The following is a 57,671-nucleotide window of genomic DNA, read 5'->3' as shown; positions in this document are numbered from 1 at the left end:
CCCTTACACTTTCATCAAACCTTTTTTTGTACATGCTTTACCCTCCTAGATGGTTCTTATTTCTTTTAACTTACTTTAAACGCTTTTGCATAAATACTAACTCTTCAGCTAGCGATTTAATCCTACGTAGTACATCAGGATTTGTAATCATTTTTTTTTCAAAATGATCATTATGTGCATATACAGTACTAGGGGCAATATAAGAACGAAAGTAGCCTGCTATTGGTTTTAATTGATTCTCGATAACTAAGTAATGATGAAATGTACCACCAGTTGCGACAAATCCAATAACTTTACTGCGAAAAACTGAAGGAGGGACTAAATCAAACAGGTTCTTTAAAGCACCTGTTAAAGACGCTTGATAAATAGGTGTGCCTATGACAAAAAAGTCTGCATCTGCCACAGCATTAATAACTGTTTGAGTATCTTCAGAATACTCCTCAGGAGTTCGCCCATCACAAAATTCAATATTATAATCACTTAAACTTAGTAATTCTGTATTAACCTCAGGATAAAAGGCTTTCACCTCCTCTAGGACCTTATTAACAACAACTTTTGTTTTTGAGCCAGTTAATGATCCAGATATACCTAACAATTTCAAATGAAAGACACCTCGTTCTTTAAGTTAGTTTTTTATACGGCATTGAGTTTCTTATATAAAACTATAACACGGGTGTACATTGAAAACAATTTATATTTTTAAAATATACAGAATATTTAATATTCAACCTGATTAGGTTCTAAATTTAATTTGACTCACTTGCTGTTTTGGTTTAAGGCCTTTCCCTTTTGTCGCTTAGCGGTATATTAATACTCTACAATATGAAAAAGATGCGATTGATTAAAATTGCTATTGGTTTGAGTAAGAAAAGATCAATTATCTTATAAATTTGATAGATAATTGTATAGTATTTATATTCATACGTGAATTTTAAAACAAGACAGCCAGGCTGGCTGTCTTGGTTTTGCCGTTATAAATGAGGTTCTTAAAAGATACTAGTTATTCGAAAAAACTGTGTCCAATCTGTGAAATCAGCTCTCCGTTTCATATTGTGTGAAGTCAATAAAATAGCTATATCCTAAATAGATCACCATACAAACCGCTGTGGTTAGAAAACCCCACCCAAGTGTAATTTGTTCAATTAATAAATAATTATTGCACAGCTGCTCTGGAGACCAGATGTAAAGCCAACCCATCCCGAGGTATAAAATAGCGAAAAAGATGATGATGCCATTTTTCCAAAAAGATGATAGCTTAGGCCAGCTGTCTCGAAGCGGCACTCCCGCCAAAAACGGCAATGAGAAAAATTTAAAGGCTTCAACACTAGCCATCGTTAACGTTTCATCCATTGTCCTTGGTATCGTCCAATACCCAGTAATAATGATAAATAACAGTAGGCCGGGCAGCCCGTTTGCATTCCATTTTTCAAAAAACTGAGGATATTTAATTTGAAAAAATTTGGCTATTAAAAATCCGGCTAAAACCAGCAGTGGCATTTGCATATGCATGTGAGTAATCATGATCGATTCCAGCAAATTAGCTACCGGGGGAAGGATTAAAATAACAAGGAGCACTAACCCGTATTGAGCTTGCCTCATTTTTCATCCCCTGCCTCATCATCCAGAATGCTTGTCACCTGTTCAGCCGCTTCCTCAATCCGTTTATAATCCATTACATCGATTAGCCGCCCTTGTGGATTTACCAGATAAAAAGCAGAGTTATGGGCAAAATTGCCGTTATTATCGGGTATGACGGTGACACCAAAACGGTCCAACAGCTCATTCAGCTCATCCTTATCTGTTATCCTGGCCATTCGCCATGTCTCTCCATCACTTTTAAACATTTTCCGGTAGCTGTCGAGAGTTTCAGGATCATCCCGATCGGGATCAAAGCTGATGCTGAGAAACTGAATATCCTTGCCGATATATTCCTCAGGCAGCCGGTCATATACTCCAAACATATTCATCTCCAGCTCAGGGCAAACAGTTCCACAGGCTGTATATAAAAACGTAATAAACACATACTTGCCTTCAAACTCGGAAAAAGTGTACTTCCTGGCTTTATTATCCTCTAGTGTGACATCCGGAAACTGAGGCTTATCCTCCATTAACTGATTCACTCTTGCTGTTTCTGCTGTATAGGCCTGAAATCCATCTGTTCCAATATAAAAAAGGACAACTCCGAATAGTAATACAAGCAAGCTCGACAAGGCCGTTCTATTTTTCAGCATCATTTAATCACATCCTCCCGAGAAAACTATCTTTTTTTTAAAAAGAGATAGCCCTCAAATACGAGCTATCCCCTTCACTTTGTCTTTTACCAGGTCTTAAATGGCGGTGATCCAGGAGGTGCATCAACAAGGAAGCCAACCAACGGTATAACATATGCCATTGCAACAAGCGCAAGCATTAGCACAATCCAAAGTCCCCAACGCTCTGTCCATTTAGGTGTAGGTGCAGCACCTTCTTCTTCATCCGCAATCGGGAATTCAGTAACTCCTTTTGGTGCAAAGAACATCATGTTGAATACTGCATACACTTGCATCAGAACACCAATCATTAAGAGCGTTCCGCCAATTGCCAGGAAGAATAGGTAAGGATCCCACCCTAAGGCTGTTGCGTTGTCATTGTAGGTTGTATAAGATGTCCTTCTAGGAGAGCCCAATAGCCCTGCCCAGTGCATTGCAAAGGACATCATGACCATTCCAAGCGTCCATACAATCGTTTGAACAATTCCTAATTTATTAATCTGTGGTGTCAGTACTCTTTTTGATAGATAAGGAACAAGCCAGTAGCTAATTCCAAAGAACGTCATTACCACAGTCATTCCAAGAGTTAAATGGAAGTGGCCAACAACCCACATTGTATTGTGAACGACCTGATTTAATTGGTTTGTGCTTTGAACGATCCCGCCCGCTCCGGCAGGAATAAAGGCTGCCATAGCGATGAACGGAGCCAGGAAGCGAACATCTCCCCAAGGCATCTTTTTAAACCAGCCGATCAGTCCCTTGCCGCCTTTTTTCCTAGCAGTCCGTTCAAATACGGCGAACATCGCGTAGGCAGTCATTAGAGACGGGAAGCCAATCGCCAAACTCATAAACACGTGCATGTATTTCACAGATTCAGAAATTCCAGGGTCAACAATTTGATGGTGGAAGCCCCCAGTGATGTTCATAATAACTAACGCAATAACGACGATCCGAGTTAATAAGTCACTCCACCTATGTCCGTCGATGATCTTCGGTACAATAACATACCAAGCAGAAATAGCTGTCATATACCAAATGTTGACCAGGGTGTGTCCAAATGCCCAAAACAGTGTACGTGCTACCATTACATTTATCGTTTCAACCCAGCCAAATGCCCATGGAATAATCATAAACACTTCAATTGCAACTGGAAGGCTTCCAAAGAACAAGAGAACAAACACACCTGTTGCAAAAAAAGAAAGAATCGGGATATGCTGCCCTGGATTTGCCTTTCTCCATGACGCAACGTTGATAAAGGCTCCAAATGAACACATCCAAATACCAAGTACAATGAACACTAAGCCAATATAGAAGATTGGTGAAGCAGCCATCGGCGGATAAAACGTGTACATGACAGATGCTTCATTCATTAAAATCGGTATAACAGCTAGTACAAAACCAAACATTTTCATCCAAAAACCGATCCAGGCCATCTTTCTTACTTTAGGAAGCAGGCCGCCCAGTGTATGGGAAAGTCCTGCGTAAAAGTAACCTATTGTAAAGAAAGCTGACAGTACGACTACTAATAGCAGGCCATGCGCAGTCAGTACCTGATAGTAGTTAAGCCAGGTTGGCAGCTCCAGCATACCAGCCCTGTTCAATCCTTGTAATAATCCTAAAAACCCACCCAGCAATAGAGCTATAAATGCAACAGTTAAATATGATTTCGATAATCTAGCATCCTCTGGGCTAATACCTAGAATTTTATTAGCTTTTTCTTTAAAAGCCTTTGTTTTCACCGTATTTCCTGCGATTGATTCCATTGTAAATCCCCCCTTTATTTAACCGTAATCGTGGTTGCCATCATTTGATGCCCTGCACCACAGTATTCATTACACAAAACTAAGTATTCACCTGGCTTTTCAAACTTCTGAGAGATCTTTTGAACATACCCAGGCATGACCATCGCATTAATGTTCGTATCAGCTACTTGAAATCCATGAACCACATCTTTAGAGGTTAGAGTAAAATGAACCGTTGATCCTGCTGGAACCTCGATTTGGTTTGGTGTAAAACTGAATATTTGCAGAGTCATAACCACTTCGTATTCGTTCTCACCAATTTTTGTTATACCGGGCCTATCAAACGGAGCCGTTTCATCTACTTTTTGAGGATCAATTCGTTCTTCATGACTTGGAGGCCCCATTCCTAAAGCAAAAGCCTGATAGCCAGTTATCAGCATAAATCCTATAATCATTCCAAAACTCAATAAAAGCCATACCTTCTCCGAGCGATGCATTATTATTTCCCCCTCCTATACTCTGACCATATAAAGGCCATACATAATTAAATACGTTACAAGAATCACTGCACCAACCACTGTCACAGAAAGAATTGTCCCCTTCAAAGAATCATGTTCCTTGGCAGCCTTTCCAATATGCTTAACCTTCTTCTCCACCTTCCATCAGCTCCCTTTGTACTTTCTATACATCCATCATAATTGAGAAGAGTTTTCAAAAGAGTGAACCAAATCACACTTCCCTCACAAAATCCCTAATTCACAAAAAGTTCACATTCGGTGACAGGCACCACCCATCTTTTTACATTTTCACTTGCCAAGTTATTCTATCAGCCCGTTTTAATAATGTTTGGAAGGAACTGGGTGGTACCTGTCACCTTCCAGAAATTTACCTTAAGACACAAAAACAACCCATCCTTTATCTATTTGGATGGGTTGTTATTAGTCGTTATCTTTTTCATTTTAATTTATTGAAATGATTTCTTCCCAATTGCTTGTTCCGTTTCTAACTTGCTCGCGTCTTTACTTGTTCCATGATGTCTGTTGGTTTTCCTCCATTAGGCCAGTCTCCATCATGGTTTTTCCATTCTGGTTGATCATGTGGGAGGTTATGCCCTGTATAAAATAGTGAAAATTGGATAAAAAGAAGAAAATAATACAAATCATCTATCTTTCTCTCCCTTTTGTCTAAAAGTCTCTCAATAGTATGAAAACCTGTTGAACTGAGACGCATAATTCCCCTTGAGTTACTAGATTGGAGTTTTATTCCATGAAAACTCACTTATATTCCATAAATAATCGTTTTATTCCCAAAAAAATCGATATATTCCATAAAATCATGATATATTCCATAACGAGAATAATTCTAAATTGAAAAACCGAAGGACTATGCCCTTCGGTTTTCATCTAAAGATATTTAGTTTACTCTTCCATCACTGCTTCTACTTCTTCCGATACCGAAGCAGATTCTTTAGTGGATTCTTCAACAGCCACTTCAATTGCAGATGCTATAACAGCAGAAATAGCTGCAGCTTGTAGCTTAGCTGTTTCATTAGCCTTAACACTGGCTGGTGAATTAGCTTTGTTTAAAATAGAAGGGCTCACGACTGTCTCTTCAACTACTTCTTCAGTTGCTTCTTCGGTTTCCTCTTTAGTTCTTTCTTCAGTTGTTTCTTCAACAGCAACCTCTTCGATTACTTCTTCAACCACTTCTTCAGCAACCTCTGCGTTCAGAGAAACGATTACGGCAGAGTTGGAAGCTGCATTTTCTTGTGCTTTAACACTAGCATGCTCTCCAGCAGAAGAGTTTGCTTTGTTTGCAAGGGAAGGATTTACTTTCTCTTCAACTTCAGCATCTTCTTCAGTTACTTTCTCTGCGTCTTCTTCAACAACAACTTCTTCTGTTGCATCTTCTTCAACAGTTTCAGTGGATTCTTCAGTTGCTTTTTCAACAGCAACCTCTTCGGTCACTCCTTCAACCACTTCTTCAGCTGCTGCTGCATTTAGAGAAACAATAACGGCAGAGTTTGAGGCTGCATGTTCTTGTGCATTCACACTAGCATGCTCTCCAGCAGAAGAGTTTGCTTTGTTTGCAAGGGAAGGATTTACTTTTTCTTCACCTTCAACATCTTCATCAGTTACTTCCTCTGCGTCTTCTTCTACCACTTCTTCAGTTGCATCTTCTTCAACAGTTTCCGTGGATTCTTCCTCAGATTCCTCTTCTTCCTTTTTAGCTTCAGCGTTTTCTTCAAGCTTTGGAGCATCTTCAGACTCTTCGTCTTCAGCTGAACCTTCCTCGTCAGACTCTTCAGTATCCTCTTCTTTTGTTGCTGTTTCAGGATCGAGGTTTGGAGTTTCTTCGGAATCTTCATCTTCAGCTAGATCCTCGTCTTCCGTTTTTCCTTCTAGATCAACGGTTGGGATAACTGTTTCTAGTGCATCTTTTTCTTCTGTTGGAAGCTCGATAACTAATTCTTCAGGCTCCTCTTCGGCACGGACTGCGGAGTCTGCGACAGCATTGGCTTTTGCCGTTTCGCTTGCGTGGTCGCTGGCCATTGAATTAGCTTTATTTGCAGCAGAAGTATTTATTTTTTCTTTTTTTACTTTTTCTTCTTCGCTATCAGTTTTAACAGCTTTAACCTTTTCAGCTTCCGTCTTATTTTGGACAGCAGAATTAGCGGAAGCATTAGCTTTTGCTGTTTCACTTGCTTTTACTGAAGCTTTAGTAGTAGTTTCCTGTGTTTTCGCAGCGGGCTTTGCACTTTGCTGGTTTTTAGTAGATGTGTTCGTTTTGATGCGAACTTCTTTAAACTCAACAGTTTGCTCCACCTTCGCTTTCTCAAGTTGCTGGCTGCTGTTGCCTGCAGCCTCACTGATGTGTCCACCGGCCAAAACTCCTACTGAAAGTACTCCTGCTAATACTAATGGTTTTAAAACTGTGTTCCCTTTAACGATGTTTTTCATTTTAAAACTCGCTCCTTTTTCCTATCAATTATTTTTTAAAATAAGTAATGGTTAGAAAAAAGAGCTTTCTTCGGCGGCTGGGAAGGTGGAGCATTAACCCATTGATTTACCAGTATTTTTTCTCTGGAAATAAACGGCTGAGTGAGCTTTAAGTGAGTATATTTGCTCCAATCGAACCACTTATCAGAAAAAGTACCACTTTGCCCTTGAATCGCCCGGTCTTTGGACGCCCCTGCTGGTTTAGGGTGAAGCGGGGAGCTGAATACAATGATATCACCCGAATACTTCTTCCTTTTAGAGGGTTGTTTCTCTTGAGCTTTTGGCTTCACAGGTTTAATTTGTAAAGACGCTGGTTCAGAAACTGGCTTCTTAGTCGGATTAGAAATAGAAACAACAGTTGTTTCTTTCTTCTCCAATCTATCTGCCATCCTCTTACGGGATTGTTGTTCACCTGTACTATCATTATGTAAAGACTTTTCGGCAGGCGTTTCCTCTTGAGTATCAGGACTCGCTTTTTTGCTTTTTATGGCTTGAGCTTTAGCAAGTTTATTCTCTTGATTATTCCTGGTTTTAACGCCATCTTTATTGGGTACTTTTTGCTTTATAGGCTTTTCTGCCCCATCCATTAGTGGTATAGCAGTGTTCCTGGTATTTTCTTTTTTCGTTGGCTTCCTGTCAGGAATGTCTTTCTGAACCTCCATAGTAGTTGCTTTTTCAGGTTTTTGAGAAATCTTGGGGATTTTCTTAGCTTCCCTTTGCGGAACTTCAATTGCCGCTTTTTCGCTTATATCCTGTCTAGGAGAAGGCTGGTTTTTCTCGGCAAATGCATCACCAGGGAAAAATAAAGCTGTGCCGGCCAGTAAGCCTGTTATTATAAAATGACGAAATCTCACAATTTCACCTCCTTCCGAAGGATTCATTGATATCATTCTCTTAAAAAAATATTTTTCTGACCGTAACAGATTAACCTATAAAAAACAGTTCTTTGTTCCTGACACGCACAACTACTTCTGAACTAGCTTTTTGGAAATTTATTTTTATTAGAGAAAAATTATCCATTTAAAACGAATCCTAGATTTCCACTAAAAGGCGTACAAATCGTCAACTCGTCTAGATCATAAACCTCTAAAAAAATATCTATAAATCATCTTTCTGCTTTTTCTGGCAAAAGATCGTTTGCCTTCCCTCTTGCTCATTTTCTTCATAAAAGAGAATCTTCCAATCTCGAAATTCTGCTAACAACTCATTCGATTCCAGCTTATATTTATTGGATACCTTCTGATTCCCATGCTGTGTTGCTATATAAAAAGTTTCCATGAAGAAATAACCACTTTCTTTAATGATGCTTTTTACGAGAGGAAAAATGGCTCTATCCAGGTAATACGTTATGACACCCAAATCAAAAGAACTTGCTTCCAACGTTAGCTGTTCCAGGTCAGTAAGATCACTTACACGAGGAGAAATTGCAAGTTCCTGTTTTGCTGCCTGCTCCTTGATATAACTGACAGCCACGTCTGATATATCGATGGCCTGAACTTCATAGTTCATCCGTGCTAAAAACAGGCTGTTCCCGCCAAGACCGCAAGCTAGATCAAGAGCCGATCCTCCTTTAAGATAGGTTGACAGCCTCTCCAATCTAGCAGTCGGGAGCGGCTCCTCCACTTCATTAAGACGATCAGTATGTTTTCTGTTCCATTTAATTTTCGGATCCATAGGAAACTCCTTTTTTAAAAGTTGTTAAATTTTATCATACAACAACCTTTCAAAAACTGCCTCAAACACCCCTTCTTTTCTTCCTATTATCTTGCAGGAATGTACATTACCTAGTTTTTACTATTGAATAATGATTAAAAGGAATTTACGTGGAACATTTTTTGTGAAACAATAAAACTCGGGGCGTGACAGGCACCTGAAACTACTGAGGTGACACAACTATGCAAATTATGGAACCGTTATATATAACTGAATCAAAGAGATTGTGTAAGGAGGGCGGAATGGACCCGAACGATATTCCTAGTCCTAAAAGTTTTTTGGCGGGTCAGGATTTGTATTCAAAAAGGAAGGAATATAGCGAGATCCTATCTGTTATTAGTTATTTTTCAAATAAGTTATTGGATTCCCTGATAGGTACCCCTATTTTGGTTGTGGTATCTGATGAGGAAGGATATTTGTTGGATATTGCAGGAGATGAAGCTATAAAATCTGCAGTTGAGAGCTTGGGGATCGAGTTAGGAAGCCGCTTTACACAGGAAGATAACGGGACAAATGTCATTAGCTTAGCCTTACAGCAAGGATATCCAATCAGCCTGATAGGCGAAGGCCATTATCACAAATGTCTGCATGAGATCGCTTGTTATGGAACAGCATTTCATTACACAGATGAAAATAGCTTACTGGGTACAATCAGTATCATGACCCCGATCAACTTTGAAAATCCACTTTTGCTCACCATGATTTCTCAGGTGGTCGAGTCAATTGAAAGAGAATTACTGCTAAGAAAACAAAACCGGAAGCTCAATATTTTGAATCAAGTCATGTTAAGCCGAACTAAAAATGGAATCGTAATAACTGATGAAAAAGGAATCATAACTGAGTTTAACGAGTATGCCCTCAAAAGTTTTGGTAAGAGCAGACATTCTGTCATCGGAAAAAGTGTTTTTGATTTTGCCATGACTGGAGGACATTTTCAAAAAGTTTTGGAGGAAGAAGCCAAATATGAAAATGAAGACCTTAAATTTATAAACAAAGCCGGGGATCAAATTGTCTATTTATTTGATGTTCAGCCCATCTATGAAGATGAAAAAGTGATTGGGGCATTCGGTCAATTCAGAGACATTACCGAAAGATTTTTAATGGAAGAAAAGATAAAAGAAGCCGAAAAAGAAACTCTTGCAGGGCGAATCGCTGCAGGGATTGCCCATGAGATCAGAAATCCCCTAACAACCGTTAGAGGATACCTGCAATTCCTTAACAAAGAGGTCGATGAACGGATCTCTCATCTATTTTCCACAGTGTTAATACCAGAAATTGATCGTGCAAATAAAATTATTTCTGACTTTCTCAGCATTTCCAAGCCTTCCTATCGAGAAGTTGAGTTGATACAAGTAGAACCTTTTATCTTAGAGTACATTTCCAAATTTCTCAATAGTGAATCGCTGCTTCATAATGCTGAGGTTTTTGTGGAAGTTGATCCTGCAATCGGAAATTACTTTATCCAATGTAATCGTGAAGAAATGCTGCAGGTCTTTATTAATTTATTCCGAAATTCACTCCAGGCAAAAGGAGATACACCTTTAAAAGTAAGCATCTGTACAAGTCTAGTGAACTCACATATTCAATTCAAATTTCGCGATAATGGAAATGGTATTCCTTCTGCAGTTCTGCCTCATATTTTTGAACCGTTTTTTTCAACCAAAGACGAGGGCACAGGCTTAGGTTTGTCGGTCTCTCGAAAAATTGTCGAAAACCATGATGGAATTATGGAAGCAACTAGCAGCCCGGACGGTACAACCTTCTTAATTGAACTTCCCTATATGGCAATAAATAAGTAAAAACCCTTTTCATTAGAAATGGGGTTTTTTCTTGTTGAACTAATATCTATTCCATTTTAAACGTAGCTTCCCCAACGCCCAAGCCTTAACCTTATTTTATTTCACTTATCTTTAACTACCACAGCCATTACTGGTTTACACAAATTGGGACACAGTAAGCCAAAAAATTCCACTGAACAAAAAAATAATACCGGGGGACGAGAACCCGGTATTATCTATAAAGATACCCCTTTTAAGCCAGGATAGATTTTTTGGAACTTTTCATACAAACTATTATATGTTTCCTTTACATCGATATTGGGATTATATACGGCACTATCTTTGCCGTTTATGTACTCATCCGCAAACTGCTGATAATTATCCACCCAACCGAGGTGAACAAACCCAGTCGCGGCAGCTCCAATGGAGGGTAGGAATTCACCATCTTTAGGGACTTTGACAGACATGCCTAAGACATCAGCTAAGCATTGGCACCACGCTTTGCTTTTTGATCCACCGCCTATTAAGGTAATATCACCTTTCCCATCCTGTAAAAGAAGCTCTAGGGTTTGCCGTAATGAAAAACTAAGACCTTCTAAAACAGATCTTAAAAAGTCACTTTTCGTCGTTTTCGGGTTTATTCCCCAAAAGGCTCCTTTTGCTTCCGGATCATTTATAGGGCACCTTTCTCCATGCACGTAGGGAAGAAAAAGCAACCCTCCTGAACCTGGAGCTGAATCAAGAATTAACTTTTCAAATTCGCTATAACCAAGATCTTCTTTTTGATCAACAAATGTATCAATCGCCCATTTATGTACATTACCTGCGTTTAATAAAGGTGCTATAGATATGTGGAAATCAACAGGGAGATGTGCCAAGGTGAATACCCCATGCTCTTTAGGGGAAGATTCCATCATGGATACTGCCACCCAGCCTGTCGTACCTAAATAAAGGTAACAATCCCCCTCATTGACTGCTCCTGCTCCCATGGTACTAGCCCCAGCATCTCCACAACCGCATAGAACTGGTGTATCCTTATAAAAACCAGTTGAAATCGCAGCCTTCTCTGTCACAGGTCCAACAGCTTCTTCCGGATTATGTAAGGTTGGGAGGATATTGCTTACTTCAAAAGAACCGGTGATTCTCTCATCCCACTCTCTTGTCTTAATATTCATCATTCCTGTGGTAGCAGCAGTTACCGGATCGCTTGCAGCAAAGCCGGTTAACTTATATATAATGTAATCTTTTGCGCTAAAGACATATTTTTCTGCATCCAGTAGGTTAGTTTCCTGATGTTCTCTCAGCCAAAGTAATTTTGCCAAAGGAGTAGAAGGATTTATTGAATTACCTGTTATACTTGAAATTTCCGGTAAACGAAGCTTAACCTTTTCAGCCTGGGATTGGGCACGTGTGTCTGAGTATAAAATTGCTCTGCCTTCTTGTTGCTTTAATGGAATTACATCCTCCATTTGACCGCTAAAAGTTACGAGCTTTACTTGACTTGGCTTGAATCCTTCTTTATAAAACCATTGATTCGTGATTGATTGAATACCTGACCACCATTCAGCTGGATCCTGCTCCACTTCTCCGTTTGCGCCATGAAAAGTATGGAGCTCGAAAGTTATCTCGCCATGTAATATTGAATTTCTATCGACCAATACCCCTTTTATAGCAGTGGTGCCAATATCAAATACTGCGATATATTCCAAAATTACATATCTCTCCCTTCCTTTACTAATGATAGTTCCCTAACAAAATCAATTAATATATTTTTATTATTTTTCTCAACTATCCTAACAATCTCACTGCCTACGACTATACCATCGAACCCGCTCTTGATCACCTTTTCAGCTGTTTCAGAACTTTTTATCCCAAAACCAGCCATTAAAACAGCATCTGTAAGACTACGCAGCTTTTTATTGAATGCGGGGAGTTCTTGAAAATCAGTAATATCTTCTCCTGTTTTGCCACGGTATATTTGACAATAAATAATACTTGTATCTTTAACTGCAAGCTGTAAGTCTTCTTCTTTCATTCCATTATTAACTACAGGGATAACAATGATCCCTTCATTTTTTAATTCAGCTTTTATTCTAACCCCTTCAACAGGTGGAAGGTCCGGAATAATAAAGCCATCTATTAACATGCTATCTGCCAGCGTTTTATATAAGTTCGTTTCGATTAAATCATGATAATAGCCCATAATCCAAATTGGAATATCTATTTCATTTCGAAGCCGTTCCAAAAACTCAAGATATTGTTTTTCATGATGGAAACTTGAATAAGTTCTAGCATGTGCCCTTTTGATGACCTCGCCCTCAAGATAGGGATTGCTGCTGGGAATTCCGATTTCAATTGCATCCAGCCCCGAGTCCGCAGCCTCTTTAATAAACTGTATGGAATCTTCTACACACGGGTCCCCTCCAACAAAATATCCTGTAATAAAAGATTCATGGTGAAGCTTTACTTTGTTTAGAAAGGTGGTTTGGGCAACGTCCATTAAGAATCACGACCTAACTTTTGAATAATCAATGCTGCAATAATAATAATCCCAGTTATAACATTCTGCATGAAAGTTGGAATTTCCAGTATAGTAAGCCCATTTGCCATTATGCCGATAATGGCAGCTCCGAATAATGTTCCGATAACATTGGAAACACCGCTTCTAACTACTGTCATCCCTAAAAACACTGCTGCATAAGCGTTAAGAAAGAATCCGTCTCCACCAGTGGGGTGAGCGGACCCCAGCCTTGATGCCAGCAATGCGCCTGTTAACGCAGCAAGCATGCCAGAGAGTGCAAATGCTATATTTTTATATTTTCCTATATTAATTCCCGATACTTGTGAAGCTCTTTCGTTCCCGCCTATTGCATAAAAACGTCTTCCTAATACTGTTTGGGACATAACATACCAGAATGAAATGACTATCAGGAACATAATCACCGATAACAGCGGAATACCGCCAAGGTTGGTTTGCCCGATAAACTTAAAACTAGCGGGAATATTTTCGAAAATAGTAGCTCCGCCTGTAAACCAGAATGTAAATCCCCCAATGATCGTTCCCATTGCAAGGGTAGTGACGAAAGATAACACTTTAAATCTAGTGATAATTGCCCCGTTTATTAACCCTATTAAGAACCCTGCAATAACAGGAATCAAGATACAGAGGAAAAGCGGAAGGCCCGAGGCTGCAGATTTCGCTGCGACAACACCTCCAAGACTCGCCATTGCTCCTATGGACAAATCAAATTCTTTAACTGACATGACTAACGTAGCTCCTATAGCAATAATAACTAGGAACGAAATTTGCCTTGTTATGTTTATTAAATTATCTAAAGTTGCAAATGACCCTGGGCTTAACAAGCTGAAGATAAGAATAATTGCGATACCCGCAAAAATGGTACCATATGAACTGATCATATTTTTATTAAAATTAATGGTTTTCTTATATGTTTCCACATTGGCATTCAACCTTGGACAGCCTCCTTTTGATTCAAATAGCATATGTCCAGTATGTCATTAGGGTTCAAGTTATCGTTTACTAGTTCAGCAACGGTCTCCCCTTCACTAAAGATAATAATACGATCACTTATTTCCAAAATTTCATGGAGATCAGAAGATACAAAAATAACCCCTTTCCCCTCTGAAGCCTGTTCTTTCAGGAATAAATGAATATCTGCCCTCGTCATAATATCCACGGCTTGAGTAGGTTCATCGCAAATATAGACTAATGGATTTGACATTAGTGCTTTGGCAAATACAACTTTTTGCTGGTTCCCTCCACTTAGCTCTGAAACCGGCTGATTTACGTTAACGGCTTTGACTTTAAACCGAGCCATTTCTTTCTGAACTAAGCTCAATTCTGACTTTTTTTGCATAACCCCGTTCTTGGTCAACTTAGATAAAATAGGGAGGGTCATATTTTCCATTATTGTATTATCCATAATCAACGCATCTTCATGCCTGTTTTCCGGGATAAGAACAATCCCTTGTTTAATAGAGCTGCCTGGAGTTGGTTTAGAGCGTAATTCATTTTTAAAATAAATTTCTCCGTCAGCAATTTTTCTGAGTCCATAAATCGCTTCCATACACTCTGTTCTTCCGGAACCTGCCAGTCCGTAGATTCCGAGAATCTCACCTTTTCTGAGTTCGAAGTTTACATTTTTAATTGAACCATCAACTGATCTTAATTCCTTTGCTTGCAATAAAACTTCCTGGTGCTCTTGCATTTTAGGCAGCCTGGTGCTCTTAATTTCCTTTCCACCGGTCATATACCTAATAAGATTTTCCTTGGTTAATTGGCTTCTTTCAATCGTTGCCATTAACTTTCCGCCCGTTAAAACGGTAACCCTATCCGATAGGCGGATAACCTCTTCAAGCCGATGAGAAATGTAAACTATTGCAACCCCTTGGTCTTTCAAACGTTCAATAAAAGAGAAGAGCAGCTCAGATTCTTTATCTGTTAGTGAAGCTGTAGGTTCATCCAGAATCAAGAGATTGGAATCGGACATCATGGCTCTTAAAATTTCCAGCAAAGTTCTTTCAGATGGGGTCATTTTGGAGACTGGGATATCCAGGGGGATATCCATCCCCCATTTATCCTGCAGCCTTTGAGCAGCCTTGTACATTGCTTTCCAATCAATACCAAGTCCCATCTTCTTTTTAGGATATGGATTATTTAAATATAAGTTTTCTAAACCTGTAAAATAGGAAACAAGCTGTCTATCTTGATGAATTACATTAATACCAATATCCTTTGAATCCTTTGGGCTTTCGAAAGAAACCTCGTTTCCTTTCCAAAAGAGCGTTCCACTGGTAGGCGGATAGACGCCTGACAGCATCTTGATTAGAGTTGATTTCCCTGCTCCATTCTCTCCTACAAGAGAATGAACCTCACCTTGTCCAATTTCGAGATTAATAGAATCAAGTGCTTTATTAACACCAAATTGTTTGGTTAATTGCTCTATCTGTAATAATGCCATTCAAATACCACCTTTGTATGGTTGGTTACTCTGCTGTAATCAGTTCAGCCGGTGCATACATTTCAGTGCTCTCAACTTCTTCTCCATTAAAAGCTTTCTCCATTTGCTCTACTACTATTTCTGCCATGCCAATAAAGTTCTGTTTTACCGTTGCTTTAATCGGAGACCCACTCTCAATCATTTCAACTGCCTGACTGTTACCGTCTATTCCTGTGACGATTATATTTTCTCTTTCAGCCGACTGAATTGCCTGCGCTGCCCCGATAGCGGGCTCATCCCAGCCAGCCCAAACTGCAGTTATTGAATCGTCAGCTTTATTAGCCAATAAAAGATTCTCCATTTGCTGGCGGGCATTTTCAATTGGACCTGGTACTTTAATTTCCTGTTCAGTAATTACATTAATGTTAGGATATTCTTTCAGCATTTCATCGAGGACTTGGGTTCTTTTTAAAACTCCAGGATGCGGTCTGTGTGTGAGCACGATGAGGTTCCCTTCTTCACCTATCTGTTCAATTAGATGACTGGAAATCATTTTAGACATCTCTGCATTATCACTTGTTGCATTTAATGTCATCCCATCTATATAACTGGCATCGCTGCCAAAAACCAAAATTCCCTTTTCTTTTGCTTGCTGAATCTGGGAGTTTACTTGATTGGGATCCGTGCTAACCAAGACGATCGCATCTACATTGGATGAAATAACATCTTCCATTCTGGAAGCAAGCGCTCCTACATCTCCGTTTGTATCAATTACATTTACACCCCAATCTTTATCTTTGGCACGGCTTTCAATTTCATCAACCATTTGCTTCGTGGTGACAGACGATAAGTATGGAGTTAAAATAGCAATTTTTTTAGAATCTTCTCCTTCACTTCCTGATGATTGTGAACATGCAGCGAGTGAAACCATAAGCACCATAGTAACAATTAACGTAAATAACTTTCTCATGTTAAATTCCCCCTAGTATATTCTTTTTGTAATAACTCCTGGGCTGTTCCCATATCTGTAATCAGTACGTTCACCCAGCCACCTTTTAACGCTGCGTGGATTGCAGCTGTTTTTTCCTTTCCTCTCGCAATTCCAACTACCTGAGGAATTTTCTTCAGTTCTTCTCCCTGTATTCCGATCATTCTTTCTTTGACCTCAGTGCTTATCTCAAGTCCTTCGTCATTAATAAATGAAGTACAAATACTGCCCACAGCACCCTTTTTGGCAAGTGCCTCAATTTCTTCTGGACTCATATTCAATGATTTTGCGTATGTAGCATCCTCGGAAATTTGGCCAATTCCAATTACAGCAACATCGGCCTTACTGGAAAGTGCCATAACTTTATAGATTTCTGGTTCCCTTACTATAGTGTTCCTAATTTCCAATGTACTGACCACTGCAGGAGCATGAAGCATCCAATAGTTCCCTTTTGTATTTTTCGCTAAAAGAGAGACATTTGTATTAGCATGCCACTCTATCCCGGCAGCTCCCCAACCTCCTACAAGTGGTACGAACTGAAGATTTTTTTTCTGCGGATCCTTGATTTCCCTTCCGAGAGAGGAAATTGATTTACCAGCCATAACCCCGATAATATCGTTATCCTTAATAACGCTTTCAAGGAACGCGGCACCAGCCTGAGCCAGCAATACATCAGCAAGTGAATTATCTGCTTCGGAAGTATCTACAACGATAACATCCCGAAGATTAAATTTGCTAACCAGTTCCTTCTCAAGAGCTGCCTCGTCCCCAAAAGGATTACGAATTGTTATTTCCACTAAGCCTTCTGTCTTGGCTGATGATATCATCCGACTTACCTGGGAACGGGAAATTCCGTATCTTGCAGCTATGCTTTGTTGATTTAATCCTTCTTGGAAATATAGCTGGCAAACTTTAATTAATAGTCTTAATCGTTCTTTTTCCATTGAATCCCCCCTATCCATCATGCACAAATGTTCATAGTTGAATTTTTGTTCAACTTCTACCTAAATTTAGCTTTTATATAAGATAATGTCAATGATATTTATGGATTTTTCTAAATATTAAAATTAGTAAATGTACAAGATATTTTAGTTTCTACTGCCCTTTTTCCTCTTTCACTCTTTGCTGGATAAAGTGATTTCTATAATAAATTGATCTCAAAACGACAATGTCATTCTTTAATGTTTTTCCATTTAGGCAACAGATCTTCAATTAGATCAGCTAGACCAAAACAAACAAGCCGGCCCATTACGGTACCGGCATTGTTATTAGTATATTAGTGATTTATTCTCGGTCCACCAGTAGTGTGCTGCTGATTTATCATCTGATTTGCACCAGCCTGCATTTGTCCCTGAGACATCATTGGGCTAGAAGTACCCATTTGTCCAGCAGCATTTATTACATGGGAAGAGGGATTGTTCGTAAACGTACTGGAGGCAAGGCCTGATTGGGTTGCCGGTTGATATTGTAAGTTCCCCATCTGCGGCTGGTCTTGTCCCTGAAACTGTCCTGCTTGTTCTCCATACTGTGCTTTCAGACTCTCACTGATTGGCTGGTAGCTGTGAAGGAAGGTTTTAGCCGCTTCATTTTCTATTTCAGGCACTTGATACAATCCTTGTTCATTCATAAAGAGAAATATTTCATACGACTGGTTCACGCAATTGCCAACACTGTTAAAAATCATTTGGCGAAGATTAGGATCCGCACATTCCATACATGCTTTTACCCCATTTGCTGCAGCATTCTTATGGGCCAGCAGCATAGCTGTTGCAATTTCAAAGTCATTGAAAGAAGCGTTGGCTTCTGGCGCAAACATTGCCTGGTCATGGACACCATATTGGATCTGGCGCGGCCTTACACCCTGGGTATTTGTGTTCGGCGGTACCGGAGAAAATTGTGTATAGTCATGTGTATAGGCAACAATTTCATCATAGGTTCTAAGCTCCTCCTGCTGGTGACGAGTTATCATCTCCTTAAGAAGGGGATTTTTTGCTTGCGCTGCATAAAGGTTGAAATGATTAATAGCATTTATTTTTTCGGAAAGCACCTCATGTACTTCCATCGTTTCATGAGCACCAAATGGCATGAAAATCACTCCTTTTCATTTTTAAAAGCAAAAATTATTATCTGCCTTCCCTCTGCTATTATGTAGAAAGTTAGAAAATAAAAATTTATCAGAGCCAAGATGTTGCTCTTCCTCTTACGTCTGTTATTGCTTAAATAAAAACCCAGTATTCTGTCAATACTAACCTCATCTATTTTGAGCTTGGAGGTAATCTGAATGAGTAATAACGATGTAAAAGCGTTGTCGATTTTCGCCTTGGGCGGCATTAATGAGATAGGCAAGAATATGTATGTGATCCAGTACAGGGACGATATCATAGTCATTGACTGCGGCGGAAAGTTTCCAGATGAAAGCTTACTGGGAGTTGATTTAATAATTCCGGATACTTCTTATTTAGAGGAGAATCGAGATAAAGTCCGCGCTTTAATTTTGACACATGGGCATGAAGACCACATCGGTGCTATCCCTTTCTTCTTAAAAAAGTTAAATGTACCGATCTATGCGACCCATTTCACACTCGGATTAATTGAACTAAAATTAAAAGAGCATCGTCTTACAAGGGAGACGGAGCTTGTTACAATTAATTCGGAATCAAGCCTGGAATTTGGGGAGATTGGCGTTTCCTTTTTCAAAGTAAGCCATAGTATTCCAGACTGCTTAGGAATCGTTTTTCACACACCAGAGGGCAATGTTGTTCATACAGGCGACTTTAAATTTGATATGACACCAGCAAATAACGAAAAAGCCGATATTCATAAAATGGCCGAAATCGGCAACAAAGGTGTTTTAGCATTAATTTCTGAAAGCACCAATGCCGAACGGAAGGGTTTAACCCCTTCGGAGCAAATGGTTGCTGACCATATGGAAGATGCTTTCATGAGAGCAGAAGGCAAAGTCTTACTCTCTACCTTTGCGTCCAATGTCAGCCGTGTTCAGCAGGTTGTCGACACTGCCATTAAGACGAATCGGAAGCTCGCGCTGCTGGGCCGAAGTATGGTAAATGTGGTAGGAGTGGCAATGGAACGCGGTTATTTGGACGTCCCTGAGGGGCTAATTATCCAAGCGCAAGAAATTGATAAATTGGCTCCTGAAAAAGTCGTTATCCTTTGTACCGGAAGTCAGGGAGAGCCTAATGCGGCCCTCGCCCGTCTGTCAACAGGCAATTACCGGGATGCAGCGATATACCCTGGGGATACCGTTATTTTCGCAGCCTCCCCTATCCCTGGTAATGAAAAAGCCGTCTCCAAGATCATCGACAATCTGTATCAGCTTGGCGCCAAAGTAATTTACGGAAGTGGAAGCTCGACAGGCATGCATGTTTCCGGCCACGGGTATCAGGAAGACTTGAAGCTTATGCTCACTCTGATGAAGCCAACCTATTTTATTCCAATTCACGGGGAATATAGAATGCTCCACCATCACCGTTTATTGGCCGAATCAGTCGGAGTCGAGAAAGGCAACTCATTCATCATTAAAAATGGTGATGTTGTTGATATTGAAAACAGAGTTGCCCGGCAGACACGCAGTATCCCAGCAGGAGATACTTATGTGGACGGAATAAGTGTTGGGGACGTCGGAGAAGTTGTACTGCGGGACCGCAGACAGCTGTCGGAAGATGGAATGCTTGTCATTGTGGTAACGATCAGCAAAGCCGATCGGAAGATTATTCAAGGGCCAGACACAATAACCCGCGGTTTCGTTTATGTTAAAGAATCCGAGGAGCTTCTAAAAGAAATTAACTCGCTAGTTAAAAAGACCATGCAGGATTTAGATGAAGGTGATTTCGGTCATTGGAATGTCATGAAACGTGAAATTAAAAAGTCGGTCGGCAAGTACCTCTTCAATCAGACGAAGCGAAAGCCAATGATTCTGCCAGTTATCATTGAAATATAAAATGCCAGGCACTTTTTTCCAAGTGCCTGGCTTTTATTATTTAGTATCGTTCTATTCCTGAATAAACCACACTTTTGTAATCCGGTTGTCTTCTATTTCATAAATAGCCATCAGGCTTGCCTTTTCTCCGGTAAGTCCATTGGTGGCAATCTCCCAATCAATGACCTTATTGCCGACAACTGAGCGATTCCTAATTTCGGCATACATTTTCTTCTTGAACGTTTCCCTATATCTGTCCATAAGCTCTTGTTTTCCACGTAACGTCACTGTATTATCCGGAAAAGTGTATACCGTAATATGATCTGCATATGTACTCGCAAAGCCTTCAAGATCTCCGTGGTTATAGAATTCAATTTGGTCCTGGACTATTTTTTCAATCATTTTGCTCTTCCAACCCTTCTTCTGCTTTTACTTGAATCGAATTCATTATACCGCATAAGCCTTTTATAAAAGTTGAGCAATCTTAAACTCATTTGCTGATTCCGCTAGAATTGCCATGAAATTTACGCGACCTATCAAAAAAGTTTTCTCCAAATGTCAGAAACCTTTTACTGGTTCCTGTCGTTACTTGTGAGTTTTTGAAAATCCTTAAAAGAATCTGGTGGTTAATGTAGATAAGTTTTTCACAGTGTTAGCAGGGAAAAGTCCAGTCGATGTCCAAAACTTAAATAGAAACATTTCAAATACCCAATAAGTTGAAAGGTGGTTTATCTCATGGATTTAACCTTGCAGCAAATTGTTGAAGGCCTGCCGAAATCCTTGTTAAATGCTACAGACAGAGATTTAGAAGGATTCCACAAGATCATCGAAGAGACCATTAAGTTAAGAGAAGGACATAGAAACCTTCAAAAAATGGTTAAAAACTTCTCTACCTCTACGATCGTTCGCTCCTAAAACAAACTTGCATTCCATACTTATCACTTTGGCAGGTACATGACCATTATTACCCAGAATAGTAAAAGACACTTGCCAGGTCTGGCAAGTGTCCTTTTGTGTGAGCTTGCAGCTTATAGAGTTACGCCCGATTTAAAAATCGCTAGTTCTCTAAAGTTATTTTTTTCGTTATTGACTGGCTCTCCGCTGGCTACCTTGGTGATGTATTGAATGAAATCATCTAGTACGATATCTGGAGAAACATCTTCAATTAACGTACCTGCATTGTAATCAATCCAATGCCCTTTTTTCTCAAATAACGGGGTGTTGGTTGAAACTTTTACTGTAGGAACAAATGTGCCAAACGGCGTTCCTCTGCCAGTTGTAAATAACACGATTTGACACCCTGCCGCTGCTAATGCAGAAGACGCGACTAGGTCATTGCCAGGTGAACTTAGCAGGTTTAACCCTTTAACACTTAATCTTTCACCATACTTTAGGACATCAACAACTGTTGAGGTCCCAGCCTTTTGGGTACAGCCAAGAGACTTATCCTCGAGAGTTGTAATCCCGCCTGCTTTGTTTCCTGGTGAAGGATTTTCATAAATAGGCTGATTATGATCAATAAAGTATTGTTTAAAATCATTGATAAGATCAACCGTTTTATGGAACACTTCTTCATTTTTAGCCCGTTCCATTAAGATCGTCTCAGCACCGAACATTTCAGGAACTTCTGTTAATACCGTTGTTCCACCCTGTGCAACTAGGAAGTCTGACAACCTCCCTAGGAGAGGATTAGCCGTTATTCCTGAAAAACCATCTGAACCACCACATTTAAGGCCGATTTTCAATTCAGATAGCGGAATATCTTCACGCTTGTCGGCTTTTGCAGCTTCAAAAATTTCTTTTAAACATTCAACACCAGCCTCAACTTCATCCGAAACATCTTGAGAAGATAAGAACTTAACCCTGTTTTCATCATAGTCACCTAATGAATCTTTTAAATCAATGATATTGTTATTTTCACAGCCGAGGCCCAGCACTAATACTCCGCCGGCATTAGGATGCTTAATCGCATTGCCTAAAATGGTCTGTGTATTATCATGATCATCCCCAAGCTGGGAGCAGCCGTAATTGTGTTTTAACACTAGGATATTTTCAAACGGAGCAATATCGCCAACTTCAGCCGTGAATTGCTTGATCATCAGATCGGCAATTCCGTTTACACATCCTACTGTTGGAACAATCCACAGTTCATTCCGGATCCCGGCTGTTCCATCCTTGCGTTTGTACCCTTTAAAAGTTAGGTTTTTATTTTCAAATGGATTATCTGTTAATTTTTGCTCGTATTGATATTCCTGGATGCTGTCCAGATTCGTTTTCGTGTTATGTGTGTGAACAAATGCTCCTTGCCCAATTGTGCAGGTAGCATGCCCGATTGGAAATCCATATTTAATAACCTTTTCGCCCGCAGGAATTTCTTTAAGAGCTATTTTGTGGCCACGTTCAACAGGCTCTGATAATTTAATCTCAGTTCCCTGCGCAATAATCGTTTCGTCTTTTTCAAAATCCCTTAATGCGATAGCGACATTATCTTGATCATTTATTATTAATATCTCCTTCATTCATATCACCCTCCTTTGTTTGAAATGCTAAAGAACATCCTTAATGGCTTGTTTCATGCCAAGCTTTTCTATTTTTATAAGATATTCTGAAACGAGCTCAGCCAGCAGCGGGATTGAATTTAGATCCTGGTCCCATAGTTTCATATACCCTAAAACAGCGGCGGCAATTTTTTGTAAGCCAGCCTCTGTTCCATCATACTGGTCCCATTGACCTTTAAAAAATTGCAAAATATGTTCATCATCAACAAGTTCAATATTTTCCTCACCGCGTTTGCCTTTATAAAAAACAATCCAGGCACTGAGGGAAAATGCAATCTTCTTTGGTGCCTCCCCATATTGGTCAACATATTCGAGCAATGTAGGCAGGTTCCTTGTCTTGAATTTAGTCATCGCATTTAAGGCAATACTCGTAAAATAATGGTGGATAAACGGGTTGGCAAACCGGTCGATAACATCCTTCGCAAAGAGTTTAAGTTCGTCCTTTGGCATATCGAGAACAGGAATAACCTCAGCTGCAATTAACTCTTCAATAAACTGTTTTGTATCAGGAGTAGTAACTGCTTCACTGACCGTATCAATTCCAAACAGGTAAGCAACAGGTGTCATTGCTGTATGAGCTCCGTTCAAAATCCGAACCTTGCTCGTTCTGTAAGGAGTAATATCATCTACTACCTTAACATTCAATCCGATTTTTTCCGCCGGAAACTCTTCTTTTAGCCATTCAGGCCCTTCAATCGCCCATAAATGATACTGCTCACCAACAACCAGTAAATCATCCTGATATCCAAGCTCTTGTGTTTTCTGGTCAATCGTATCTCTAGGATACCCTGGAACAATCCGGTCGACGAGAGTATTACAGAACGTATTAGATTCTAAAATCCAATCAGCAAAGGCTTCTTCAAGCTCCCACAATTTCACGTATTGAAGGATAACCTCTTTCATTTTTTGCCCGTTCTGATCGATCAGTTCACACGGAATGATAATTAAACCCTTGCTTTTATCGCCTTTAAACGCACTATAACGCTGATATAAAAAGGCTGTTAACTTCCCTATGAAACTTTTTTGCGGACGGTCGTCAAGACGGTCGCTCTCGTCAAAAGCAATTCCTGCTTCTGTCGTGTTGGATACAACAAACCGCAGATCCGGGCTGGCTGCTAAAGCTAAATATTCATCAAATTGCGAGTAAGCATTTAGCCCGCGGCTCACTGAATTTATAACTTGATGTTCTTTAACTGGAGAGCCATCAACGATCCCCTGCAGGAAAAGAGTATATAAACCGTCCTGATCATTTATCTTGTCAACCTTGCCATTTTTCGTTGATTGAACAATCACGACGCTTCCGTTGAAATCGGCCTCTTTATTCATTCTGTCGATAATCCAGTCCGTAAATCCTCTTAAAAAATTGCCTGTGCCGAACTGAAGGACTTTTTCTGGATAGGTTTTATAATTCTCTGCTACATTTCTGTTTAGTTGTTTCATAACCTCAACCCCTTTGACTCAATATCGTTCAAAATTGAAAGTATTCTTTCGCATTCTGATAACAGATTCCCTGAACGATATCACCAAGCAATTCCATGTCGTTAGGCACTTCGCCATTTTCTACCCATCCGCCAATTAAATCACATACTAATCTTCTAAAATACTCGTGCCTTGTATAGGAAAGAAAGCTTCTTGAATCAGTCAGCATTCCGACAAAGCGGCTGAATAAACCGAGATTAGCCAAAGCCTTCATCTGCTCAAGCATCCCGTCTTTCTGATCATTAAACCACCATGCTGTTCCGAATTGGATTTTCCCTGGCGCGCCGCCTTGGAAATTGCCAATTAAGCTGCCAATTACATAATTGTCCTTTGGGTTTAATGAATAAAGAATCGTTTTCGGCAGTGCATCTTCCCGTGCCAATGCATCTAATAGCTGGCTTAAAGGTTTCGCCATTTGGCCATCATTAATGCTGTCGAAACCAGTATCAGGACCTAATTGGTTAAACATTTTCGTATTATTGTTTCTGAGAGCATGGATATGGTATTGCATCACCCAGTAAAGTCTTGCGTATTGCTTTCCTAAGAATACTAATGTGTAAGACTTATATTTCTTTTCTTCTTCAAGGGTTACTTTCTCGCCAGATAATCCTTTCAGGAAAATTTCTGCCGCTTCTTCCTTTGTTGCTTCTTCATACATCATTGTATTAAGGGCATGATCGGACACACGGCCGCCGAGCGAGTGGAAAAACTCGATTCTTGATTGCAAGGCACTTAAGAAATCGTCATAGCTGGAAATTTGTTTTTCTGAAACTTCACCAAGCTTTTCTACCCACTGCACATATCCATCCTGGTTAATTTCTAATCCTTTGTCAGGGCGGAAACTCGGCAGCACCTTGACGTCAAAATCGGAATCATCTCTTAATTTTATGTGATATTCTAATGAATCAGTCGGATCATCTGTTGTACACACGACCTCAACCTTTGACATCTTAATCAAGTCTCTTGCCCCGAATCCTGGACCAGTAAGCTTGTTGTTTACCTTCTCCCAAATCTCAGGAGCACTTTTTTCATTGAGAATATCATGAACGTCGAAAAAGCGCTGTAACTCTAAGTGTGTCCACTGGTAAAGCGGGTTTCCAATTGTCATCGGAACCGTCTTAGCCCAGGCTAAGAACTTCTCGTAATCCGAGGCTCCCCCGGTAATGAGCTCTTCATCAACGCCATTTGTCCGTAAAGCCCTCCACTTATAATGGTCCCCATACAGCCATGCCTCTGTGATGTTATTAAATGTTTTATTTTCAAAGATTTCCTTTGGGCTTAAGTGGCAGTGATAATCAATAATCGGCATATCTTTCGCAAATGTATTATACAAAGTTACTGCTGTATCTGTTGATAACAAAAATGTTTCATCCATGAACTTTTTCATATTTCCACCTGCTCTTTCCTAATTTTGAAAATTTACGTACTATCTAGATTTACTCTATAAGAACACTTGGTAAGTAAAGTGAAAGCTGCGGAATAAATGTGATCATTAGTAAGACAGCGATCATTGCAGCGTAGAATGGTACCATTCCTTTTGTTGCTTTTTCAATTGGTATTTTCCCGATCGCACACCCAACGAACAGCGCCGTCCCAACTGGTGGAGTGATAAGTCCAATTGAAAGATTCAGTATTAATACTACCCCAAACTGCACAGGATCCATGCCGGCAGTCATTGCAACAGGCAAAAGAATCGGTGTGGCAATTAAGATGAGCGGGGCCATATCCATGAACATACCCAATAATAATAGAATCACGTTAATGATTAACAAGGTAACAATGTCATTTGGAGAAAACGAGATAAGCCCGTCTGTTACCATTGCCGGTACTTTTAATAAAGCAAGCAGCCAGCCAAATGCAGATGATGCGGAAATCAAGAAAAGGACCATTGATAACGTTTTAAAAGTTCTTTTTAAAATCAGGCCCATTCTTGAAATTGGAATGTCCCGGTATACGAAAAAGGTAATAATAAAGGCATAAACAACGCCAATTGCTGCAGATTCTGTTGCTGTAAAGATACCTGTGACAATACCACCCATAATAATAACAGCTGTAAACAATCCCAATAGTCCTTCACGAACAATTTTAGGGATCTCTTCTCTCTTAACAGGTTCTCCCTTTGGATAGTTCCTTTTAACAGCTATTACATAAGATATAATCAACAGAGCCAAACCTAAAAGCAAGCCTGGCAGCAGGCCGCCCATAAATAATGATCCAACGGATACACCACCGGCAGCAGTTGAATAGATAATCATGTTATGGCTCGGCGGAATCATAACACCCTGTGCCGCACTCGAGATAGTGACGTTAACAGCATAATCCGAATCATACTTAGCCTTTTTCATCATTGGGATTAATACGGACCCAATAGAGGAAACATCAGCTACAGCCGAACCAGAAATACCGCCAAAAAATGTACTCGCCAGCACGTTTACCATCGCAAGCCCACCTCGGACTCTCCCGATAATAACGTTTGCCAGGTTGATCAGGCGACGGGAAATCCCGCCTTCATTCATTATTTCACCAGCAAGGATAAAGAACGGAATTGCCAGGAGTGAAAATGAATTAAGTCCCCCAACCATCCTTTGAACCAAAGCAGCTAAATCGATGTCCATGTACAATCCTGTTAAGAATGATGAAACGACCAAACCTAGTGCTACAGGGACACGTATGAGCAGGAGCAGAATGAAACTCCCCAATAAAACTAAAACTTCCATTACAATCACTCCTCTAAATTATCATCCCACTCTTGATGCATTCCCTTTTTAAACATCAGCTCAATGCCATAGATTAGCATTAATACTCCAGAAACCGGGATAGCGCCGTATAAAATGCTTTGAGGCCAGCCAGTTCCTGCCATAGTTGAAGTTCCCATTAAAACTGTAAAACGATAGCCATAATTAATGAAGGCAATGGCTACGACAATGACTAGAATTTTTGCAATATAATCGCAAACCGTTTGAAGGCTTTTTGGCATCATTCCCACAAATAAACCGACACCAATATGTAATTTCTCACGGAACCCAACTGCAATACCGATGAAACCTACCCATATAAGCAATAATAATGAAACCTCTGCAGACCACCTGGGTGTATAGTCAAATACATATCGTGATAAAACTGTACCCGCGACAATAATGGCCATTACACCAATCATGAGCGCAGCAAAATTATCAATGATTTGATCAAATACGCTTTTAACTTTTTTAAATAATGTCATCGGAAGAGCCTCCTTTTTAAGAAAGCTCCAATGCCTGAGAAAGCAAAGCTTTTAGGCACTGGAGCTATACAATTTTTACTATATTAAGAAGATGGGTACGCCCTTCTTCAAATGTTCAAAGTTAAAGGGCAGCCCCGCCCCTATTCCTCATATGGTAAAAAACTATGGTAAAAGGAACGATAGGCTGCCATACAATATTATTTCATTTCATAAATTGGGGTTAAAAGAAATTTCTATTCAACGCTTTCGATTTTTTCGATCCATTCGCTGAATGCTTCACCATGCTTGTCATAAACAGGTTGTACAGCTTCACGCCATGGAGCAGAATCAGTAATTTCAGTTACTTCATTACCAGCAGCTTCTACTTCTGCTTTTGCTTTCTCTACTAGTTCAGCCCACGATGCTCTTTGAACTTCTTGTGATTCCATTGCAGCTTCTTTGATTAATTCCTGGTCTTCTGCACTGATTTTATCCCAAGTTCCTTTAGAAGCCATCAAAATTTCAGGTACTCTTGAATGAGCATCTAGAGTGTAAAACTTAGCAACTTCATAGTGATTTACAGAGTAATAGCTCGGGTAGTTATTTTCCGCACCATCAATAACTCCTGTTTGAAGTCCAGAATACACTTCTTCATAAGCCATCGGCGTTGCAGATGCTCCTAACGCTTCAACCATATCTACTACTAATGCAGATTGCTGAACACGAATCTTAAGTCCTTTTAAATCTTCAGGCTTTTCAACAGTACGCTTTGAGTTATAAAAACTTCTGCTTCCTGAATCATAAAACGTTAAACCTACTAAGTTAGCAGATTCCATTCCTGTTAAGAGCTCTTCACCAATTTCACCATTAAAAACATTCCACATATGATCTTCGTCTCTAAATAAGTAAGGCATTGATAGAACTCCAAGATCCTTAGAGAACTCTGCAAGCGGGCTTGCATTTACACGAGCAAAATCTAAGGTTCCTAATTGTACCTGCTCGATTGCACTTTTCTCATCGCCAAGCTGGCCTCCAGCATACACTTCCACTTTATAACGGCCATCTGTTTTTTCTTCTACAAGTCTAGCAAATTCCTTATCACCAACAACAGTTGGATAATCTTCCGGCTGATTATCGGCTAATCTTAAAACGATCGGTTCAGCGCTCTCGCCCTCGCCGCTTTTCTCGTTATTGGATGCCGTATCTGACCCTCCGCCGCAAGCAGCCAAAAACCCTGTTAGTGCAAATGACATTGCTAACAAACCTAAGCCTTTTCTTTTCATAGAATTTCCCCCTTTTGTGTGTCTAACAACCTACCTTAATAATAGAATCAATTTTTTAATAAGAATACTAGCAAACGCTTTCATTCCTGCTAAAAAAATAATTCCCTTCAGACAGGTTAACAAAATAACAACGTTGTTATTTGTATTAATCTTATGATAATTACTAATAGTTTACAAGGGTTTTTTTAGAAATTTTAAAATTATTAATTATGTTAACGTTATCTTCACTATATTTAAGTAAAAAAACAGTGAATATCGATATGATCTCTTTCAAAATTATAATAACGTTGTTAAAATGAAATTATTAGAAAAGTTTAGCCGCTTTTAAGAATTCTAGTAAAATGACAGTTCACACAATAAATCGGCTTCTACCTCTATTGGAAGGATAAGTTTGCTTAAGTCCTTTATGTCTTTTTTAAGACTAACTAGAAATTATGAGACCCAGCAGTGAAGGACGAGCATGTGGAAAGAGCGAAGTCGAACACAGTTTAACGCATTTCTAGGAGGCAGCGCTTAAGACAGACTCAATGGTTCGTCCGGAAAGCTAGCGATTTAATAGCTCAACTATTTACCTCATGCTTAAAAACATAAGTTGAAAATAAAATATAACAAATGGGTGGACGATGATGACAATAACCATAAAGGACATAGCTCAAATGGCTGGTGTAAGTTATTCAACTGTTTCTAAAGCATTAAATGACAGTGCGCTCGTCAAGCCAGAAACGAAACAGAAAATCATCAAGATTGCCAAAGAAATGGGTTATGAACCAAACTTTGCAGCCCAGCAGCTTGTCTCTAAGCAATCAAGGGTTATCGGTTTAATCTGGCCAACACTTGAACGCGTAGCGCCTTCAACTTTAGTGACGAAAATTAATGAAGAGATAAGCAAAAACTCATTTTCAATGATCCTTTCTATTAACTCCATTAAAGATTCACTTGAAATGTTTAAACGGTACCAGGTTGATGGTGTCATCGTTTTTGATGAGCATGATCATGACATACTTCTATCTTCCCCGCTGCCCTTCGTAACATATGGAGTGAGCAGAAATAAAGACTTTCCAGTAATTGATGTAAATTATGATGCAGCCATGCAAACTGCTGTTGAGTACCTATATAAATTAGGTCATACAAAGATTGCTTATGTGGGTGATTTTTCACCTATCGATGATCGGCAGATTGAAAAATATAACAGTGTTAAAAGTGCAATGAAACAGTATGGCTTGCCAGTAAGCATCAACAATATGATAAACACAGCTGGTTTAGATTGGTTTGATGGATATTTGGCAACTAAACGGCTTTTGAGTACTCCTTTTAAGCCTACTGCAATTATTGGCTCAAGCTATGATATAAGTGCTGGTGTAATTCGGGCCTTAAGGGAAGCCAATTTTATAATCCCAAAGGATATTTCCGTAATCAGCTATGACAATATCCCTCAGATGGCGAATCTAGAAATTCCATTAACGTGTGTTGGTGTTCCTGTCGAGGAATTAGCCTCTAGCATGGTTACTACTTTACTGGAGTGTATTAAAGATAAAAATACACTACCAGCAGGTAAACTTTTAACACCAGTTTTTACAGAGCGAATGTCGTGCGCTCAAGCAGGCGTTTTCAGCGGAAATTAAAGAGACCTGCCTTAATTCTGCCAAGGAGATAAAAATGATTGTTTTATATAGTCTGCTTTTCTTTATTTATTTTATAAATTTGATTATTAATTCATCTGCACTGTCCTACATCACAGGTGTTCTGGCTTTTCTTGCCTTTTTCTTTTCTATTAAGGGATCGAGTCGCCTGTTTCAAATTATCAGCATTATTTTTATCGTCGTTGGTTTCTCAATCTTTTTCGGTCAGCAAAGGTCTTTAACTGAGTTGCCACTTTATATGGTTTCGACGATCCCTTTGCTTGCTGTTTTTTTCGTTCTTCCCTTCATAAATAGCATTATCATTGTTGGACGTTATGACCAGCAGGTAAATAAATTGCTGAAAGTAAAGATACATCATCTAGGACAATTATATGGCCGAACTTCGCTAGTAAGTTTTTTATTGGGCGGCTTTCTAAACATCGCCACCTTACCCCTAGTAAAAACGGTGGTGCAAAGAAATTTAATAGACAGAACAGAACAACTCAAAAACAAATTTATCGCCCAAGCCATGCTTAGAGGATACGTATTAAGCCTTGTTATTTCCCCCATGGAATTACTGGTCATTTTAAGTATAGAGCACACAGACGTTTCCTATCTGCGTATCCTCCCATGGTTATTTTTCATTACCTTTCTTATACTTACCTTTGATTGGATACGAGGAAGCCGGACTTTCAAACAATTTAAGTTAGAGGATGGAGAAGAATTTAAAACCAGAAGTCAGGAACTGAATGCCGCATTGAACAAACGAATGAAAAGAAAGATCTTCTCACTCGTTTTTTATTTACTTCTTTTCATGATATCAATCATCTCTTTTAATCAACTCTTTGATATCGGTTTTCTCCAAACCATTGCGATCATTATTATTCCCTTTTCATTTATTTGGGCTCAGACGATCAAGCGCATCAAATCATATATCGAGTACTCAATTCCGCTTTGGAAATTGCGGACACTCAATTTAAGAGATAATATGATTCTCTTTCTGGCCGTTGGTTTTTTTACAAGTAACCTAAGTGATTCAATCTTTATGAGATACATCCAGGAGCCTTTCGCTTTATTGAGCGGAAGCCCTATATTGCTATTTGTTTCGATTCAGCTCTTATTTCTCGGGCTTGCAATGATTGGGTTTCATCCTTTGGTTACAATGAGCATTCTTGGAGCGATTATCGATCCCATTCTCTTAGTTATAAATCCTCTAAGTGTCGCTATAGTGTTGATTACCTCTGGATTATCAACTGTTGTATCAGGACCATTTAATATTTCGGTATCCTTAACTGCAAACCTGTTAAATATCAATTCTTATAAAATATCTTATTGGAATGTAGGCTTTGCCTTTTTATTCAGCAGTGTCGGGACGATTCTTGCTTTATATTTATTATAAACTCTGTTGATTTTCGTTCAGGCGCTCACCTACCAGGGGCAAATCCTAGAGCCTTCTCGGCGCACAACGGTTTTAGGTTCTCCTGTGATTCATTTTCTCCGCATGACATTGATGGGGCATATAGGCATTAACCCTCGGACGGAAAAATTGCGAATGCAATTTTGAGGCTTCCAATACCTTCCGCCTTGATCAACCAGGTTTCTTTTTTAGAAAACATACAAAAAATAGCGCAATGCCATTTATTAAGGCAATGCGCTTTTTGGTTTTAAATCCTTATTGGTTTTCCTGTCTTAGCCGATTCATAGATTGCTAAAATGAGTTGCAGGGAGTTTCGTGCTTCTTCACCGGTTACGAGCGGATCACGGTTCTCACTTATGGCTGTTACAATATCCTCGTATTGGCGCTTGTGCGATTCATATGAGGCCATTTTATTCGAAGAAGCGCTGTTTTTCGTGGCTTCACCGGAAGCTTTGCTGTATTGCTGCCCGTCCCTGAAATTCCATTCCTTCACGTCATCATTTTCAATGATCACACTGCCATTCCCGCCAAAGATGTCAAGGGTTGCACTATATCCGGGATAGGCTGCCGTATTTCCTTCAATTAATCCGAGGGCTCCTGATTTAAACTTCAGCGAAGCAACCGCAACATCTTCTACTTCGATCCTTTCGTGTGCCCTTGTTGCACAATAGGCATGCACTTCCTCGACCGGTCCCATTAAATAAAGAAGCAAATCAATATAATGAATCGATTGATTCATTAACGCGCCCCCTCCATCAAGTTCCCAGGTTCCCCGCCACGCTCCGCTATCATAATATTCTTGTGATCGATACCAAGTAGTCCGGGCAGCTCCAAAGTTAAGCTGTCCAAATTCGCCTTGATCAATGACCTTTTTCAAATCCACAATCGCGTCATCAAATCTGTGCTGGAAAATACAGCTTAACGTTACATTAGCCTTCCGGCACGCCTGGATAAGTTCGTTTGTTTTCACCAAAGTCGTATCAATCGGCTTTTCAACAACCACATGCTTGCCGGCTTTTGCTGCTAAGATTCCTAACTCTGCATGTGTCCCACTTGGTGTTAAAATCGTAACAATATTAAACTCTTCATTTTTGAGGAATTCTTCATAGTTATTGTAGTATTCGAGATTATACTCTTCTCCCCACTTTTTAGCCGTCTCTTTTTTGCGTGAGAAAATTGCTTTAACCGCCGCATCTGGTATCTCTTGAATACTCTTTATATGGGTTTCAGTAATACTTCCCGTTCCAACAATCCCAAAGTTTAATAGCTTTTTCATTGTTAAATTCCCCCGCTTTATTTCTTTTTCTCGATCAGCGCCGGTATTGAAGTTACACCCTTACCTCAATTACGATCGTAATGCAGCCGCGCTGTTTTATCCTTTAGACCTTATGACATACTTCAACACAACCCTGTGTTTATCCTTCTAGGGTGCAGTATGGTTTTCTGTATGTGGGATGCAGGTCAGGTGTCCACAGTATGGACACAGGTTTTTCGAATACACAGAAGAATTGACTTAAAAGTGGCATTTTTTGATGCAATAACTCCATTTTTTGATGCAATAACCTCTTTCAATGATGCAATATTCAAAAATACACTTCCAGACAGCTTCCTGAAATACGCTAAGCAACATTTCACCGTTAAAACTACATCATATTAAGGAACTCTAGCAGATATCCCAAAAGCTAATCATAAAATAGGAAAGAAATGAAACAAAACAACAGAAAAAACCCTAAAAGACATTTTAAAATAAACAGGTATGTCCTTGTGACACCTTGTTTTTACATTAAAAAGAGGACCCATGCTAAGGTCCCTATTCATTCATATTAATTGAAGGATATTTAATCTAAAACTTCCACTCTGCCCACTCTTTTACACGCGGGATTTCCATATGCTGGTTGTATGCTTGATCTTTTACATAAAGCTTGATAGATTCTTCACTTAGCGTCTCAAGCACCTCTGGTTTGTCGTCAAAATAGAAGTCCAGTTTCAGCTCACGTATGATGTCTACTTTTTCGGAATCCTTCATGCCCCAGAAAAACCGGTCATCTTGGACAGGAAAGCCCCCTTTAATTAACCACTTCTTCGTACGTTCTCCATGTTCCTTTGGCCTTGCGGTAATATAATAAATCTCATGTCCCTCTTCAATTAATCGGTTCAGCAATTCAACTGCCCCAGGATAAGGCGGACAAGAGGTATAATAGATCTGCTCAAGTGATGAGTTCCACATTTCTGCCCCCTCCCTGTCCGTTAAACCAAAGGGCTCGTGAATCTCAACCCTTTTAATAGCCCTGAACACATCAAGGCCTAGCTGTTGTTTAAGCTTCTGATTGTAAATTTCAAACGCATGTTCTCGCAAATTTATTAATGTATCATCAATGTCAAAACCAAATCTCATTGAAATACGTCCCTTCCCCAAATAAACCACCATGTTTTTAACAATCACGGTACTGCCCTACGCCATGTGCCCAGATTTGCTCATCTTCGTTTTAAGGTAGCCTTCATTATGTTCGGAGACATCGCCCCATAATGAAGTTCTGCCTGCGACCTGCAGACCTGCTTCTCTTAAGGCTTCCAGTTTTTTCGGATTGTTTGTGATCAGCATAACCGGCTTGGAACGCAGCACCTTCAGGACGGAGATAGCCTCCTGGTAATTCCTTGAATCATCGGTAAAGCCAAGGGCTTCGTTTGCTTGAACAGTGTCATAGCCATTCTCCTGAAGAATATAGGCCATTGCCTTGCTGAATAAGCCAATTCCGCGACCTTCATGGTTGGCCAGGTAAAATAAGGCGCCAGTTCCGTGCTCCACCATCATTTTCATCGACTGCTCCAGCTGAAATCCACAATCACAACGCTTGCTTCCAAAGATATCGCCAGTATGGCAAATCGAGTGCATTCGAATTAGCGCATCTTCTCCTTCTGCAAAGTCACCGTACACGAGAACACTTGACTGTTGGAAATCCGCCAATTGAGAACCTGATAATCGGTTAATAACCTCCTGAAAATCTTCTAATACGATGTCAGACTTTAGCCAGCTATACCATTTGAATTCAACCGTTTCTCCATCTAAATTAACCGGAAGCTTGATCGGGCCAACCAAATAAATGGCTCCCTCATCAAGTTTAATTAATTGTATTTTATCTTCCAATACAGAAAGAACATCTGATTTACTAAGTAATTCTTCCATCCTATTTCCCCCAATTATACGACCTCATGTTGTGTTGAACCCGTTCTCCACGATGGATTCCGCATAAACTGCTTAAACTATTAATTTTATTTGATTTCCTGAAGGGTCTGTGGTTAGGAAAACACCATCTTGGTCTGCAACAGATGCCCCCATTGACTTAATTCGAGATGCAGCCTCTTGGAGTACTGTTTCACTTGGGAAAACAACTGTATAATAACTCATGCCCACACTATTCTCTGCCGGAGCCGGAGCGCCCACACCATTCCAAGTGTTAAGGCCGATATGATGATGATAACCTCCAGTCGAGATGAATAATGCCTGGCCGCCATATCGGCAGACGACCTCGAAACCAAGCCCATCGCAATAAAATTGCTTAATTTTTTCAAACTCTGCAACATGTAAATGAATATGGCCCATAATCGTCCCCGCAGGAAGTCCATCCCATGGTGTTTCATCATCCTCCTTTATAACGCCTTCAAGATCCAATGGTTCCGTTGCCATCACCACTTCTTCACCCTGCCATTTCCAATTGGATGAAGGACGATCTACATAAATTTCAATGCCATTTCCATCTGGGTCTGCCAGATAAAGAGCTTCACTAACAAGATGGTCTGAGGCTCCCTGGACAGGATATTTCATTTTAATCATATGAAGAATAATTTTAGCCAAATCTGCGCGGCTTGGCAATAGCAATGCGTAATGGAATAAACCTGCTGTCCCTCTCTTCTTTGGGCTGACATCCTCTGGCTGTTCGATCGTTACTAGCGGAGATGCGCCATCTGCAGTTAAAACGATGCTTCGATCAGTTTGCTCAAGGATATTAAAGCCAATGATAGTTTGATAAAATTCTAGTGAACGCTGTAAATCTTGCACATTTAAATGAACCTGGCTTACAAAGGTACTTGGTTTTTCGTGAAATGTCATATCATTAACCTCCGTTTTAAGGTGCTATCGTAAATATCAGTTAGTTACTTTATGTAAGTAATTATATTTTGCATAGTAACTTGTGTCAAGTTTACTTATGATGTATTGTAATAATAAAGAATGTCTTCCTACTATAACCCATAAATATAGATGAGGTGATCGTAATGGATCAATCAGCAATTTGTCCTCGATTTGAAAAAGCTATGAGCATAATGAGCCAGCGTTGGACAGGACTTGTGATATATCAGCTGCTCACAGGCCCAAAACGATTCTGCAGCTTGGAATCATCAATGGGTATCAGCGGCAGAGTCCTTTCAGACCGACTAAAAGAACTCGAAAACCAGGACATCGTTAAACGTGAGGTCTACCCAGAAACCCCTGTCCGCATCGAATATTCCCTTACCGAAAAAGGGCGTGCATTAGAACCAATGATGAAGGAAATCGAGAAATGGTCGCAAACCTGGCTGCCAGTTGAACCGACACCATAAAAAGCCATTGTCTTTTACTGACAATGGCTTTTGTTGTGTTTTCAGCTGACGAGGCTTGCTTCGAGTCTACATATTGATTATTATTTTTCCAAACTAAATTGCTTACTAAAGAGGCTGTCACCTTCAGATGACAGCCTCTTTGTTTTAAATACAACAATTAGCTTTGCAAAAACTCTGGATCTTCATAGCTTGGATTTGGATATTTATAGAAGCCTTCTCCTGTTTCTACTCCGAGTTTTCCTTTGTCGATGTACTGTGTTTTCAGTAAGTTGGCCAGCATTGCAGATCCTTCATTACCTGCTCGTCCTTTACCGTGAGCAATGTTGTAAGCTGTTTTGATTCCTACAACGTCCAGGATAGCAAATGGGCCTTTAGGTGCTCCAGTTGCGATCATCCACGTTTTGTCGATTGTTTCTGGATCAGCCACTTCTTTTAATAAAAGCGTCTGGGCAGCTTCTAAAAACGGAACTAATAAAGAATTCAAGATATAGCCTGGCTGCTCTTTGTGCAATGGCAAGGCAACCATTCCGATAGCTTTTGCAAATTCGACCAGGTCGTCAAACACTTTACTATCAGTTCCGGGATGTCCCATGATTTCTGCTGTGTTGTTTGTCCAAATTTCATTGGCAAAGTGCAATGCCAAAAACTTTTCCGGCCGGCCAGTTGCTTCAGAAAATTGGCTTGGCAGCAAGGTGGATGAGTTCGTTGCAAAAATCGTTTTTTCAGGAGCGACTTTTCCTAGCTCCTTGTAAAAATCAAGCTTGATTTGAACAACTTCAGGAATCGCTTCAATAACAAGGTCGGCATCTGCAACTGCCTTCGATAAATCAGAAGTAAACGACATGCGGTTGGTAGCAGCGTTAACATCTTCCTCAGAAGCTCCTAAATCTGTTTGATATCGCGGCTTTAGCTTGGCGACCCTTTCCTTTGCACGGTCAATCGCTTCGTCGTTAATATCATAAACAACAACATTGAATCCTTTAAAAGCTGTTTGGTAGGCAATTTGGCTTCCTAAAACGCCGCTTCCTGCCACAGTTATATTTTTATAATTAATAGTCATTCTCCTTTGCCAGTTTTTGTTAATAAATGATCTCATTTATTATATCCACATAGTTAAAAATAAATGAAATGAACTTCTTAAAAGGCTTGATACATGATCTTAATTAGAAATCATTAGAGCCTTAAAGGTAAGAGGCACACAATAATCCTATTCCCCTAAAATATAATGTAAATCATTTTTTATCAAAACAAAGAAATTTTTACATTAAAAAATGACCTGCAAGAACAGCAAGTCATCAATTAATTATAGGACTAACTAATAAAAATCCCCCTCGCTGATCTTAGCTATTGCTCTTTTAAACTTAGTCCATTTTATCGGGAAATGATTGCTGCCGGTTTTGTTTTCACAATAAGTTTCATATTCAATCCGTACGTTCCATTGGGTCCCATCCATTGCAAACACTAAGTATTCTTCGGCCCAATTCACAAAATCGCATTTATATAATTCTGATAGAAACCATTCTCTCTCTTCTATTGTGATCTCAGTTTGAGCGGTTTCTTTCTCCCCAATCTCGTTATACTTCGTATGATTCACCATCATCGCTTCAAAATCGATCTTCACATCAAATGAAGGTCCGGGCCACCCGCCAGTAAAGGCATAAATTTTCCTGATTTTTTCATACGGCTTTTTGCCTCGATATTTTTTCCAAGTATTTTCACAGTCCCGACAATAGTATTTTGCGTTTCCATAAGTTACTTCACTTACCTCAGGTTCATTCTCGATATCGTGGTTAAATCTATTTGGAAGATTAGGAATAATATCATATGTATTTTGGCTTTTACATTTTGAGCAGACAGGTGAAATGACTTTCATGATATTATCCTCTTTTCTAGTTATCTCGTAAAAAAAGAACCGCTTCCATGCAGAAGCAGGCTCTTCTCCTATTCTATCGATCTAATACGGCATTCGCCAGTATGTATACAATGGCATCATCGGTAGGCGGGTTATGAAGTCCAGCACGGACATCTCGGTAATGCCTTTGCAATGGATTTTTGGCAGAAAGGCTTCTTGCACCAACGATTCTCATTGCCAAATCGACTACATCGTTCGCACTGTTAGTTGCGATATGCTTCACAGCAGCTAACTCGGCTCCCATGTTTTGCCGCTCCTCAGGATGTTCCACCCATTTTCTCGCGACTGAATATAATACTTCCCTTGCTTTGAACAATTCCAGCTCCATTTCACCTATTTTTCTGCGCACTTCCTGTACATCCTTAATTGGACCGGGAAGCGTAATCGGACGGAACTCAGAGGCGAATTTCACAGCATAATCCCTTGCTGCAACCGCAATTCCCAAATAAACTGCAGGAATCTGCAAATACCAGCCATTTGGGGATGGTTTTGTTGCTTCTTCTACCGCCAATAAAGCATCCTCTTCGACCAGAACATTATTTAAAATCAGATCATCACTTTTTGTACCTCTCATGGCAATGCTATCCCATGTTTCCTCAATAAGAACGCCCTCGAGATCGTGATCAACCAACACAAAACCTTTTGTCCCGGTTGAATTGACATCTACTGTAACAATGGAGTAATCAAGTGCCACCGCCATCGAAGTAAATGATTTACGGCCATTTATCCGCCAGCCGTTACCTTCTTTAGTTGCTGTTGTAGTGGGAATTGCACCCCTGGAAGGACTTCCTGTAGCTGGCTCCGTCTGCGCAAGATTGATCAGCGCCTTATCATTTACAATTAAGCTGCACAATTTCGCAAAGCTTTCTTCCTTCCAGTTTCTCTTTTCCGCAACCTCAAGAATAACACCGAGCTGCCAGCCTAAAGACAGCGCTGTCGGTGCATCTCCCTGGGCGAGCCGTTCCTGAACTGATAAAAATTCAAGCAAGTTGATACCTCTGCCTCCGTATTCCTCCGGTACTGTAAGAGATAAAAAGCCTTTCTGCTTTAGGTCTGCAAAGTTTTCATAAGGGAAACTACCTTCTGAATCAACTTGAGCTGCTCTATTTTTAAAAACTTCTGCTAATTCCCCTGCCTGTTGCAATAATTCCTGCTGTTTTGTAACGGTCTGTTGTACTAAATTCACCATAGTCTGCCTCCTGTTAAACTTATTTTTTCATAAAAAAACCTCTTTCGAATGGAAAGAGGGCTCTGTCTGCTGAAAGACTCTTTCTCATCTGCCAGACAAACTTGCCTGCTGGATTTAGCACCTCGCTTATTTATAAGATAAGTGGTTGCTGCAGGATCGTAGGACCAGTTCCTCCCCTGACTCTTGATAAGATTCATTGATATTCATTTGTTAGGAAATACTCTATGTTATTTATTTATTAATGTCAATATTTTTTAAATCTTATGTAATTGACTTTTCTAACTTGTCTAAATTGAAAAACTTCTTGTTGACATTGCTAACCTCTTCTTGTATATTTTGGTATAAGTTAATAGCAATCGATTTTTCTTATCTAGAGAGGTGGAGGGACTGGCCCTTTGATGCCTCGGCAACAGACTGTATAGTACTGTGCCAATTCCAGCAAGCGGAAGCTTGAGAGATAAGAAGAGACCTTATACATTCGTGTGTACGAAACCTCTTCTTTTCTTTGGAAGAGGTTTTTTATTTGGCCTCACCTCATTAAGAAACACAAACACATTTTGGGAGGAACAAGATTATGAGCAAACAGATTATCTTAAACGCGTTTGAAATGAACAGTGCGATGCATAACTCTCACGGTTTTTGGAAGCATCCGGAGAGTAAACGGCATCGGAGATATAAGGATCTGGACTATTGGATTGAGTTAGCGAAGCTGTTGGAGAAAGGAAAGTTTGATGCGGTTTTCTTTGCTGATGTACTAGGAATCTATGATGTTTACCGGAATAGTAAAGCCCCTTCTATCCGTGATGGATTACAGGTGCCGTTGAATGATCCAGCCTTGCTTGTTTCAGCTATGGCAAGTGTTACGGAAAACCTGTCGTTTGCTGTTACGGTCAGCACCACCTATGAAGCACCGTTTGGAAATGCAAGACGCTTCTCTACTTTAGATCATTTAACAAAAGGCAGGGTCGCTTGGAATGTTGTAACTTCTTATCTTCCAAACGCCGCCAGAAACTTCGGCCTCCAAGATATGATTAAGCATGATGAGCGCTATGGCATCGCAGATGAATACCTGGAAGTTTCCTATAAGCTTTGGGAGAGAAGCTGGGAAGATGGCGCAGTTGTTGAAAATAAAGAAACAAATACTTTAGTTGATCCTGAAAAGGTTCACGAGATTAATCATGAAGGTACCTACTTCAAAGTTGAGGGCCCGCATTTAAGTGAACCGTCTCCACAGCGGACTCCTGTCATCTATCAAGCAGGAACATCAGAGCGCGGCAGGGATTTTGCAGCAAAACACGCTGAGTGCATATTTGTTGGAGGCCCGACACCTGAAAGAATTCGTTACTATTCTGACGATATTCGTAAACGTGCTGAAAAACATGGGAGAAATCCTGATAACATTAAGATCATTTCTTTCCTTAGCGTAATTGTTGCTGAAACAACAGAAGAAGCCCAGAAAAAATTTGAAGAATATGCAAGTGTGTGGAGTCCAGATGCTGCGAAGGCACAGTACGGAGCAAGCGGATATGATATTGCTGAGTATGAGGAAATGGATCCCGACCTTCCATTTGAATACACAAAAACGACTGAAGGCGGTCATTACAAAGCGGCAACTCTTACGAAGGATGCTCCTAAAAAATTGACTGTTGGCGAAGTGCTGAAGCGTTTCGAAACACTCGATCATAGCATCATTGTTGGTAATCCGACAGAGGTAGCCGATGCTATTCAATTCCAATTTGAACAGTCTGGCGTAGATGGCTTTAATTTAAACCACTTAGTAACACCGGGCGACCTGGAAGCCTTTATTGATTTAGTGGTGCCAGTGCTTCAAGAGCGCGGCTTATACAAAAAGGACTATAGCGATGGAACGCTAAGAGAAAAGCTATTCCCAGAGGGTGCAAGTATTTTGCCAGATGACCACCCAGCCAGCAAATACAGGCACGCACTTGCTAAAAGCAATCGATAAGCCGCATAAGGATTTTAGGCATTTTAATAGACTCCTTGAAAAAGGACAAAAGAATCAGGCGCTTTGCAAAATTAAGTGATCATCTCCTGCGTCTGGCATACTCAGGATTGAATGGGCAGTGGGAGGAACGCCATTATGATTAAATTGGAAAATATAACAAAGGAATTTCAGACCAAATCTGAGACGATCCTAGGTGTGGATAATGTATCACTTACGGTCGAAAAAGGAGAAATATTTGGGATTGTAGGATACAGCGGTGCAGGAAAAAGTACGTTGCTTCGCTGTATCAACCTTCTCGAAAGACCCACTTCCGGTTCAGTAAAGGTAGACGGGATGGACTTGTTGAAGCTATCGAGTAAAGACCTTCGCAAAGCCAGACAATCAATCGGCATGATTTTTCAAGGATTTCATTTAGTTGCATCGAAAACTGTTTTTGAAAACGTAGCCTTTGCTTTAAAAGCGGCTGGTGTTGAGAAAACAGTCATAACTAAAAGAGTTGAAGAACTGCTCGAACTTGTCGGGCTCAAGGATCGAATCAATCAGTACCCGGCCCAACTTAGCGGCGGCCAAAAACAGCGAGTCAGTATTGCCCGGGCACTTGCCAACAACCCAAAAGTTCTTTTATGCGATGAGGCCACTTCAGCCTTAGACCCGAACACGACAAAATCGATTCTATCTTTATTAAAAAGAATCAACAAGGAACTTGGTCTAACGATTGTCATAATTACGCACGAAATGGAAGTCGTTAAAGAGATTTGCCATCGCTGCGCAGTTATGCAGGACGGAAGAGTAGTTGAGGAAGGCACGACTTATACTATTTTTTCAAATCCTCGTGAACCTTTAACTAGAACATTCATTCAAACCGTTCTGAATTTTGATTTGCCTCCTAAATTGCTGGCAAGTGTCCAGGGAAAGCTTTTGAAACTTCAGTTTCGCGGTGATACGGCAACAGAAGCCGTCGTTTCTGACATGCTCCAGTCCGTTACGGTCAGCGGAAATATCCTTCATGGAAAAGTGGAATACATACAGGATATTCCCTTAGGCATCTTCATTATGGAACTAAAGGGAGAAAATCAGGAGATTGCAAAGGCCATCGATTACCTTCGTGAGCGTGTGAGCAAAGTGGAGGTGATTGAACATGAATAGTGTAATCGAAATTTTACCTGAACTGAATCAAGCATTTTTTGAAACTTTGCTGATGGTGGGTATTTCCTTATTGGTAGCTCTGCTTTTGGGCCTGCCATTAGGAATATTGCTGTATGTTACGGACCGCGGCCTGTTCTTAGAAAATAAATGGATTAAACGGGTCGTTGGAATCGTTATTAACTTGATCCGTTCTGTTCCATTTATTATCTTACTCGTGTTCTTGCTGCCTTTTACTCAGCTTCTCTTAAATACAACGATTGGTCCATTGGCCGCCTCGGTCTCCTTATCCGTAGCAGCGATTCCGTTTTATGCCAGGATCGTAGAATCAGCGGCCCGAGAAATTGATAAGGGGGTCATAGAAGCCGCCGTAGCTGTTGGCGCTTCTCCTTGGATGATCATTAAAAGCATCATTCTGCCAGAAGCAAAACCTGGATTAATCACAGGCTTAACCATAACAGCGATTAGCTTAATCGGTTATTCTGCTATGGCAGGCACGATTGGCGGAGGCGGAATCGGGGATTTAGCGATCCGTTATGGCTATTATCGTTATGATAATACAGTTATGTTCACAACCGTCATCCTTTTGATCGTTCTCGTACAGTTTGTTCAATACCTTGGTGACTTCATTGCAAAAACAACCAATAAACGATAAAAAATAACAATTGCGAATCCGACAGTCAAGAAACACGAAAACAGGATACCCAACAAAGAAGCCTCATTTGCTTCTTTCCAAGGAGTCGAAGTTTCCCGCGTTTTTAGAAGAGCGGTATTAGAATAGGAGCGAAAAAAATGAAAAAAATTACATTAACCCTTATATCCATCTTATTAATTGGTGTCCTGGCCGCTTGCGGTTCAGACGAAAGTTCCGCATCTCCCGATGAAAACAAAAAACTCGTACTAGGCGGAACGATCCCTTACAGTGATATGCTTGAAAAAGGTGTTAAACCTTATTTGGAGGAAAAAGGATATACAGTTGAAATAAAGGAATTTAATGACTATATACAGCCGAATCTAGCACTGAAAAATGGTTCATTGGATGCAAATTTATTTCAGCATAAAGTTTACATGGATGCCTTTGCCAAAGAAAATGATATGGAATTAACCAGTGTTATTACGGTCCCGACAGCCCCTATTGGCGTTTATTCCAACAAGTATAAGACACTGGAAGAAATTGAAGATGGCAGCACAGTAGCAATCGCCAATGATCCTACAAACTTGGCACGCGGACTAACGGTATTAAGAGATAACGGATTAATCGAATTTGATAGTGAAGTAGATCCTCTCCGCGCTTCCGAGAAGGATATTACCAGCAATCCCAAAAACCTTAAATTCACACCAGTTGAAGCAGCACAATTACCGCGGACACTTGAATCTGTCGACCTGGCCGCCATCAATGGAAACTTCGCCATATCTGCAGGTCTTGATTTAACAAAGGCCCTTGCAAGAGATAAACTGCCTGAAGAGATCATCAACCGTGTTGCAGTCCTGACAGAAGATAAAGACGAGCAATTTGTAAAGGACATTAAAGAAGCCATCGAATCAGAGCAATTTAAAAAAGTAATCGAAGAAGATTTCCAAGGATTTCATAAGCCTGACTGGATGACTAAATAATAGAAGAAATGAGTCCAAAGCTGCTGTTGCGGCTTTGGCTTTTTTCCTGTATCTCCAAAAGAAAAAGGCAGGAACCTCATCCTGCCAGAATAATCACTTCAATGGTATCTTTACCTCTTTGTCGATAAACTTGGTCGTTGTATATCCCTCGATTTCAATAAACTCGGAATGAATGTTATTCGAACTGCTTCAGTTGAAATGGCTCCGGGGAGTCGAAATGCGTAGCTTCAACTTAGAACTTTTACAATTTCCTAAACGATTAAAAAAGAACGGCAATTGCCGTCCCTATGTCTTCCATTATTTATTCTGCTTCTCTTTCAACTGGACGAACAGCTTCTCTACTGTTCCTGCTCCGACATTTTCATATTTTGCAAGAATTACAAGTTCTTTTGGCAGCTGGCCTACGGTTTCAATCTGGTCCTGGTTCAGTTGTCTAAGCAGGCTTGGAATTCCAGTGAACTCGGCTGCAGTAAGCGGGATTTTAGATAGCTCTTCTGTAACAATGATGTGGTCTGTTTTATGGAAGAAAAATAATTCGCCTGGACGCTCGAGTGCCAGCTGCCTCCGTACTTTCTCTTCCTGGACGAATATCTTTAATTCCTCAAATAAGGTTTCATCATTTTTCTCGTTATACCGTTTTACGTGCTTATGCAAATCGTAAAGATTATTAGGCAATTCGCTCATAATCCGCGCCTGCTGCTCGGCACCCAAACGGATTAAAAACGTCTCTGATTTGGCAAATCGCTGCGGCAACAGGAATGCATCGCGCAAAAAGTAAGGAATTTCAAGCTTGTGTCCTTTATAAGTTAAGGTGCGAATCGCCGTGTATCCTGGAAGCTCAGCTTCAACTGGAGCTTCAGCTATGGTCGCTGCCGTTTCAGCTACCGCCGTATCATCAGTGATCTTTTGAACAGACGCGACCAGAAGTTCTTCTAGTGCCTTCAAACGAACTTCCAATTCAGATATTCCATATGATTCACTGGCTTTGGGAGATGGATCTTGATAGTCTGGAACCTTAATCGATACTGGCCCATACACTTCTACATACCATCTAACAATCTTGTATAATGCTTCCCATGAGAGCAACGCTTCAGAATAGCGGAACATGCGGGAATCATGGGCAGCCTGGTTGCCGGTCATACGCACATAATGAAGAGCGTCGCGAACTTCATTAGTCAGGTAACCATTATCGTTAAGTAAATCAAGGCGCTCTTTTAAACTCGCTCTCGGATCCTCGATTAACTTTTCAGTTTTAATAACCTGCTGCAAGATATTTTCAACAAATACCCTGGCATGGGTTAACATTGTGCGCGGACTTGAGAAAATACTATTTTCCAGCTCACGTGCAACAAAAGCCAATTCCTTTGATACTGGTTCAAGAAATTGATAAAAATAAGATGGTTTATCCATGATGGTCCCCCGGTTATGTAGTCTTTTACCTTTATTTTACCACAGTGTTAGCACATGTGTTCTAGTTTAGTTTCTTAAGTTAATAATATTTAGTGATGAATATTTAATTGCATCAATGAAATAGATAGTATAATAAAGGTAATGATTTTTAATTAGGAGTGACATGATGAATTTTACTAAGTCACCGATAGAAACGATGCGCGGCCGCCAGTCAGTCCGTACGTATGATACACAAAATCTATCAGAATCGGATATCGGTAAAATAACTGCCTATATAAATGAAGAAAAAAATTTGATTGGACCATTTGGAGGAAAAGGACGAATTGACTTTGTCCGGGTTAATAAAAATGTGACCGACAAAGGAATTAAGCTTGGAACCTATGGGTTTATTAAAAATCCAAATGCCTACCTAGTCGGCATTTCAGCAAATGATAAGTATTCGCTTGTGGAGTACGCCTATATTTTTCATCAGCTTATTTTATATGCCACCCAGTTAGGCATTGGGACTTGTTGGATGGGTGGTACGTTCAACCGAAATTCCTTTGAAAAAGAAATCCAATTAGAAGAAAAACAATTCATCCCCTGTGTTTCCCCCCTGGGCTATCCCAAAGAGAAACAACGCGTTTTTGATAAAGCTTTGCGTTACGTGGTTAAAGCAGATAATAAAAAAGGCTGGGATCGGCTATTTTACGATTCTACTTTTAAAGTACCTTTAGCTAAGGAGCAGGCCGGCCCATTTAAAATTCCAATTGAGATGGTAAGACTGGGCCCTTCTGCATCCAATAAACAGCCATGGAGGATTATCCTCTCTGAAGATCGCCAAGCTTGTCATTTATATATCGAACAAACACCTAATTACAGTGGAAATCTAAACTATAATATGCAGTTATTAGATATGGGCATTGCGATGTGCCAGTTTGAAATAGCTTGCAGAGAGCTGAAACTTGCAGGGAAATGGCAAGTGGCAGACCCTAATCTTGAGGTCTTAAATGAACACACAGATTATATTGCCAGCTGGAAAATGACCTAAATGAAAAGACTGACACGCTCTCTTGAAAGCATGTCAGTCTTTATTATTTAATATAAAAATAGTACTGCAACTTGCAGCCCATTCAATAGCAATCCAAGAACTAGCGACGTTCAAAAGTTTTACAAGCAGTTTCCTCGACGTTAGCAGCTTCTCTGCTGTGTTCACCAATCACAAAGATAGAGTCCGCAACACATTTATCCCCTTCTGCCCAGTACTTACAATTTTCAACATTACATAATACCTCAGTTGCCATATGAATCTCCTCCTGTAATAGATTTTGTTAATTAAATACCCATTTACAGAGGAGATAATCTATTTCCTTAATTCCTTCTATTTAAAAATCCCAAACGGCTTTCCGACCGGCAGCACGATTTTTCCGAAATGAGTGTTCAACACAACGGCAGCTGCACCGTAGAAAGATAGCAAGGCGATGCCCATTTCAGCAACTGCGGCCAGCATATGAGTTGCTCCATGAAATATATTAAATGAACTTAAAGCCAGTCCAATAAATAAAAAATCAATAAACACGAAAATAAAGAACAAGACTTTATGTGTTTCCATGGCTCCGATTGTCATAAAAAGGCTAAAAATCAAATAGCCTATGAACGCAAAACCAAGTTGCCTAGGATCCGCATTGGCAGCCAGCTCTTCACCGAAAAACCCGAGCTGGATCATCCATGTCGTTCCAACTCCAAACCAGAATAATCCGAATGCACCAAACGCAGTTGTTCCAAAAATATTGTTATGCTTGGCATCCAGAACGGCTGCAAAGAGCTGAGCAATTCCGCCGAGAAAAAACGCCCATGGCAGAATAAGCGAAACGCCTTCTGTTAAGCCCAACTTTTGTGATGATGCTACAAATGTGACCATCGCAAGACCGAACAACCCAAGCGCGGATGGATCTGCTGTTGTTATTTTAACTTGTGTGTAATTCTGGGTCTCCATATTATCCTCCTTGAAAAAACATACCTATGTACTTTATAGGATGAGACAAACAGAGTCAATACACTCTTAAAATGTCCAAAAATACTGTTTTCACAGAAAAATGCAAAGTTTGGGTGCCTGTGTCCTAGGAAATTATAATGATGAACTATGCTGGTCTCCTTACAGCACTTTTAAAATATACGAATTCGTATAGTAACTTACACTAGAAATTTAAAAGCAAGATAAGCCTGCAGTTCCATTAGCGATTCCTAACTCTCCAAAAATCGCTACTCGTTAGTGTTAATTAGCTGCTAATTCAGCTATTTTTACAAGACAGGATAACATCATTCCTAACCCAGCACCATACCTTATTTATGACCATAAAAAACAACCCCTCACGGACCAGAGGAAGCAATTTGGTTGATAAATAAGCGGAGAAATTTCTCTTATTTAGGAGAAAACCCGGAAGATAGCTAAATAGAGGGAAGGATTCCGCCTATTTACTTCTAAAACATGAAAATCCATCATTTTGCCGTACTTAACGGGAAAACTTCCCCTTATATATCCCCTACCAAGCTCTATTCTGCAGTATAAAGGGAAAATATCCGCTTATTTTACTGGTTACTGATTATGGATAAGCATGAATGTTTCTAGTTTTCCGCCTCCCTGTATACCTAAAACCCCTAATAGTGGCATAACAATTATCATATGAACTCTCACGCTGAAAAAATTTATGATAGGGGGGCGAATTACAGGGCTTTTCCACCGTTCAATCTATTAAAGACCCATATATATATATATAAAGAAGCAGCCTAATTCCGTTGCGAATAGGACTGCTAATTGGTGTGCTAATTTAGTTTTTTTATTCGAAAACCGAACCCGTTACTTTTCAGTATCCTGCTTTTTTTACGCTTTTAATTCTGCTAGCTGTGCCGATGGTTTAATGTATTTAGTTAAAAGCGTGCGTGAAATTGGGCCATCAATTAGTAACTGAGCTGGAAACGCAACGATAAAGTTTAAGCCAACTATCTTAAGATAAGCTGAAAAAATCGATCCTTCAATGCCGGTTGTTAACCCTGTTAAAATAAGCCCGTATACGGACATAATCAGAACCATCATAGGAACCATACAAAAAGCCATAGCCACTATAAAATTGATCTTTTTTGATTTATCATAAGGCAGTGATAATGCTAATTTACGTGCTATTGGTTCAACTAATGACTCTGTAATAAACGCGACGATAAATGTTACAATAAGTTGAACAATAGCAGAACCCAACGTTACTGAAGAAAATCCATGTAGTGCAGTATTGTAAAATGACATAATCAGCACCATACCAGTACACATGAAAACCCCGTAGATAATACCTTCTTTTTTATTACTAGGCAATTAAAACCATCCTTCCTTTTTTCAGAACATAAATTTCATTATATATTTATAAATTTTTTACATAAGTGACGAATTTGTGAACATTTATAAACTTATTGTTATTTCACTTATAAAACTCTTGACATAACAGCAGAGGGTATAATTATCACAATCCGAGATGAGAAAAGTGAAAGCCGCTAGTTCCAAGACCTCCTGTACGTATCGAAGCTATGTACTCCCCGGCAAAGTTTACGAAAACAGTCATTAAAAAGAGCATCAAACTATTAGAAGTTCGATGCTCCCTTTATATAATATTTTTGTTCGTACCCTATTTGAATTCCTAATCTAGGATTCCAACCTGCTTCTTCAGCAAGGCAGTCCTCGCCCTTGTTTCAGCCACCCTTACGATTAAACACTAGCCATCTCTTCTATGAGCCGCAGCTGTCCATCTGTAATTTTATAGACCTGATCACAATAATCGACCAGCCTTGTATCATGGGTGACGACGATGGTTGTTTTTCCATTTGTGGTTGTTGCCTTCTTAAGCATATCCATCACCTCGAACGCACGGTCCGAATCGAGGGAAGCGGTTGGCTCATCTGCAAGGATGATGCTGGGGTCGGTATACAGTGCTTTCGCAATCGCGACACGCTGCCGCTCTCCCCCGGATAAGTCAGAAGGAAAACTTTTCAATAAATCCCTAATACCAAGTGACTCACATAATTCCTCCAGTTGCTTGTCGTTCAGGTTATTCTTTTTCACCTTATCCAGCAATTTCAGCTGCTGGCTGACGTTCAAGAATGGCACCAAATTAGATGACTGCAAAACAAAGCCAATTTCCTGCAACCTAATACTCGCGCGTTTCTTCTCTTTTAACCTGGTGATATCATTTCCATTGATGAACACTTCGCCATTGCTTGGAGCCTGAAGCCCGCCTGCAATGGTTAGGAAAGTACTTTTCCCTGAACCAGAAGGTCCAATGATCGCGATTAGTTGCCCGCTTTCTGCTGAAAAACTAGTTGTTTTTAACGCTTCTATCTCTGTCTGGCCTGATTGAAAGACTTTATTAACATTTTTTAATTCTAACAATGCCATACATTAGCCCCTATCGCTTTTAAAGGATCAATTTTGACGATCGTCTGGATAGAAAATAACGCACCCAGTATCGATACCAATACAAGCACTGCTCCATAAACCAGCATATCCACATAATTAAATGCAACTGGAACCGCTGCCGGCAAAAAAGCTCCGGTCAAAATGGTGAATATAAATCCAATGATCACACCTGCAACAGCCAGCAGGAACGTTTGGGCAATGACCGATTTCGCCAGGTATCCGCTCGAGATCCCCTGTGCTTTCATCACTCCGAAAATACTAATTTTCTGGATCGTCAACACATAAAGGAAGATAGCTAGGATCACTGCTGAAATGATGAATAGAAAATAGATCATAAAACTCAATGTCATGCTTTGCTCTGAATAGCCAGGCATATTTTCAATCAGATCCTGGGTGGCAATAACTTGAAAGGAGTCATCCACCTCTACCTCTTCCAAATTGTCGGTTCGAATAACAAATCCATTAATCCTATCTTTCATGTTTTCAGTTGACTCCCCAAAACGCACTTTTTGCAGCGTCTCCAGGCTGCCATATAGAACGGGGGCTGCATTAAACCTTGCATTGTCAGTAAATCCCGTTATCGTAAGGGTCTCATCTGTAGCAGATAGCTGCAGTTCATCGCCGATTTCAAAGCCTTCATTCTTTAAAGTATCATCAGCAATCACTTCGCCCGATCCCTTAAAAACTTTCCCTTCGGTCACCTTTGGCATAATGAACTCATCTTCTCGGATACCAAACAGTGAAATATTGGCCTTATTGTCGCCAGCAGTCGCAATCGTATAAAATTGCCCTAATACCGCGTACTCATCAGCACCAGCTCCATTATAATCCTCGATCTTAAGACTGGACTGCGGAAGGGTAAGATCCGACTCCTCTGTTAAGATGATTCCGTCTGCATCCCATTTTATAACCGCTTCTTTATTAAGGTTTTCAAGTCCATTTGCAAGTCCTGATAAAAAGAAAACCAGATAGGAAACTAGCGTTAAGACGCCAACGATTAAAAGGAAACGCAGTTTATTGTTCTTTATTTCATTCCAAGCCAAAAACATATTTTATTTCCACTTCCTTCCAATATATACATTATCAATGTAAAACCAATTTAAATAAATGGCAAGAAATAACGATTGTTTTAAAAAAAACGATGAAAATTGTTTAAACAAGAAAGCCCTATTTCTATGTTAGAAACCAAAGAAAGGTTCTAACCTAGATTATACACGTGGTGGCGTTCCCCTTTCGCCAAACGACCACTAAAATTCCCAAAATATGAGTGATTTTCGGTAAATTGTCACATTTGTATAGTCAGGGACAAATAAACAATAAGAATGGCCTGGCCAAGAAACGGGTAGAGATATAAAGTCCAAAATATTAATTTTAATAATAAAAGGAGCATGCATATGGCATTTTATATTTTTGATGTTGATGGTGTACTGACAGATGAACTGGCCCGTCCCGACAAGGATGTTCTCCGGTCAATCGAGAAACTTCATAATCAGAAGATTCAGCTGGCCTTTATAACCGGCCGCTCAAGAAAGTGGCTGGCAGAGAATGTCTTCACACAATTGGACTCTGATCAGGACTGGACGAGTCTTTATTGCGTCGCTGAACACGGAGCGATTAAAGGAAAAGGTCTGGATATTGACACTTGGGAACTCGATCAAGATTTCGTCATCCCGAAGGCAGTAAAAGAAAAACTGTTTGAAATCAGCAAAAAGCAACAGTACCAAGGACTGATTGAATGGGATGACACAAAAGAATCTATGGGGACCGTTGAATCCGTGCATGGCGAACCCGGAGATGAAGAGCACCTTAAGAAAACGAAAAAGGCATTAAACGAATATGCAGATGAAGTCCAAAAAATCGCCGATGAATACGGCAAGAAAGTTGTCGTCTCTACCTATGGAGTAGATGTCACCCCTCCGGACTTATCCAAAGAAATCGGGGCAAAGTGGGTGTTCACCCAAGCCTCCTTTGAAGATGAGCCAGTCCTTGTATTCGGTGACAGCAAAGGTGACCTCATCATGGCTGAAACAGCAAAAGAATGCGGCGCTAATGAAGTAACCTTCTTCTGGGTTGGTGAAGGTGATATGCCAGAGAGTGATTCATATGATTTTGACTCCAAGGGTTCCTCTGAGAAATTCGCAGCTGGAACAAAGCAGCTTTTGAAGGGCTTGATGGAGGAAGACTGAGTTTGATTATAAATTAGACCATGAGTTTAATGATAAAACGAGCCCAATATTACCGGGCTCGTTTTAGAATTTGAATGATAATCTACTCTCTAATTGGTTAACTTAATAAATAATGGTTTCATCGGGCAAATACTTTTCTTCGAGTTCTGCAATTTTCCCCATTCCTAATTCTTTAACTAATTGATTATGTGTCGTTCGGGGAGTTTTAATACCCAGTGCTGATTGTTGATTTCCAAGTTCAGTAAAAGCTTGTTTCACCGCCTGGTGCATTGCGGTCACAGAGATTAAAGCGAAATGTACCAGCTTTGCTCCCGTCCACCGAATTTCTTCAATCGTTAAATCTTCTAGCCAGCCAACAATCACTAGAGAAACTGGACATGATACTTCGTCAACAAAACGCTTTACTTCTTCCTTATTTTTAAAGGTTCTTGAAATTGGCTGTACTAAGTCAGCACCAGCTTCGTGGTATAGCTTTGCTCGCTTGATAGCCTCTTCAATGTTTGTTGCGTCTGTGCGTGCAATAATAATTGTATCTTTATTCAGCTTATTTTCTGCTGCTGCTTTTATTTTCCCTGCTGCTTCTGCTGCAGGCAGTACTGTATTTGTTTCATCCACGCAGATGGGGCAACGCTTTGGGCTGATTTGATCTTCAATAATAACTCCTTCAGCACCAGCCCTTTCAAATTCATGAACAGTCTTTATAACATTAATAGCATTTCCATAGCCAGTGTCAATGTCCGCAATAAGTGGCTTTGAGGATACATACGTCATACGGCTTACAGTTTCAACATTATCCGACCTTGTGTAAAGTTCAGCATCTGGCAGTCCAAATTGCTGTGCAGATATGGCAAAACCACTGGAAAGTATTGCATCGATTCCATCTATATCATTTGCAATTCGAGCACTTAGAGCGTCTCCTGCACCTGCTGTTATAATCACATCGTGCTTTTGGATAAGTTCCTTTAATGAAATTTGTTTACTTTGAATCATGTTATCCCTCCTGGCAGATTATATTTATTTTTCATCTTTAGTCTATGAAACATATGGCTGGTCTTGAATATCTGTATCCCCCTGTTGTTTATCGAAAGTAATCCACACACCTTTTGAAATGATATTTTTAATGAGCAAAAATATAATTTCAATAAAAATACACCCAAAACCCAAAGGAACTAAATACAAGAATGGATAAATTGGAAATAAGTCTCCAGCAGCAGGAAAGGAGAAATTTTTCTCTGTACCTGTCAGTGCATATCCAAATGAATAATACGTAATGAGCGCTACAATAATTAATTCAAATAACAACATTGTCTGATGGAGAATTTTTTGAATAATTAAAGGCAGTTTTTCTAGTACGATTGGAATCCGCGGCATGATTCCTGATGAATAAGCGTAAATAATGATAGAAAAAGATGCTAGGCTCATTAAATAGTTTTGTACGAATTCATAACTTCCCGGAATTGAAGACGATAGAAGGTTACGTGAAAGTACATCAAGTGTTATTAGAATTATCATGCCAAACATGGCAATACCACTAAGAAATACACCTAGTTTCTTTGTATATCCAAAATAGCTATAACACCGTTCCAATTTTCTCAATTTGATCACCCTTTAAAATCATTTGATCGTAGATGGTAACCACGTCACTATTTCTGGTATTAAGATCATTGCTCCACAAACAAAAATTGTTACAACAAAGGCCAAAATCATCGCATATTTAAAAATTCCTACCGCCGGAATTCCACTTGTTCCAGCTACTGCGTATACACTTAATCCAACTGGTGGTGTAATCAAACCTAGAGTGCAGATGACTGATACGAAAACACCAAACCAGAGTACGTCAATTTGGACAGCTTCTATAATAGGAAGGAGTATTGGAAGGGTCATTAGTATTACTGCTGCCCCTTCAACAAACATGAACAAAACGAAAAATATTGCAGTCAATATAAACAAAGTTAGAATTGGGTACTGCAGTATTCCTTCTAGCAAGTCTGTAATTTTCCTCGGCAACAGCGATAGTGAAACAAAGCGACCGAATATCCTTGCACCAATTAAAATTAAAACAATCATTCCTGTAACTTTTGCGGTTTCTGCAACTGAAGACTTGATAAAGGACCAGTTTACTTTTCCAAGTAGCAACGCAGTCAGAAAGGCTGCCAAGGCCCCTACTGCTCCTGCTTCTGTCGGTGTTACAAACCCGGAATATATTCCGCCAAAAGTAACTGTAAATATGAAAATCCCAGCACAATTAACAATTAACAACCTCTTAAAACTCAATTTCTTACTCTCAGTCTTAAGCCTTTCAGTATTCGGACGCTGGTCTTTATACATAACAAATACACAAGTGACTAGAACAAGTATTGCAAGGATTCCCGGAATAATAGCACCAATAAACAAGTCACTTATTGGTGTTTCAGTTATCACACCATATAGGATTAAAATAATACTAGGTGGAATAATTCCTGATAACGATCCGCTTGCTGCTGATATCGCACCTGCAAGTTCTGGTTTATACCCATAGTTTTTCAGTTCAGGTACTGCTACTTGACCTAGGGATGCAGCTGTTGCTGCACCCGAACCAGAAACAGCTCCCAGAAATCCTCCTACAACTATGGTCAATGCTCCAAGGACAGTAGGCCTTCCTCTAGAAACATTGTAAATCATAGTAAAAGCATCTTGGACGATTCCGGCCTTTAAAATGAATTGTGCCATTATAATATAAAGTGGAATGGTTGTGAGTGTATAACTAGCAATTTGAGAAAATGGATCCTGACTTAAAAAGCCAGAAATAATTTTAAATCCCTCTAAGTAAATCAACCCGAAAATCCCTATTCCTAACAAGATGGAATGGATATGTAATCCTGCCATCATTAATATTAGAAAAGCAAAAATAATTGTTCCAATCAACAAAAAGTCAGCCATATCAATTCGCTCCTGAAGTAAGTCCAAAGTTCAATTTCACCAGGATTATTTGGGAAATTGAACTTTCATACCTTACTCTAGATTTTATGGAAGATTATTCTAGATTTTTTATAGCCTCCGGAACATCTCCGCCCTCTTCTATAATAATGTCACGCCATAGTTTCGCAATCTCGGTTCCTGGCTCACCCTGCTCCTCTAATATATCAATAAAGTCATACCAAGTTTTTTCCATTCCTTTGACGAGGAGCTCCTCCACTTCAGGCTTGAGGTCATTAATATCTACAAATTCAGCACCATTGCTGGATGTTTCCTGAATAATTTCTTCACTCCGGTCAACCCAAATTTCCGCTCCAGCTTTGACATGAACATTCGCAGCCTCAATCATAATCAATTGAATATCTTCAGGAATCTCATCCCACTGCTCTTCTGTCATTGCTAAAAGAGAGCTGAAGTGACCAAGGTTGGTATCTGTTACTGTATACTTAAATAACTCTTCAAATCCGTAAGCTGTCCAGTCTGATATGAAAAGGAAACTACCATCTACAGCCCCCCTGCTCATTGCATCGAACAAGTCAAAAGTAGGCATTGTCACTGAGCTAATCCCTACGTTCTTAGCGAAAAGTTCATGAATACGAGATGGTGTCCGTAACTGAGCCTTTTGGACATCTGCAACACTTTCAAATTTCAAACCAGTCGTTGACATGGAATATTGTTCAGAGATCGTCGCAGGCAAAACTTTGATTCCATGCTCACCATATTCTAGTTCAGTAAATGTTTTTCCATCATGTATTTTTTTATCACTTTCTAATAGTTTCTTAAAGGCCATCGAACCAATAACAGGGCTAGAAGATGCTAACGGGAGCATACTAACTTCAGATAATGGGAAACTAGCTGGGTCATAAATTGGCAATAGTGGGGCTGCAATGTCTACAGTTCCCTGTTTAAGCGCTTCCATTTCGTTGGTGGCTTCAACCAATTCTCCCGATGTGAAAGTCTCAAATGTTACTCGTCCCTCTGTCTCTTTTTCTACTTGTTCCATCCAAGGCTCATAAAAACCTACCCATAGGCCATGTTTTGGACTTAGAGCGGATGTAACACGAAAATTAAAAGATTCTGTTGCACCTTTATCATCTTCAGGTTTCCCGCTAGTATCTTCCGTTTGTCCGTTACACGCTGTGACTAATAAAAGCATCAAACATATTAGTAAAGACCAGGCATATTTTAATTTCAACTTGTAAACCTCCCATTTTTAGTTTTTAAAAGCAAATATTAAATACTAATTGTAAACTATTAAACTTAAAATATTATCAAACTGACTTCAGCCGGGTGTTTTTTAAATATTCAATAATTCCACCATAAAGTATCAGATCTTTTGATTTTTTGGGTATACCTAAACATTGAAGTTTTATATTCTTATTTGTGAAATAGAGTATTTCTGTATCCCAGTTGAACTCTACTTGATCCCACCGGGATGCCGTTTTCGTTACTCCGGGACATTCAATTAATGGGAAGCCGTTCGTAGATTCTCCGCGATAAAAGCCAGGAGCGAACGACTCAGCTATTATTGCTGTAATTCCAAGTGCCCTTAAAGCACGGCAAGAAGGATAATGTGGATGACCATATCCGAAATTCTCACCGCCTATAATTACATCTCCTTGACGAACATACTTTGCAAATTCAGGATCATATTCTTTCATACAAACAGCTTTTAAAGCCTCAATATCCTTAGTCTTTATATTATCAACGCCGACAATCAAATCAATATCAAAATTTTCTTCCTGAAAAACCCATGCAATTCTACCATTAATTTTGGGAAGCATTTTTATCACCACCTTTTAAAGCAATGTTCTTGGATCTGTTATCATTCCGTTTATTGCAGTTGCTGCAATAGTATATGGACTTGCAGTATATATTTCTGCTTTGTTGCTTCCCATACGACCAGGTATATTTAAAGTCCCAGTAGAAACTGATCTTTCTCCATCTGAGAGCGCTCCCATTTGGCCGATGCAAAAATCACAAGTAGAGATATTTACGAGAGCACCTGCTTCGATTAGCTTGGTCGTTAATCCAAGTTGACTCATTTTGGATTGAATCGCTGCTGTAGTTGGCACAGCATTTAGGCGAAAGGATTCAACAACCCGTTTTCCTTCTAAAATTTCCACCGCTTGTATAAAATCCTTAATTCTTCCACTTGCACATGAACCGATATAGCCCGATTGTATAGGTAGACCGATAACATCAGAGATGGGTACCGTATTTGCAGGGGTAGGCGGCATTACAATAACTGGTTCTACTTTATCCAGGTTAAAGGTGAATTCCTTAAAATATGTTGCATCTTTATCAGGGACCATTTGATCATAATCGTGAACTCCGTGC

55 protein-coding genes and 2 riboswitches (2 of these 57 running past the window's edge) are annotated in these 57,671 nt (G+C 39.9%); of the genes, 12 read left to right on the top strand and 43 right to left on the bottom strand.

The features are described from left to right. From HRJ06_RS01320 to HRJ06_RS01275, 10 genes are all read right to left on the bottom strand, one after another. A protein-coding gene (locus HRJ06_RS01320; RefSeq protein WP_174727565.1) for a 3,4-dihydroxy-2-butanone-4-phosphate synthase crosses the window boundary here: on the bottom strand, positions 1-34 show its beginning. It extends 965 nt beyond the left edge of the window; only the first 34 of its 999 coding nucleotides appear in the window; the start codon lies at positions 32-34; its stop codon lies off the left edge, out of view. Positions 35-70: 36 nt separating this feature from the next. Then, on the bottom strand, positions 71-601 hold the full coding sequence (locus HRJ06_RS01315) for an NADPH-dependent FMN reductase (RefSeq protein WP_174727562.1): 531 nt from the start codon (positions 599-601) through the stop codon (positions 71-73). 431 nt (positions 602-1,032) lie between these two features. Further along, complete coding sequence (locus tag HRJ06_RS01310; RefSeq protein WP_174727558.1) at positions 1,033-1,599, bottom strand: hypothetical protein; 567 nt, start codon at positions 1,597-1,599, stop codon at positions 1,033-1,035. Further along, positions 1,596-2,234 (bottom strand): SCO family protein, encoded by a 639-nt coding sequence (locus tag HRJ06_RS01305; RefSeq protein WP_422392705.1) that lies wholly within the window; start codon positions 2,232-2,234, stop codon positions 1,596-1,598. Before HRJ06_RS01305 ends, HRJ06_RS01310 begins: the two co-directional genes overlap by 4 nt. Positions 2,235-2,317: 83 nt before the next feature. Then, positions 2,318-4,012, bottom strand: coding sequence for a cbb3-type cytochrome c oxidase subunit I (locus tag HRJ06_RS01300; protein WP_174727555.1), 1,695 nt, complete (start codon positions 4,010-4,012; stop codon positions 2,318-2,320). Positions 4,013-4,026: 14 nt separating this feature from the next. Beyond that, on the bottom strand, positions 4,027-4,488 hold the full coding sequence (locus tag HRJ06_RS01295) for a cytochrome c oxidase subunit II (RefSeq protein ID WP_174727552.1): 462 nt from the start codon (positions 4,486-4,488) through the stop codon (positions 4,027-4,029). A 15-nt stretch (positions 4,489-4,503) separates the two neighbouring features. Next, positions 4,504-4,647, bottom strand: a complete 144-nt coding sequence (locus HRJ06_RS23145) for a cytochrome C oxidase subunit II (RefSeq protein WP_242035099.1) — start codon at positions 4,645-4,647, stop codon at positions 4,504-4,506. Positions 4,648-5,409: 762 nt separating this feature from the next. Then, complete coding sequence (locus tag HRJ06_RS01285; protein WP_174727549.1) at positions 5,410-6,951, bottom strand: hypothetical protein; 1,542 nt, start codon at positions 6,949-6,951, stop codon at positions 5,410-5,412. 35 nt (positions 6,952-6,986) lie between these two features. Further along, entirely contained in the window at positions 6,987-7,844 is an 858-nt protein-coding gene (locus HRJ06_RS01280) for a hypothetical protein (RefSeq protein WP_174727546.1), read from the bottom strand. Between the two features lie 244 nt (positions 7,845-8,088). Then, complete coding sequence (locus HRJ06_RS01275; protein ID WP_174727543.1) at positions 8,089-8,664, bottom strand: class I SAM-dependent methyltransferase; 576 nt, start codon at positions 8,662-8,664, stop codon at positions 8,089-8,091. Between the two features lie 281 nt (positions 8,665-8,945). Here HRJ06_RS01275 and HRJ06_RS01270 point away from each other — a divergent pair, with 281 nt between their 5' ends. Next, entirely contained in the window at positions 8,946-10,502 is a 1,557-nt protein-coding gene (locus HRJ06_RS01270; protein ID WP_242035098.1) for an ATP-binding protein, read from the top strand. Positions 10,503-10,717: 215 nt separating this feature from the next. On the opposite strand, the gene HRJ06_RS01265 is transcribed toward HRJ06_RS01270, so the two are convergent. From HRJ06_RS01265 to HRJ06_RS01235, 7 genes are all read right to left on the bottom strand, one after another. Continuing rightward, positions 10,718-12,190 (bottom strand): xylulokinase, encoded by a 1,473-nt coding sequence (locus HRJ06_RS01265; RefSeq protein WP_174727537.1) that lies wholly within the window; start codon positions 12,188-12,190, stop codon positions 10,718-10,720. Positions 12,191-12,192: 2 nt separating this feature from the next. Beyond that, the gene (gene trpA, locus HRJ06_RS01260; RefSeq protein WP_174727535.1) at positions 12,193-12,981 is read right to left on the bottom strand and encodes a tryptophan synthase subunit alpha; all 789 of its coding nucleotides are present in this window, start codon (positions 12,979-12,981) and stop codon (positions 12,193-12,195) included. Beyond that, positions 12,981-13,952, bottom strand: a complete 972-nt coding sequence (locus HRJ06_RS01255; RefSeq protein ID WP_242035097.1) for an ABC transporter permease — start codon at positions 13,950-13,952, stop codon at positions 12,981-12,983. Before HRJ06_RS01255 ends, trpA begins: the two co-directional genes overlap by 1 nt. Then, positions 13,949-15,463: a sugar ABC transporter ATP-binding protein gene (locus HRJ06_RS01250; protein ID WP_174727532.1), complete on the bottom strand. Its 1,515-nt coding sequence runs from the start codon at positions 15,461-15,463 to the stop codon at positions 13,949-13,951. Before HRJ06_RS01250 ends, HRJ06_RS01255 begins: the two co-directional genes overlap by 4 nt. A 25-nt stretch (positions 15,464-15,488) precedes the next feature. Further along, positions 15,489-16,412 carry a sugar ABC transporter substrate-binding protein gene (locus tag HRJ06_RS01245; RefSeq protein ID WP_174727529.1) on the bottom strand — a complete coding sequence of 308 codons (924 nt, stop codon included), beginning with the start codon at positions 16,410-16,412 and terminating at the stop codon, positions 15,489-15,491. Continuing rightward, positions 16,409-17,374: a sugar-binding transcriptional regulator gene (locus HRJ06_RS01240; RefSeq protein WP_174727526.1), complete on the bottom strand. Its 966-nt coding sequence runs from the start codon at positions 17,372-17,374 to the stop codon at positions 16,409-16,411. Before HRJ06_RS01240 ends, HRJ06_RS01245 begins: the two co-directional genes overlap by 4 nt. Before the next feature lie 332 nt (positions 17,375-17,706). Further along, positions 17,707-18,516 carry a spore coat protein gene (locus HRJ06_RS01235; protein ID WP_174727523.1) on the bottom strand — a complete coding sequence of 270 codons (810 nt, stop codon included), beginning with the start codon at positions 18,514-18,516 and terminating at the stop codon, positions 17,707-17,709. A gap of 195 nt (positions 18,517-18,711) precedes the next feature. On the opposite strand from HRJ06_RS01235, the gene HRJ06_RS01230 reads away from it, so the two are divergent. Next, the gene (locus HRJ06_RS01230) at positions 18,712-20,388 is read left to right on the top strand and encodes a ribonuclease J (protein WP_174727520.1); all 1,677 of its coding nucleotides are present in this window, start codon (positions 18,712-18,714) and stop codon (positions 20,386-20,388) included. Positions 20,389-20,439: 51 nt separating this feature from the next. Here the strand turns inward: HRJ06_RS01230 and HRJ06_RS01225 are convergent, their stop codons facing one another. Next, on the bottom strand, positions 20,440-20,769 hold the full coding sequence (locus HRJ06_RS01225) for a nuclear transport factor 2 family protein (RefSeq protein ID WP_174727502.1): 330 nt from the start codon (positions 20,767-20,769) through the stop codon (positions 20,440-20,442). A 333-nt stretch (positions 20,770-21,102) separates the two neighbouring features. Here HRJ06_RS01225 and HRJ06_RS01220 point away from each other — a divergent pair, with 333 nt between their 5' ends. Then, the gene (locus HRJ06_RS01220; RefSeq protein ID WP_174727500.1) at positions 21,103-21,282 is read left to right on the top strand and encodes a hypothetical protein; all 180 of its coding nucleotides are present in this window, start codon (positions 21,103-21,105) and stop codon (positions 21,280-21,282) included. Positions 21,283-21,395: 113 nt separating this feature from the next. Here HRJ06_RS01220 and HRJ06_RS01215 read toward each other — a convergent pair whose 3' ends face one another. The 6 genes from HRJ06_RS01215 to HRJ06_RS01190 form a co-directional block, all read right to left on the bottom strand. Then, entirely contained in the window at positions 21,396-22,886 is a 1,491-nt protein-coding gene (locus HRJ06_RS01215; protein ID WP_174727497.1) for a UxaA family hydrolase, read from the bottom strand. Between the two features lie 27 nt (positions 22,887-22,913). Next, positions 22,914-24,365: a tagaturonate reductase gene (locus tag HRJ06_RS01210; RefSeq protein WP_174727494.1), complete on the bottom strand. Its 1,452-nt coding sequence runs from the start codon at positions 24,363-24,365 to the stop codon at positions 22,914-22,916. A gap of 28 nt (positions 24,366-24,393) precedes the next feature. Further along, positions 24,394-25,791 carry a glucuronate isomerase gene (uxaC, locus tag HRJ06_RS01205; protein WP_174727491.1) on the bottom strand — a complete coding sequence of 466 codons (1,398 nt, stop codon included), beginning with the start codon at positions 25,789-25,791 and terminating at the stop codon, positions 24,394-24,396. A 49-nt stretch (positions 25,792-25,840) separates the two neighbouring features. Next, on the bottom strand, positions 25,841-27,121 hold the full coding sequence (locus HRJ06_RS01200; RefSeq protein WP_174727488.1) for a TRAP transporter large permease: 1,281 nt from the start codon (positions 27,119-27,121) through the stop codon (positions 25,841-25,843). Between the two features lie 5 nt (positions 27,122-27,126). Next, complete coding sequence (locus HRJ06_RS01195) at positions 27,127-27,624, bottom strand: TRAP transporter small permease (protein ID WP_174727484.1); 498 nt, start codon at positions 27,622-27,624, stop codon at positions 27,127-27,129. 233 nt (positions 27,625-27,857) lie between these two features. Continuing rightward, positions 27,858-28,886, bottom strand: a complete 1,029-nt coding sequence (locus HRJ06_RS01190) for a TRAP transporter substrate-binding protein (protein WP_174727480.1) — start codon at positions 28,884-28,886, stop codon at positions 27,858-27,860. A gap of 626 nt (positions 28,887-29,512) precedes the next feature. On the opposite strand from HRJ06_RS01190, the gene HRJ06_RS01185 reads away from it, so the two are divergent. Both HRJ06_RS01185 and HRJ06_RS01180 read left to right on the top strand, forming a co-directional pair. Beyond that, positions 29,513-30,508, top strand: a complete 996-nt coding sequence (locus tag HRJ06_RS01185) for a LacI family DNA-binding transcriptional regulator (RefSeq protein WP_174727477.1) — start codon at positions 29,513-29,515, stop codon at positions 30,506-30,508. A gap of 34 nt (positions 30,509-30,542) precedes the next feature. Beyond that, positions 30,543-31,904, top strand: coding sequence for a hypothetical protein (locus tag HRJ06_RS01180; RefSeq protein WP_174727474.1), 1,362 nt, complete (start codon positions 30,543-30,545; stop codon positions 31,902-31,904). 265 nt (positions 31,905-32,169) lie between these two features. Here HRJ06_RS01180 and HRJ06_RS01175 read toward each other — a convergent pair whose 3' ends face one another. The 4 genes from HRJ06_RS01175 to HRJ06_RS01160 all read right to left on the bottom strand — a co-directional run bounded on the left by HRJ06_RS01175 (position 32,170) and on the right by HRJ06_RS01160 (position 36,030). After that, complete coding sequence (locus tag HRJ06_RS01175; RefSeq protein ID WP_174727471.1) at positions 32,170-33,198, bottom strand: Gfo/Idh/MocA family protein; 1,029 nt, start codon at positions 33,196-33,198, stop codon at positions 32,170-32,172. 567 nt (positions 33,199-33,765) lie between these two features. Next, positions 33,766-34,317: a 5' nucleotidase, NT5C type gene (locus HRJ06_RS01170; protein WP_174727468.1), complete on the bottom strand. Its 552-nt coding sequence runs from the start codon at positions 34,315-34,317 to the stop codon at positions 33,766-33,768. Between the two features lie 57 nt (positions 34,318-34,374). After that, positions 34,375-35,106, bottom strand: coding sequence for a GTP cyclohydrolase II (locus HRJ06_RS01165; protein ID WP_174727465.1), 732 nt, complete (start codon positions 35,104-35,106; stop codon positions 34,375-34,377). A 72-nt stretch (positions 35,107-35,178) separates the two neighbouring features. Further along, positions 35,179-36,030, bottom strand: coding sequence for a VOC family protein (locus HRJ06_RS01160; RefSeq protein WP_174727462.1), 852 nt, complete (start codon positions 36,028-36,030; stop codon positions 35,179-35,181). A 164-nt stretch (positions 36,031-36,194) separates the two neighbouring features. Here HRJ06_RS01160 and HRJ06_RS01155 point away from each other — a divergent pair, with 164 nt between their 5' ends. Further along, entirely contained in the window at positions 36,195-36,518 is a 324-nt protein-coding gene (locus HRJ06_RS01155) for a winged helix-turn-helix transcriptional regulator (RefSeq protein ID WP_174727458.1), read from the top strand. A 157-nt stretch (positions 36,519-36,675) separates the two neighbouring features. Here the strand turns inward: HRJ06_RS01155 and HRJ06_RS01150 are convergent, their stop codons facing one another. The 3 genes from HRJ06_RS01150 to HRJ06_RS01140 form a co-directional block, all read right to left on the bottom strand. Next, complete coding sequence (locus HRJ06_RS01150) at positions 36,676-37,572, bottom strand: 3-hydroxyacyl-CoA dehydrogenase (protein WP_174728114.1); 897 nt, start codon at positions 37,570-37,572, stop codon at positions 36,676-36,678. A 261-nt stretch (positions 37,573-37,833) separates the two neighbouring features. Continuing rightward, positions 37,834-38,391 (bottom strand): hypothetical protein, encoded by a 558-nt coding sequence (locus HRJ06_RS01145; RefSeq protein ID WP_174727455.1) that lies wholly within the window; start codon positions 38,389-38,391, stop codon positions 37,834-37,836. A gap of 73 nt (positions 38,392-38,464) precedes the next feature. After that, the gene (locus tag HRJ06_RS01140; protein WP_174727452.1) at positions 38,465-39,619 is read right to left on the bottom strand and encodes an acyl-CoA dehydrogenase family protein; all 1,155 of its coding nucleotides are present in this window, start codon (positions 39,617-39,619) and stop codon (positions 38,465-38,467) included. Positions 39,620-39,700: 81 nt separating this feature from the next. After that, a riboswitch (SAM riboswitch) is annotated at positions 39,701-39,812 on the bottom strand. A gap of 170 nt (positions 39,813-39,982) precedes the next feature. Then, positions 39,983-40,083: riboswitch (SAM riboswitch) on the top strand. Positions 40,084-40,193: 110 nt separating this feature from the next. On the opposite strand from HRJ06_RS01140, the gene HRJ06_RS01135 reads away from it, so the two are divergent. The 4 genes from HRJ06_RS01135 (at position 40,194) to HRJ06_RS01120 (ending at position 44,342) form a co-directional block, all read left to right on the top strand. Further along, positions 40,194-41,585: an LLM class flavin-dependent oxidoreductase gene (locus HRJ06_RS01135; protein WP_174727448.1), complete on the top strand. Its 1,392-nt coding sequence runs from the start codon at positions 40,194-40,196 to the stop codon at positions 41,583-41,585. Between the two features lie 135 nt (positions 41,586-41,720). Then, positions 41,721-42,731, top strand: a complete 1,011-nt coding sequence (locus tag HRJ06_RS01130) for a methionine ABC transporter ATP-binding protein (RefSeq protein WP_174727445.1) — start codon at positions 41,721-41,723, stop codon at positions 42,729-42,731. Continuing rightward, positions 42,724-43,383: a methionine ABC transporter permease gene (locus HRJ06_RS01125; RefSeq protein WP_422392704.1), complete on the top strand. Its 660-nt coding sequence runs from the start codon at positions 42,724-42,726 to the stop codon at positions 43,381-43,383. The genes HRJ06_RS01130 and HRJ06_RS01125 overlap by 8 nt, the downstream gene beginning before the upstream one ends. A gap of 137 nt (positions 43,384-43,520) precedes the next feature. Further along, positions 43,521-44,342 (top strand): MetQ/NlpA family ABC transporter substrate-binding protein, encoded by an 822-nt coding sequence (locus HRJ06_RS01120; protein WP_174727439.1) that lies wholly within the window; start codon positions 43,521-43,523, stop codon positions 44,340-44,342. A 297-nt stretch (positions 44,343-44,639) separates the two neighbouring features. On the opposite strand, the gene HRJ06_RS01115 is transcribed toward HRJ06_RS01120, so the two are convergent. Continuing rightward, positions 44,640-45,752, bottom strand: a complete 1,113-nt coding sequence (locus tag HRJ06_RS01115; RefSeq protein WP_174727436.1) for a DUF4145 domain-containing protein — start codon at positions 45,750-45,752, stop codon at positions 44,640-44,642. A gap of 166 nt (positions 45,753-45,918) precedes the next feature. On the opposite strand from HRJ06_RS01115, the gene HRJ06_RS01110 reads away from it, so the two are divergent. Then, complete coding sequence (locus HRJ06_RS01110; RefSeq protein ID WP_174727434.1) at positions 45,919-46,782, top strand: nitroreductase family protein; 864 nt, start codon at positions 45,919-45,921, stop codon at positions 46,780-46,782. A 100-nt stretch (positions 46,783-46,882) separates the two neighbouring features. On the opposite strand, the gene HRJ06_RS01105 is transcribed toward HRJ06_RS01110, so the two are convergent. From HRJ06_RS01105 to HRJ06_RS01085, 5 genes are all read right to left on the bottom strand, one after another. Further along, a complete protein-coding gene (locus tag HRJ06_RS01105; protein WP_174727431.1) occupies positions 46,883-47,035 on the bottom strand; it encodes a DUF1540 domain-containing protein in 153 nt (50 codons plus the stop codon). A 77-nt stretch (positions 47,036-47,112) separates the two neighbouring features. Then, positions 47,113-47,727: an acetate uptake transporter gene (locus tag HRJ06_RS01100; RefSeq protein ID WP_174727428.1), complete on the bottom strand. Its 615-nt coding sequence runs from the start codon at positions 47,725-47,727 to the stop codon at positions 47,113-47,115. An 885-nt stretch (positions 47,728-48,612) separates the two neighbouring features. Beyond that, positions 48,613-49,095, bottom strand: coding sequence for a DUF2798 domain-containing protein (locus tag HRJ06_RS01095; protein WP_174727425.1), 483 nt, complete (start codon positions 49,093-49,095; stop codon positions 48,613-48,615). A 387-nt stretch (positions 49,096-49,482) separates the two neighbouring features. After that, positions 49,483-50,169 (bottom strand): ABC transporter ATP-binding protein, encoded by a 687-nt coding sequence (locus HRJ06_RS01090; protein WP_174727422.1) that lies wholly within the window; start codon positions 50,167-50,169, stop codon positions 49,483-49,485. Then, positions 50,157-51,239, bottom strand: a complete 1,083-nt coding sequence (locus tag HRJ06_RS01085) for an ABC transporter permease (RefSeq protein WP_174727419.1) — start codon at positions 51,237-51,239, stop codon at positions 50,157-50,159. The genes HRJ06_RS01090 and HRJ06_RS01085 overlap by 13 nt, the downstream gene beginning before the upstream one ends. A 345-nt stretch (positions 51,240-51,584) precedes the next feature. Here HRJ06_RS01085 and HRJ06_RS01080 point away from each other — a divergent pair, with 345 nt between their 5' ends. Continuing rightward, positions 51,585-52,376: an HAD-IIB family hydrolase gene (locus tag HRJ06_RS01080; RefSeq protein WP_174727416.1), complete on the top strand. Its 792-nt coding sequence runs from the start codon at positions 51,585-51,587 to the stop codon at positions 52,374-52,376. Positions 52,377-52,478: 102 nt separating this feature from the next. Here the strand turns inward: HRJ06_RS01080 and HRJ06_RS01075 are convergent, their stop codons facing one another. The 6 genes from HRJ06_RS01075 to HRJ06_RS01050 form a co-directional block, all read right to left on the bottom strand. After that, positions 52,479-53,366 carry an isocitrate lyase/PEP mutase family protein gene (locus HRJ06_RS01075; protein ID WP_174727414.1) on the bottom strand — a complete coding sequence of 296 codons (888 nt, stop codon included), beginning with the start codon at positions 53,364-53,366 and terminating at the stop codon, positions 52,479-52,481. Positions 53,367-53,408: 42 nt separating this feature from the next. Beyond that, positions 53,409-53,972 carry a TRAP transporter small permease gene (locus HRJ06_RS01070; RefSeq protein ID WP_174727411.1) on the bottom strand — a complete coding sequence of 188 codons (564 nt, stop codon included), beginning with the start codon at positions 53,970-53,972 and terminating at the stop codon, positions 53,409-53,411. A gap of 18 nt (positions 53,973-53,990) precedes the next feature. Continuing rightward, on the bottom strand, positions 53,991-55,295 hold the full coding sequence (locus tag HRJ06_RS01065) for a TRAP transporter large permease (RefSeq protein ID WP_174727408.1): 1,305 nt from the start codon (positions 55,293-55,295) through the stop codon (positions 53,991-53,993). Positions 55,296-55,389: 94 nt separating this feature from the next. Then, entirely contained in the window at positions 55,390-56,526 is a 1,137-nt protein-coding gene (gene dctP, locus HRJ06_RS01060; RefSeq protein WP_242035096.1) for a TRAP transporter substrate-binding protein DctP, read from the bottom strand. Between the two features lie 76 nt (positions 56,527-56,602). Continuing rightward, positions 56,603-57,115 (bottom strand): 3-isopropylmalate dehydratase small subunit, encoded by a 513-nt coding sequence (locus HRJ06_RS01055; RefSeq protein WP_174727404.1) that lies wholly within the window; start codon positions 57,113-57,115, stop codon positions 56,603-56,605. 15 nt (positions 57,116-57,130) lie between these two features. Then, positions 57,131-57,671 carry the final stretch of a 3-isopropylmalate dehydratase large subunit gene (locus HRJ06_RS01050; RefSeq protein ID WP_174727401.1) on the bottom strand. It continues 713 nt past the right edge of the window, so the window shows 541 of its 1,254 coding nt (coding positions 714-1,254); its start codon lies beyond the right edge, outside the window; its stop codon occupies positions 57,131-57,133.

It is taken from the genome of Mesobacillus harenae, from assembly GCF_013343715.1.
Taxonomy (GTDB): domain Bacteria; phylum Bacillota; class Bacilli; order Bacillales; family Cytobacillaceae; genus Mesobacillus_A; species Mesobacillus_A harenae.
The sequence above is the reverse complement of the archived record's forward strand: the minus strand, read 5'-3'. Positions and strand labels throughout refer to the sequence as shown.

Excerpts from the sequence above, each read along its gene's own strand:
- HRJ06_RS01310 (WP_174727558.1), bottom strand. The coding sequence starts at position 1,599 with ATGAGGCAAGCTCAATACGGGTTAGTGCTCCTTGTTATTTTAATCCTT.
- HRJ06_RS01305 (WP_422392705.1), bottom strand. The coding sequence starts at position 2,234 with ATGATGCTGAAAAATAGAACGGCCTTGTCGAGCTTGCTTGTATTACTA.
- HRJ06_RS01300 (WP_174727555.1), bottom strand. The coding sequence starts at position 4,012 with ATGGAATCAATCGCAGGAAATACGGTGAAAACAAAGGCTTTTAAAGAA.
- HRJ06_RS01295 (WP_174727552.1), bottom strand. The coding sequence starts at position 4,488 with ATGCATCGCTCGGAGAAGGTATGGCTTTTATTGAGTTTTGGAATGATT.
- HRJ06_RS01285 (WP_174727549.1), bottom strand. The coding sequence starts at position 6,951 with ATGAAAAACATCGTTAAAGGGAACACAGTTTTAAAACCATTAGTATTA.
- HRJ06_RS01275 (WP_174727543.1), bottom strand. The coding sequence starts at position 8,664 with ATGGATCCGAAAATTAAATGGAACAGAAAACATACTGATCGTCTTAAT.
- HRJ06_RS01270 (WP_242035098.1), top strand. The coding sequence starts at position 8,946 with ATGGACCCGAACGATATTCCTAGTCCTAAAAGTTTTTTGGCGGGTCAG.
- trpA (WP_174727535.1), bottom strand. The coding sequence starts at position 12,981 with ATGGACGTTGCCCAAACCACCTTTCTAAACAAAGTAAAGCTTCACCAT.
- HRJ06_RS01250 (WP_174727532.1), bottom strand. The coding sequence starts at position 15,463 with ATGGCATTATTACAGATAGAGCAATTAACCAAACAATTTGGTGTTAAT.
- HRJ06_RS01245 (WP_174727529.1), bottom strand. The coding sequence starts at position 16,412 with ATGAGAAAGTTATTTACGTTAATTGTTACTATGGTGCTTATGGTTTCA.
- HRJ06_RS01240 (WP_174727526.1), bottom strand. The coding sequence starts at position 17,374 with ATGGAAAAAGAACGATTAAGACTATTAATTAAAGTTTGCCAGCTATAT.
- HRJ06_RS01235 (WP_174727523.1), bottom strand. The coding sequence starts at position 18,516 with ATGCCATTTGGTGCTCATGAAACGATGGAAGTACATGAGGTGCTTTCC.
- HRJ06_RS01230 (WP_174727520.1), top strand. The coding sequence starts at position 18,712 with ATGAGTAATAACGATGTAAAAGCGTTGTCGATTTTCGCCTTGGGCGGC.
- HRJ06_RS01225 (WP_174727502.1), bottom strand. The coding sequence starts at position 20,769 with ATGATTGAAAAAATAGTCCAGGACCAAATTGAATTCTATAACCACGGA.
- HRJ06_RS01220 (WP_174727500.1), top strand. The coding sequence starts at position 21,103 with ATGGATTTAACCTTGCAGCAAATTGTTGAAGGCCTGCCGAAATCCTTG.
- HRJ06_RS01215 (WP_174727497.1), bottom strand. The coding sequence starts at position 22,886 with ATGAAGGAGATATTAATAATAAATGATCAAGATAATGTCGCTATCGCA.
- HRJ06_RS01210 (WP_174727494.1), bottom strand. The coding sequence starts at position 24,365 with ATGAAACAACTAAACAGAAATGTAGCAGAGAATTATAAAACCTATCCA.
- uxaC (WP_174727491.1), bottom strand. The coding sequence starts at position 25,791 with ATGAAAAAGTTCATGGATGAAACATTTTTGTTATCAACAGATACAGCA.
- HRJ06_RS01200 (WP_174727488.1), bottom strand. The coding sequence starts at position 27,121 with ATGGAAGTTTTAGTTTTATTGGGGAGTTTCATTCTGCTCCTGCTCATA.
- HRJ06_RS01195 (WP_174727484.1), bottom strand. The coding sequence starts at position 27,624 with ATGACATTATTTAAAAAAGTTAAAAGCGTATTTGATCAAATCATTGAT.
- HRJ06_RS01190 (WP_174727480.1), bottom strand. The coding sequence starts at position 28,886 with ATGAAAAGAAAAGGCTTAGGTTTGTTAGCAATGTCATTTGCACTAACA.
- HRJ06_RS01185 (WP_174727477.1), top strand. The coding sequence starts at position 29,513 with ATGACAATAACCATAAAGGACATAGCTCAAATGGCTGGTGTAAGTTAT.
- HRJ06_RS01180 (WP_174727474.1), top strand. The coding sequence starts at position 30,543 with ATGATTGTTTTATATAGTCTGCTTTTCTTTATTTATTTTATAAATTTG.
- HRJ06_RS01175 (WP_174727471.1), bottom strand. The coding sequence starts at position 33,198 with ATGAAAAAGCTATTAAACTTTGGGATTGTTGGAACGGGAAGTATTACT.
- HRJ06_RS01170 (WP_174727468.1), bottom strand. The coding sequence starts at position 34,317 with ATGAGATTTGGTTTTGACATTGATGATACATTAATAAATTTGCGAGAA.
- HRJ06_RS01165 (WP_174727465.1), bottom strand. The coding sequence starts at position 35,106 with ATGGAAGAATTACTTAGTAAATCAGATGTTCTTTCTGTATTGGAAGAT.
- HRJ06_RS01160 (WP_174727462.1), bottom strand. The coding sequence starts at position 36,030 with ATGACATTTCACGAAAAACCAAGTACCTTTGTAAGCCAGGTTCATTTA.
- HRJ06_RS01155 (WP_174727458.1), top strand. The coding sequence starts at position 36,195 with ATGGATCAATCAGCAATTTGTCCTCGATTTGAAAAAGCTATGAGCATA.
- HRJ06_RS01145 (WP_174727455.1), bottom strand. The coding sequence starts at position 38,391 with ATGAAAGTCATTTCACCTGTCTGCTCAAAATGTAAAAGCCAAAATACA.
- HRJ06_RS01140 (WP_174727452.1), bottom strand. The coding sequence starts at position 39,619 with ATGGTGAATTTAGTACAACAGACCGTTACAAAACAGCAGGAATTATTG.
- HRJ06_RS01135 (WP_174727448.1), top strand. The coding sequence starts at position 40,194 with ATGAGCAAACAGATTATCTTAAACGCGTTTGAAATGAACAGTGCGATG.
- HRJ06_RS01130 (WP_174727445.1), top strand. The coding sequence starts at position 41,721 with ATGATTAAATTGGAAAATATAACAAAGGAATTTCAGACCAAATCTGAG.
- HRJ06_RS01125 (WP_422392704.1), top strand. The coding sequence starts at position 42,724 with ATGAATAGTGTAATCGAAATTTTACCTGAACTGAATCAAGCATTTTTT.
- HRJ06_RS01120 (WP_174727439.1), top strand. The coding sequence starts at position 43,521 with ATGAAAAAAATTACATTAACCCTTATATCCATCTTATTAATTGGTGTC.
- HRJ06_RS01115 (WP_174727436.1), bottom strand. The coding sequence starts at position 45,752 with ATGGATAAACCATCTTATTTTTATCAATTTCTTGAACCAGTATCAAAG.
- HRJ06_RS01110 (WP_174727434.1), top strand. The coding sequence starts at position 45,919 with ATGAATTTTACTAAGTCACCGATAGAAACGATGCGCGGCCGCCAGTCA.
- HRJ06_RS01105 (WP_174727431.1), bottom strand. The coding sequence starts at position 47,035 with ATGGCAACTGAGGTATTATGTAATGTTGAAAATTGTAAGTACTGGGCA.
- HRJ06_RS01100 (WP_174727428.1), bottom strand. The coding sequence starts at position 47,727 with ATGGAGACCCAGAATTACACACAAGTTAAAATAACAACAGCAGATCCA.
- HRJ06_RS01090 (WP_174727422.1), bottom strand. The coding sequence starts at position 50,169 with ATGGCATTGTTAGAATTAAAAAATGTTAATAAAGTCTTTCAATCAGGC.
- HRJ06_RS01085 (WP_174727419.1), bottom strand. The coding sequence starts at position 51,239 with ATGTTTTTGGCTTGGAATGAAATAAAGAACAATAAACTGCGTTTCCTT.
- HRJ06_RS01080 (WP_174727416.1), top strand. The coding sequence starts at position 51,585 with ATGGCATTTTATATTTTTGATGTTGATGGTGTACTGACAGATGAACTG.
- HRJ06_RS01075 (WP_174727414.1), bottom strand. The coding sequence starts at position 53,366 with ATGATTCAAAGTAAACAAATTTCATTAAAGGAACTTATCCAAAAGCAC.
- HRJ06_RS01065 (WP_174727408.1), bottom strand. The coding sequence starts at position 55,295 with ATGGCTGACTTTTTGTTGATTGGAACAATTATTTTTGCTTTTCTAATA.
- HRJ06_RS01055 (WP_174727404.1), bottom strand. The coding sequence starts at position 57,115 with ATGCTTCCCAAAATTAATGGTAGAATTGCATGGGTTTTTCAGGAAGAA.